Here is a 57,671-nt window from a genome sequence, read left to right on the forward strand (position 1 = left end):
GCAGATCAGTCCTTTTCACATCCCAAGCCCTACTCTATACCTTATACCCACATACATTCCCTGACTTCATCTATTACAGCCCTCAACCCTTCAATCATAACTCCCCAAAACTCACCAGTTTCTTAAAAAACCAATCCCAATCATCAACATAATCATATAAAAACCAAATTCAAACACCAAAGTTGCAAAAGGATACAACCCTAAAGTTTCAAATACATAGAAAGGTTTAAATAGTTCAAACTACAACTAACCACGAGCGGCAGCCCAGCCTTTTTTGCAGTTCTTTCCACACGATATAACATAGACAGCAAGGAGCGGAGTAAAGGGAATGGGGAAAAAGGGCGACTTTGGAGCGCAGGAATCTACAGCCCATGTTTCCTCACCGTAGATTCCCGCGCTCCACCGTAGACTGTTTTCCCATCCCTTTGCGCAGCGCTTGACTACCCTGCAAATCCCCTCTAAACAACCTCCACCCCCAAAAAAATATCATTACATTTACATAATACCTGTTTGACTTTATAAATAACGAGGTATAAAATAGTAAGTAGAACTAGTAAGTTCTCAAAGTACTCAAAGGTTCTGATGAGTTTTTTAAACGACTCAAACGAAAAAAAATAAACACATCGCATTGCATACAATCAGACAAGCAAACCCATACACCAATACACAGAAAAAGTGTTATCTAGCATGACCAAGCACCACTAAGCAAGATCGGATCAACCCGATACTTATACCCATACGTAGGAGATGCAGCAGCATGGCAGACGATCGTAAAAAGCTGGTTTTACAAGCAGGTGGACAATTATTCGCAGAGAAGGGCTATTTTGCTACCACCGTGCAGGATATTGCCGAGCAATGCAATATGTCCAAAGCGTCCATCTATAAAATGTTTAGTTCCAAGGAGGATATTCTGCTACAGATCGTTCGTACGTTGCATGAAGAGATTGTGGATTCGTCCAGCATGCTGCATTTTGAAGACGATGTGTCGCCGCATGAACAGCTGGTGCGCAAGGTGGAGGTACAGCTGCAATCCTTTATTACAAAGCATGACTTCTTTGTCAGTCTGAATCAAAATATGCCGATTGAACTCGGTTCGCAGATTCGTCAGGTCATGCTGGACTTTAAACGTATGATGCTGAATTGGCAAAAGGAAGCGCTGCTGGAGGCGTTTGGCAGCCGCATCGAACATATGGTTTGGGATATGGCTATATGTATGCAGGGCATGACAAGAGAGATGATTTTTCTGAACCGATTGGAGCGCAAGCACCGAGTCGAATCGCAAAACATCGCCAAAGTCGCCCGATTACTTGTTGATACAATGGAAGCGATGATTGAGAAACGACTGGAGCAGGAGCCAGTCATTGACGAACAGGTCGCCGAGCGGCTGAATCTGTATGTCCCTGACGGCAATGGTCGTTATTTTGGAGAGAGTGAATGGCGAAAATGTATGCGCGAACTGACACAGGCGATTCACCGGAATAGCCCGGAGCATGTGAAAGCTGATCTGATCGCGGCGGCCGAACGACTGGATGCCGAACGCAGAAAAAAAGTACCGCAGGCATTCATGATGGAAGCCTTAATCTCCTATCTGAAGCAACGGGAAGAACTGCAAACCGAAGTTGCTTACCTACAACATGTATATTCCGCAAACTGGGAGGACGAGAAACATGGATAATGCTGTAACTGAGCCGCGACCAAAGTTAAATATTGGATTGATCGTGGGCATCATGCTGGCAGGGGCGTTCGTAGCGATCTTGAATCAGACGCTGCTCGTCACCGCACTGCCGCATATTATGAGAGACTTGAATATTGATGCGACTGCTGCGCAGTGGCTAACTACGATTTTTATGCTGGTTAACGGGATTATGATCCCGATTACCGCTTATTTGATTGATAAATTTAATACAAGAGCGTTGTTTATTACATCGATTGGTCTGTTTGCCATCGGTACGCTGATTGCAGCGATTTCGCCAAGCTTTGGCTGGTTGCTGGTTGGTCGTGTCGTACAGGCGGCAGGTGCTGGTATCGTTATGCCGTTGATGCAAACTGTATTTTTGGTGATTTTCCCGAAAGAACGACGCGGTGCGGCGATGGGGATGATCGGTTTGGTCATTTCGTTTGCGCCAGCCATTGGACCGACACTGTCAGGTTGGGTTGTGGATACATTCTCATGGCGTGATCTGTTCTACATCATTCTGCCGATTGCTGTGCTTGACCTGATTATTGCATTCTTTGCTCTGAAAAATGTTGGTAAGCTGCGCGATCCGAAACTGGATATTCCGTCGGTCATTTTGTCGACAATTGGTTTTGGTGGACTGCTGTACGGCTTCAGTACCGCGTCCAAAGGCTGGAATGATCCAACCGTCATTATTACCATTGTCGTCGGTCTGGTCAGTCTGCTGCTGTTCGTTACCCGTCAATTCAAGCTGGAACAGCCGCTGTTAGAGTTCCGCGTGTTCAAAGATCGTTTATTTACCATTTCGATGATTATTACAGTGATCGTATTTACAGCGATGATCGGTGCTTCGACACTGTTGCCGCTGTATATCCAAAATGCACGCCATCTGTCGGCGGTGCAATCCGGTCTGATTGTATTACCGGGTGCGATTCTGATGGGGATCATGTCACCGATCACTGGACGGATCTTTGATAAAATCGGTGCGAAGAAGCTGGGCTTCACGGGTCTGTTACTGCTTACGGTCGGTACCATTCCATTCACCATGCTCGGTGACCAAACGCCAGTATGGATGATCGTCATCATGTTCGCGATGCGGATGCTTGGATTGTCCATGGTGATGATGCCGGTAACGACTGCCGGTCTGAATCAACTGCCGACCCATCTGTTATCTCACGCGACAGCGATGAATAATACATTGCGTCAGGTCGGAGGCTCGATTGGTACAGCGGTATTGATTACCGTGTTCACCAATGCTTCGACTTCGGCAGCCTCTGCTGGGCAAACTGCTGATCTTGCTATGATTCATGGTACGAATATGGCGTTCTTGGTTGCTTCCGTGCTGTCGGTGATCGCGCTGTTCATGATGTTCTTCTTAAAAGAACCACCGCGCGTAAAACCGCAATCTGGTGAATCGTCCACATCTTCGGACGACGCCAAACGTAACCCGTCCCAACGCCAACAAACAAAACCGGTATCTCAATCTTGATACCGGTTTTCCCTTGTATTGTGTACATGATAATGCGGACATATTTATTTCTTTTTATCAATACTTGTAGAAAATTAAATTGTTTACTATAATATATATTGTTACTTTAAATAACAATCTGTCTAGGCGATAGATTGTTCAACTATTCTAAATAGAGACAGGAGAGATCCCTTTGAATCCGAAATATAAAGCATTGTTTGAGCCATTTACACTGAACGACGGTATTGAATTGAAAAACCGCATCGTTCTGGCGCCAATGACACACTCTTCTTCCAACCCGGACGAAACGATCTCTGATGCGGAGCTGGAATACTATGCAAGTCGTACAACAGGTGTAGGTCTTGCTATTACTGCTGTTGGTCATGTGACCCCGGGGGGTAAAGGCTTTGCCAATCAATTCCGTGTTGTGGGTGATGAGTTCACACCAGGTCTGACCCGTCTGTCTGAAACGCTGAAAAAGAACGGCGCTAAATCCGTTCTGCAAATTTTCCATGCTGGTCGTCAATCACCACCTGAGCTGGTTGATGGCGATGTAACCGCACCAAGCGCGGTAGCAAGCGTACGTAACGATGGCAATGAAGGCGTAGTTCCACGCGAACTGACTGCACAAGAAATCGACGACATTATCAAAGATTTTGGTAAAGCGACTGCGAATGCTATCGCAGCTGGCTTTGATGGTGTAGAGATTCACGGTGCAAATGGTTATCTGATTCAACAGTTCTTCTCTCCACATTCCAACCGTCGTGAAGACAAATGGGGTGGCGACGTACACGGTCGTCTGGCATTCCCACTGGCAGTCGTGGACGAAGTACAACGTGTTGTCAAAGAACAAGCGAAAGGTCCATTTATCGTCGGATACCGCTTCTCTCCAGAAGAACCGGAAACACCGGGTATCACAATGGCAGATACGCTCGTACTGATCGATGCACTAGCTGAGAAAAACCTGAGCTATCTGCACGTATCTCTGATGGATTACAACTCTGCACCACGTCGTGGCGTAGACGATACTCGCTCCCGTCTGACCATCATTCAAGAGCGTGTAGGTAACAAAGTACCGGTCATCGGTGTTGGTTCGGTAAAAACACCGGATGATGCTGTAGCTGCACTGGAAACAGGCGCACCGTTGGTCGCTCTTGGTCGCCAACTGATCGTTGAACCGGCATGGGTAGAAAAAGTAGAATCCGGTCGTGAGAACGAAATCATGTATGCTATTAGCAAAAACGATCAACAAGCACTGACTCTGCCAGACCCACTGTGGAACATGGTCATCAACGTTCCAGGCTGGTTCCCTATTGTAGAAGCAGAAGAATCTGCGAAGTAAGAAATATCTTCTCATCGCATAGCGATGCGACTGCTCAAACTTACCAGCAAATTAGATGATATTTGAATATAAAAAGAGCGCATATCTTCTCAAAGATATGCGCTCTTTTCTTGTATGTGGTTTTCCTATCCATATATCGTATTCTCTCTGTATCTAGACATGATGAACTGTAATCAGCAAGACAATGATACATCGTCTTTCGATATATGCACTCCATGAATCCGTACGATTGATTAGTCCTGATGAGAATACGTTTTGCCATTGGCATCCACATAGACGGATTGGATCAATGTCCGTTTGTATGGGGCGCCTGTATTGGTTTTGCCTTCGATATCGGTGGTGATGACATAATTGGAAGGCTTACCGGAGGTTGGCGCGGGTACACTGTCCTGCACTGAATCCGAGGTGAGTGAACGTTGCTGCGCGGTCGGTGCTGCGATACGCTTGCCGCGTTCATCGTAATAATCAACCGTGTAAGAAATCTGGGTTTGCTCATGATCCAGCCCTTCCGTTTGCACATCCATATTGAGTGTATTGGCAGAGAGGGAGCTGTTCAGACTTGCCTGATTGGTACTACCTGCGAATACGGCGGTCATCAGATAGGCACCGGAGGTATTGCTATTGGCTTTGACCTGCCATTCTCCGGCAATCGGCTTGCTCAGCTTGGCAATCTGATGATAGGCGCCTTTGAAGATTTCATCATCCGGTTGGGCATTTACCTGTACCTGCTGGACAGCACCAGTTGGCGAGATCAGTTGCAGCGAATGAACCGGTTGGCTGCTGATCCAATCCAGTGTTACCGATTGCACGTTATCTTCCACTGTCAATGTCTCGGTTGCTGTACCATTATAATTGCCACCTCGCACATAATAGTGACCATCTGCTGGGGAACTAGACGTACTGCTGTTATCGGCGGAAATGGACGGCTGATACACATCATGGTATACGCTTGATGTAACCGCGAGTGCAGGAGAAGAAGCAACTGCCGCCCCGCTTACAGTACCGATATAGGGCTTGAACAGATTAAAGGTGTAGGAGCCGGTGCGAACAGTGGCATGATTCCAAGGTCCTTTTTGAATCAATTGACTGCCGGGCAATGCAGCACTGTCGGTTGTAACTACACCATCGTTGCTTCCGAAGACAGATAGATACGCACCGCCGAACGTATAAGAGGCTTTGGAGGAGCCGGACCATTTGTCACCACTCATCGTATAAAAAGGAATCTTATTCACATCAGGATCTTTTGCCATTTCGGAACGGAAGTATTCCATGTAAGAGGTCTGTAGCGAGCTAGTGCCGGGGCTTTGGGAACCAACCAGATCGGCGAGCCAGCCAGCCCAGCTGCTAAAGGCGAGATCGGCAAGCTGTGAACCGTGATGCGGAGTGCTGAGAGTAATCACACGGCTGACATATGGGTAGGCATTGTAGCGGACGAGGGCAGACTGAGTATCGACACCGCCCTTGCTATGGGCGATGATAACGAGCTTTTTGCCATACGTTTGGCTAATTTCCTTGATCTTCGCCGCCAGCAATTCACCATCTTTCCACATGTCCTCTGGAGTACCAGAGATGTCATACATGTTGATAAAGGCAGTCTGGTATCCGTTGTTGTACGCATATTGGTACATATCATTTTCGTTGTACCATACTTTAGCTTGGCTGGTCAGACCGTGGACGAACAGCAGCACCGGCTTGTTGGGATCAATCTTTGCTGGTGCTTGTCCGGCAGCCCATGCCCCCGGAACATCGGCTACTACTGGATTGGCAGGTGCCATTTGTGCTTGTGCTGGGAACAACGGCAGCACCATACTAGCTGCCAGTGCGGATACGAGCAGCTTTTGTTTCAACTTCATCATTCTTCCTCCTTTATTATGTAAGATATGGAAGGGATAGGCCCTTAACCAATGTATAGCAGATTTGTAAAGTTTGTTACCTAATTTCGTACTTCTTTTGTTTAACTGCACAAAAAAATACTAAAAATTTTAAACATTCCTGAATAAATGTGAGGACATTTCCCATTGATTGAGTATAATAGAATTCGTGACTACATAAACGCGGCGGTCGTACCGGGAAAATGCGAAGCGTTACCCGTTGTTCTACTAAAGTATGTAACAAAAAGTACAAGCCAGCCGGGAAGAAGGGGTTAACGTATGGAAAAAATGGAACTGCTGCGCAATCCAAAACAGCGTAAGCTGCTGTTCAGCGCAGGTTTCAGCTGGATGTTTGATGCGATGGAGGTAGGGATGATCTCCTTTATTGCAGCAGCACTAGCGAAAAGCTGGCAATTGAGCCCGCAACAAATTGGGTATCTGACCAGTATCAATTCGGTCGGTATGGCAGTTGGGGCTATCGCTGCTGGTTATCTGGCAGATCGATATGGACGCAAGTCGATTTTGCTTTGGACCTTGCTTATTTTCTCGATTGCTAGCGGTTTGTCCGCATTGGCGACCGGATTTGGCGTATTGCTGTTGCTGCGCTTTATCGCGGGCTTCGGATTAGGTGGAGAATTGCCGGTTGCTTCAACACTGGTATCGGAATCGGTAGCGGTCAAGGATCGCGGTCGGGCTGTAGTTCTGCTGGAAAGCTTCTGGGCATTTGGCTGGATCATCTCGGCTGTAGTTGCCTATTTTGTCATCGCCAAATATGGCTGGCAATGGGGCTTTATTATTGGAGCGATTCCGGCGCTGTATGCGCTCTATCTACGTCGCGCTATCGACGATTCACCGCGCTATGCAGCGGCTGGTGCAGGTACACGTGCTTCCTTTAGTGAAGGGCTGCGCAACATCTGGAATAGTGAGCATCGCCGTACTACATTGATGGCATGGATTCTGTGGTTTACCGTTGTGTTCTCATACTATGGTATGTTCCTGTGGCTGCCATCGGTAATGGGCTTAAAGGGCTTTACGTTGATTAAAAGCTTTGAATACGTGATGATTATGACGCTGGCGCAATTGCCGGGTTATTTTACAGCCGCGTATTTCATTGAGAAATTCGGTCGCAAATTCGTGCTGGTGCTGTATCTGGTGTTGACCGCTGTAAGTGCGATTTGGTTCGGATTTGCCAGCAGTGAGCTGTCACTGATCTTGGCGGGCATCTGTCTGTCGTTCTTTAATCTGGGCGCATGGGGCGGCTTATACGCGTATACGCCAGAGCTGTACCCAACTCGTGTACGCTCGACGGGTGTCGGCATGGCAGCAGGCTTTGGACGGATTGGGGGCGTGATTGCGCCATTCCTCGTCGGTATGCTTGTTGGTAAAGGGGTGGCAGTTAGCTCGATCTTTATCATTTTCTTCGTGGCGATTCTGATTGGTGCGGCTGCCGTACTGTTCTTGGGCAAAGAGACAAAAGGGCTAGAGTTGGACTAACATCAATCGTTCTCTGCTTGTAGGATGGCTTACTCTATCAGGTAAAGTTCCTTTTATGGATTGTCATATCTCATCATCGCAACATAATGTTATAATGAATCATAGAATGATAACTTCGTTGCGATGATGGAGGATATGAGATGAACAGTGACTTTCTGACAGGTACGGAGCTGCTGCTAGCGTATGAGGATATTCGGATGACCAAATCGCGGTATTGCCGATTCATTGATACCAAGGATTGGGAAGCACTCAAAAGCGTATTCGCTCCTGATGCAATTGCAGATTTCAGTACAGAAGGCAATCCGATTCCAGTGCTGGAAGGACGGGATACGATTGTGAAGGTATTTCAGGATCTGGTAGACCCGGCAGTTACAGTGCATCAGGTACATAGCGCGGATATTGAACTAGTATCGGCTAGAGAGGCGAAGGTGATGTCGCCGATGGAGGATTATGTCACGTTTCCTGAAGGCAATCCCAACAAGTCGTTTCATGGTTACGGGTATTATCACGAAACCTTTGTGAAGCTGGATGGACAATGGGTGATTCAGCATACCAGCCTGAAGCGTCTGCGTTTGGATATTCTGTAAGACGCGGAAGCCGATCATGGTCGATGATGTGATCAAGAGCTGGGAAGTGGCAGTATCGGATTCGGTTTCATCGTAACTGGATTGAAAAGCTAAAAGAAAAGGGCGCTGTCACGATAAAGTGGCAGCGTCCTTTTTGAATTGCCTTTAGTCTTTTCCAAATAGTTCATCTAATAAGGAATCGGGTTTTTCCAAAAAGCGACGGGTTAACTGGTAATGCTCTGTATCACGATAATCCATGCGCTCTAAGGACGAGCCATCAAACGAAATAATATCTGCACCAGGATAACCCATTAGAATCGGTGAATGACTGGCAATGATGAATTGCGAATGTGGCGTCAGGTCGTGCATGATACGCATAAAGGCAAGCTGACGAGCAGGTGATAATGCCGCTTCTGGCTCATCCAGTAGGTAGATGGCAGGCTGGCGCGAACGACCAAATCGATGCTGAAATAGAGCAAGAAAAGATTCACCGTGTGAACGATGATGCAGCGATTTGCCGCCATAGTGAATAAAGTCCGTGCGTGTACATGGATCTTGCTCACTTTCATCAATATGACTGGCAAACTGATAAAACGATTCTGCCCGCAAAAAGAACCCCTGTGTTACCTTAGGCAACCAAGATAACCGGATATAATCGCCAAGCGCGGATTCAGCGGCATCTACCTGATACGCGTTTTTACGCGAACCGCCTGCGGTATGAAAGCCGCACTGATAGGCGATTGCCTCCAGCAACGTCGATTTACCGGAACCATTTTCTCCGATAAAAAAAGTAACTGGCGCATGTAGTCGCAAAGAGTTTATTTTGGTAATTAGCGGCAGATTGAACGGATAAACAGAATGATCTTCGATGTTCTCATGCAATAGGGTGATTTGCTGTAATGACATAACAGACTCCTTTTCTCACAAGGATGAATCATGAAATCAACGTCTACCTGATCAAGGAAGCGAATTTGCGAAAATCGTATGTATCGAAATCTTGCCATGAACTGTGCTGGATGGCATTGCTCTTTTACTATATCGCAGATGCCTATTTCATCCAATCTTCATTCACTAAATGGACAAAATTATGAAATCGGTTCACTTTTTCGCCTAAAAGTGTTTTATAATGGGCACAAGCAGGTAAAAAAAGGTAATGTGGTTGCTTGCTGCTAGAGCGTACCACCTGTTTTCCTGTGTCAATGTGTATCAAGGTTTCAGCAAACTTATACTTTCTTGAAAGGCGGAACATGTTATGGCAGATGAGAACAATAAGAACCCGCAATCGAATGATCAAGAAGAAAATGTAACGCTGACGAACCGACAGGGCCATCCTGTCACCGACAACCAGAATGTACGTACTGTAGGCAACCGTGGTCCCGTTACACTGGAAAACTACAATTTCCTCGAAAAAATAACCCATTTTGACCGTGAGCGTGTGCCTGAGCGTGTCGTGCATGCCCGTGGAGCGGGAGCGCATGGCGTGTTTGAAGCATACGGTACAGTTGGCGATGAGCCGGTATCCAAATATACTCGTGCTAAGTTGTTCCAAGAAAAAGGCAAAGAAACACCGGTCTTTGTACGTTTTTCCACTGTGGTACATGGTGGGCATTCACCGGAAACATTGCGCGATCCGCGCGGCTTTGCAACCAAATTCTATACCGAAGATGGCAACTGGGATCTGGTTGGTAACAACCTGAAAATTTTCTTTATTCGTGATCCGTTGAAATTCCCGGATATGGTCCATGCGTTTAAGCCGGACCCTATTACAAACGTACAAGATATGGAGCGATTCTTTGATTTTATCGGGAATAGCCCAGAATCCACACATATGATTACCTTCCTGTTCTCCCCTTGGGGCATTCCGGCAAACTACCGTGAAATGCAAGGATCAGGTGTAAATACGTACAAGTGGGTGAATGAAGCTGGCGAAGCGGTATTGATCAAATACCACTGGGAACCGCTGCAAGGCATCCGCAATCTGTTGCAGGATGAAGCGAACCAGATTCAATCACTCGACTTTAACCATGCCACTATCGATCTGTACGATGCAATTGAAAATGGCGAGTACCCAGAATGGGAGCTGTGTGTTCAGATCATGGAGGACAACTATCATCCAGAGCTGGACTTCGATCCGCTTGATCCAACCAAGCTGTGGCCAGAGGATCAATTCCCATTCCTGAAGGTCGGTAAAATGACGCTGAACCGCAATCCGGTCGACTACTTCAATGAAGTGGAACAAGTCGCATTCGGTACAGGCGTACTGGTCGACGGACTGGACTTCTCGGATGATAAGCTGCTGCAAGGACGTACCTTCTCGTACTCCGATACACAGCGACATCGTGTTGGCTCCAACTATCAACAGCTACCGATCAATGCGCCGCAAAGTCATGTGGCAACCAATCATCAGGGTGGACAAATGCGTTATCATAGCGACCGTGCACCGGGTCAGAATCCGCATGTGAACTATGAGCCATCTTCGCTGGGCGGTTTGAAGGAAGCGCCGAAGCCGGGCAAAGATCATGAGCCGGAATATTATGATGCACGTCTGATGCGCGAGAAGATCGACCGCCCGAATGATTTTGCTCAAGCGGGCGAAACGTACCGCAATTTCGAAGATTGGGAACGCGATGAGCTGGTCAAAAACATCGGCGGCAATCTGGCGCAATGCAACGAAACGATCCGCAATCTGGTGTTGAACAACATCACGCAGGCGGATGAGGATTATGGCAAACGTGTACGTGAGGAGATCACCAAAGCCGAAGCAATGGGCAAACCGACTCACCGCGCTCATGCTGCTGCCAAAAAAGCCGAAGACAAAGGTCATGACGCTAAGCCGTATTGATCGTTGAAATGTTGCAAGCAAGTCAAAATTGTAATGTAGAACGATATGATAAAAGTGAATAGCAATCACAAAAAGGATCAGCACGGGTATATACCGGCTGATCTTTTTTGTGATGAGCTGAATGATATTTGCTGTGCAGAGGAAGTAGGAATATAAAGGCGTTTATTCAGCGATTAGACGCAACAACAGAAATTGCTTTATACTAGATGGAACGTTTTGCATAGGTGAAGGTTCAAGTATACTAAGTAGGAATCAAAGGAGTGGCTGCATGAAATACTGGACAAAAGAGATTTATGAGGAAATGCAGGCGTACAGTCTGCCGGGATTTTATGAAACGGAAGCAGAATTGGAAGAAGCTAGACAGTGGGCAATTGAGGATGGATATGACTTTGTGGAACAAGCGATAGAATCCAATACGTACCGTTTACCATTGTGGGAAAAGTATCTATCGCCCGAACTAGTTGCATATGCTCGGAATCACCAGATGCTGAGCTGTTACTTGCCTGAGGAGAACGTCGTGCGAGCGGTAGAGCAAGCAAGACGAGAATGGGAGCATACATGGCATACGCTTTGCCAACAGTATGTGCAGCATTATGAACATTTGCAGCATCAATTGCCAGCAGGCGTAATAGAACTACAAGAACAATGTCATATTCACGATGCAAAGATCATATCCGTTAAAGAATTACAGTTTGGTCAGGATATACATAATGCAGAACATGCCAAAACAATAGAGATTAGGATGGTTCATGGCAGTCAATATGGTTATCGTTTTACATTTACGGGTGTGACGCAATATACGTATGATGTAGATATTCATCATAACGTCTCTTTGTATAAAGAAGTGGATATAGAAGGGGAAGAACAGTTTGCATTTCGGATGCTACTCTGTAATGCAGTAGGAACAAAAGACAGTATGAATGAAATGGGTATTGTTTTTCACGATGTGACGGTGGAACAAGGAAGTCATCTCGGAGCTGCTGCTGATTTTGCTGAAAGCGAGCAATACGATTTCACTTTTGAAAACTAACTGGCTCGTTTAATTTCATGAGATTCATGGTAATGGATAACAGGAGGCGATCGTATGAAAATCATTATTACGCAGGAAGAAGCAGTGCAAAAGGGCATCTGGAACGATGTGATGCAAATGTTCGGTGTGGAAAATGAGGACGAAACGTATCCACAGGAGCAATTCATTTTGTCTGAGGAACAGGCACGTAAAGTGAAGCTGATCTAGCTGTCAGTATCCTATAAATATCAAAAAGAAAAGAGCATGTCGGAAACATACGTATCATCCGACATGCTCTTTTTATCATTTGTGATAGTGGTGTAGTACTATTTTGTTTTGTGACAGTCCCAATTGCCAAGAAGGGGACATATTCATAAGGACGTTCGTAAAGACGTACATAAAGACGATAACGACATTTTAAATGATAACGAATATCCATTTGTCATACACTGGACTGTTTACCAGCGTAGCGGTGCACGATCATTCCAGAGTATCCAGCGATGAGTTTCCAAAATAGGCGCATTGCCGATATTATACTCGTTCACACTGCCATGCTGAAGGTCGATCCAGTGTACCATGCCACTGTACGTACCAACGATCAGCCAGCGCTCATCCGGTGATACCGTCATCCCAGCAATCGTGCTGCCCAGATAATGCCGCCAAACTTCGACTCCATGCTTATCCAGCAGGCGCAAATATCCGTACGCATCACCTAGAATATTGCCTTGTTCCAGTGCAATCCCCGCATATACACGCATCTCTTCATCCACAATCGGCAATTCGTCATATGGACCAATCTCACCGCGCTGCACCGCTGCCAAATTCACTTCAGACGTTGCTCCATTATAAAAATGGCAGGCGTTGTACCAGACCGCCGTACTATCCAGATTGAAGAGACTGTAGTGAGGGTAACTAGACGACGGAGCAAAGTTATAGCGTTGCAGCGTCGGCATATACAATAGCCCATGCTCGCTGCCCTGATTGCCGTAAGCGATCCACTGTTCGTCAAAGGAAACCGCACCATGAACCATCGACGACAAGGTGCTTTCGTAATCTGGACCATAGTCCTCCAATTCCTCGGGCGATGGGGAGAGGATGGTAACCTGTTCATTGGATAGTAAGTATACGCCGTATTCACTAATTAACAGCAGCGATTGACCTTGATCAAACGGAACAAGCTGTACCAGACTATGGACCGCAGACTCAGCCGTTGCTAGAGATTGTATATTCGGTAAAAAGCCCGCTATCGTGGACTGAATAGGTTGCCATTCGTAATAGGCGACTTCTATACCATTCAATTCGTAGTCAGGGTGCATTACGATGGAAATGCCCTTTTCATCGGCAAGCGCTACGCAGGCACCGTCAGGTGAGAAGCCAGCACGGCGTACATCCTTCACCCAAATCATTTCATCCTCAGAAGCCAGACAGATACGGCTGGTCGAAGCATCTATACCGGTTTGTAGCAGTACTCGTGTACCCACAAAGCCAAGCGGAATGATAGGCTGCAAAATAGATGCGGCTTTCTCCTCGCTGAAGCCAGCAAGCAGAGGAGCGGAGGCAGGTGGCAGCAGCTCATGCAGTTGTTCGATTTCGTTGGCAGCATTGGCTGCTTCAATCATATACATCACTTCATGTGCGAGCGTATATCGTTCGTCTTGAGGTTCTTCCTGCTGGGCAGACCAGCCGGTTTCAACGCCAATACGTACAAATTCGTTAATGTCTTGGGCATACTGTTTGCTTTGCTTTCGCCACTGTGCGGCAGCGACTTCATGTAACCACTCCATCTATGTACCTCCTATATGTCGATATAGCTTATTGTAACAGAAGGGAAAACATCATCTCAAAATTAGCAGCTACACCGATTATGGTAGCGCAAGTGGATGGATAGTCTCCCGATCATACAATCCAATTATTCCAAGCTTATACCATAAAAAGGCAGTACGGATCATAATGATCCATACTGCCTGCTATACGCATTATTCTAGATTCTTTAGGCAATCCTAGTGTATCGGATTACTTATCGGAGTCTTTTTTGTCTTTGCTGTCGTCACCCGAGGCAACGGGAGACGGTTTGGATACCCATTCGTCAGCTTGCGTTTCAGGATTTGCACCCTGTTCCTTTTTACGTTTCTCCATTAGTGTGTCTTCCGAATTCGGATTTTCCATTTTGTTGTCTTGTGCCATGATGCTCTCCTCCTCGTGAATGATTCACTTTATTTTGTTCAGTATGCTCTGTTCTTCATTACCCGATTGCAGAAAAGGGAAACATAGAAATGTCGAAAATGTCATACCAGATGACGAAAAAGCGCTAAACAAACCATTTCATAATCTATAAAAAACAAAGGGTTGACATCTTCGGTGTATGAAGCTATTATTATCTCATGATCAATAATCTTTAAATTAAGATTTATTATTTAAAGGTAAAAAAGGGGCGGATAATGATGATGAAATCCACAGCAGGTATTCACCATATTACAGCGATTGTAGGGCATCCTCAGGAAAATGTAGATTTCTATGCAGGCGTGCTTGGCTTGCGGATGGTAAAACAAACCGTGAACTTTGATGATCCGGGTACGTATCATTTTTACTTTGGCGATGAAGCTGGTCATCCGGGTACGATTATTACCTTTTTCCCTTGGGCAGGTGCAAGACAGGGTGTGATCGGTGACGGTCAGGTTGGTGTAACGACCTATGTCGTTCCAGAACAGGCATTGCCATTCTGGGCAGCACGCTTGCAGCAGTTTGATATTGCATTTGAAGAGGTGGAGCGTTTCGGCGAGCGTTATCTAGCATTTGACGATCCGCACGGCTTGCATTTGGAAATTGTGGCGCGCAGTGCTGGGAAACAGAGCGAATGGAGCTTTGGTGGTGTGACGACGGATGTAGCGATCAAGGGATTCGGCGGAGCAACATTATTCTCTTCCCGTCCGGCGCAGACCGCTCATCTGCTCGAACAGGTGATGGGTTTGGAGCAGGTTGGGCAAGAAGGCGATTATGTGCGCTATCGCTCGACAGCCGATATTGGCAATATGATCGATCTGAAGCTGACCACTGGTGTTCGCGGCGAAATGGGTGTCGGAACCGTGCATCATATCGCATGGCGCGCGGTGGATGATGCCGATCAGCTGCAATGGCAAAATGAAGTTCATGATCAAGGATATGGCGTGACTGCCGTACGTGATCGCAACTATTTTAATGCGATTTACTTCCGCGAGCATGGTGAGATTCTGTTCGAGATTGCTACTGATCCGCCGGGCTTTGCTCATGATGAATCGCTTGAAACCCTTGGTACCGAATTGAAGCTGCCAGAGCAATATGAGCAGCATCGTGCGCAGCTGAAACAGGTACTGCTGCCTTTTGAAGTACGCGAGTTGGATCAGCCGCAATAATCAATGGCATGCTGAGAGGTATGTCGGAATGTACTAATTACTGAATGGAAATGTAATACCAATTTCAAAAAATACAGAGGAGATGTTTACAATGGAAGATATTGGACTGTTTATTATTCGCTTGATGCTGGGAATCGTGTTTTTATTTTATGGATCACAAAAACTGTTTGGTTGGTTTGGCGGTTATGGAATCAAAGGTACTGGCGGCTGGTTTGAATCGATTGGTATCAAACCGGGCAATGCAGCGGCAGCACTTAGCGGGATTGCCGAGCTGTTAAGCGGTATCTTGTTCATTCTTGGTCTGTTCCTGCCGCTAGGCGCAGTGCTGGTAACAGTCATGATGATCGGTGCAATTGCTAAGGTACACGGTGCCAAAGGCTTTGCCAACGGCGGTGGCGGATTTGAGTATAATCTGTTTCTGATCGTTGTTGCTATTGGGCTGGCGCTGATCGGTCCAGGATCGATAGCTTTACACTTTTAAGAATAGAAATGGTAATCGAAACACAATCATTGCATCTTTTGAATGATTGTGTTTCTTTTTGTGATTATACGAATATTAAGGTACATATCTATTTATTTACGTCTGATTAAGCGTTACCAATTTTAAATATATTTTTGTTTATTTCCGATTTTTATATTTTCAAATAAAAACAGAAGTGATATACTGCAAACAAAGGAACCGACTTGGGGCATCATATTCCCAACAAGCGGTGCATCGTAGGCAGTACCATTCAACTGATCTGTAATGCAATCAACTGCGTATCGATGGGCAGTCATTCACAGCTACATACCTACTCATATTGCCACAACGACGCAGATCAACGGAGGATGAAGCATGATACCGAATCAATGGAATGCACAGCAAGCAGATAACATTCAAGAAGGTGTGGACAAGCTCGTATACCGCTCCAATCTGATCGGCTCAGACCGTCGGGTATGTAACTGGGGTGGCGGCAATACGTCTAGTAAAGGAACAGTGCAGGATTTCCGAGGTCGCGATGTAGAAGTAATGTATGTAAAAGGTAGCGGCTCCGATCTAGCATCTATGAAAGCACAGCATTTTACCGGATTACGCATGGACGATATTCGCCCGTTATTTGAACGCGAAGAGATGCCAGATGAAGAGATGGTAGCGTATCTAGGCAATTGCATGATAGATGCGAAGGCACCGCGCCCATCCATTGAGACGTTGCTGCACGCTTTTCTGCCATTTCCGCATGTAGATCATACGCATCCTGATGCGATTATCAGTCTCTGCTGCGCAGATAACGGTAAAGAGCTGGCACATGAGATTTTTGGTGATACCTTTGTCTGGGTGCCGTATATTCGTCCGGGCTTTACATTATCGAAAATGATCGCTCAAGGTGTACTAGATCATCCTCACCCAGAATTGGTGCTGATGGAAAAGCATGGACTGGTAACATGGGGCGAAACGCAGGAAGAATGTTACAATAAAACCATCGAGATCATTAATCGTGCTGCCCAATATATCGAAGACAAGGCAAAGCAAAAGCCGTTGTTTGGCGGCGAGAAATTGCAAGCGTTCTCATCGGAACAGCGCAAGCAGCTCGTATCCAGCCTCATGCCTGCGGTACGCGGTGCAGTTAGCGATAGCAAGAAGATGATTTTGACATTTGATGATGGCGACGATGTACTGGCATTTGTAAATGGCACTCATTCTGCTGTGTTATCACAGGTCGGCGCGGCTTGTCCCGATCATTTGGTACATACCAAGATGAAGCCGCTCTTTATCGACATTATTCCCAATATGGACGATGTAGACGGGCTGAAGCAAGCAGTAATTCAGGGCATTCATCAATATAAGGAAGAATACAAAGCATACTTTGAGCGGAATCATCACGAGGGCGATGTAATGTTCGAGCCAGCACCGCGCGTGATCCTTATTCCCGGTATTGGCATGATCAATACGGGGAAAAGTCATGCGATGTCGCTCGTGAGTGGTGCCTTATATCATCGTGCGATTGCTGTGATGGGTGGTGCGACTGCACTGGGCGAATTTGTCTCACTGAGCGAGTCAGAATCGTACAACGTCGAATACTGGCCGCTGGAATTGTATAAATTATCGCTCGCTCCGGCAGAAGCGGAATTTTCCCGACAGATCGCGCTTATTACTGGTGGTGCAGGCGGTATTGGTAGTGCAACTGCACGTCGTCTGGTAAGTGAGGGCGCACATGTCGTACTGGCGGATCTGAATCTGGAAGGTGCGCAAAAGGTAGCTGACGAGCTGAATGAAGCCTTCGGTCCGAACCGTGCATTGGCGGTCAAGATGGATGTGACGAATGAACAACTGGTGTCACAAGCCTTTGCCGATACGGCGTTAGCATATGGCGGTGTAGATGTACTCGTGAACAACGCTGGTTTAGCAACATCCAGTCCATTTGATGAGACATCACTGAAGGAATGGGAACTCAATATGAATGTATTGGGAACTGGCTATTTCCTTGTAGCGCGCGAAGCATTCAAACTCATGAAGCAGCAGGAATTGGGCGGCAGCATGGTATTCATCGGCTCCAAAAACTCCGTATATGCGGGCAAAAATGTAACGGCGTACAGCTCGGCAAAAGCACTGGAAGCACATCTGGCACGCTGCATCGCTGCCGAGGGCGGTGAGTTGGGTATTCGCGTGAATACGATTTTGCCGGATGCAATTTTACAAGGTTCAGCGATTTGGAATTCCAATTGGCGCAATGAGCGCGCCGCTGCTTATGGGATTGAGCCGGATCAGTTAGAAGAGCATTATCGTAAGCGCACAACGCTGCTGGTGAACATTTACCCAGATGATATTGCCGAGGGTGTCGCTTACTTCGCTTCCTCCAAAGCAGCCAAAACGACGGGCTGTATGCTAACCATCGACGGCGGTGTACCAGCAGCATTTACAAGATAAGCGTATAGATGGTCATGTTTCCTCAGCTTATCTATGTTCAATAAAAAGTTATCAATCTATTACATTTTCATGAGTGAAGTGATTCGGTATTTGGCGCGGCAATGGCTGGATACCGAGCGCTTCTCATCATGTTCCCCTAATCCGATCAAGGAGGCATTATTATGTCCGACAAAGCGTATGCCTTATTCGAAGAACAACAGCAAGCACGCGGCATTGATCTGAATATTGTAAAATCCCGCTTGAAAGCATTGCAGATCGAGACTCCATCGTGGGGCTATGGCGATTCTGGTACCCGTTTCAAAGTATTCCAAAAAGAAGGCGTGCCACGTGATCCATTTGAAAAGCTGGAGGATGCGGCGCAGGTGCACAAAGTAACCGGGCTTTGTTCCTCAGTAGCGATTCATATTCCGTGGGATAAAGTGGATAATTACGGTAAGCTGCGCAGTCATGCTGAAAGTCTGAATTTAAAAATCGGTGCGATCAATCCGAATCTATTTCAGGATGAAGAGTATATGCTAGGCAGTGTGACCAATGCAGATCCAGCGATTCGCCGCAAAGCTACCAATCATCTACTGGAATGCGTCGATATTGCTCGTGAAACCGGATCGCGTGATATTAGTCTCTGGTTTGCGGATGGTACAAACTATCCGGGGCAAGGCAGTATTCGTCAGCGCAAGCATTGGATGCTGGAATCACTGGCGGAAATGTACAAATCGCTGTCACCGGGGATGCGTATGCTGATTGAGTACAAGGCGTTCGAGCCTGCCTTTTACCATACAGATATTGCTGACTGGGGTATGGCATATAATTATGCGCTCAAGCTGGGTGAGCAGGCACATGTACTGGTCGATACTGGACATCATCTGCCGGGTGCGAATGTAGAGCATATCGTCTCGTATTTGATTGATGAAGGACGATTGGGTGGATTCCATTTTAATAGTTATAAATATGCGGATGATGATCTTATCGTTGGTGCAATCAATCCGTATGAGCTGTTCCTGATCTTTTATCAGATTTTGGATGCAGCGGACAGCGGGGAGCAGCGTCTAGTCGAGGCGGTAAACAATATTGCGTATATGATTGACCAATCGCACAATATTGAGCAGAAGATTCCAGCGATGATTCGCTCCGTGCTCAACGTGCAAACGCAATATGCCAAAGCGCTGCTAGTCGATCATCGCGAAGTAGCGGAAGCACAGGCGCGTGGTGATGTGCTCGGTGCGGAAGATGCGGTTCGTCGCGCATTTGAATTTGATGTCACGCCGCTACTGCATGCGGTGCGTGAGGAGCAGGGATTGCCTGCCGAACCGATGCGCGCGTATCTAAATGATCAATACGGTAGCAGTATTCTGGCGCGCGGCAAAGGCGGTGCAAGCTGGTGACGATTCTTGCTTATGATCTGGGGGCAGGCAGCGGCAGAGCGATCGTCGGCAGACTGAACGATAACCGGATCGTGACGCAGGAGATTCATCGGTTCAGCAATGATCCGGTTAAGGTTGGTGACCATCTGTACTGGGATATTTTACGGTTATATCACGAGATCCAGCAGGGGCTGATCATTGCCAAGCAGGAGCAGATGTTGCCAGACAGTATCGGCATTGATTCGTGGGCGGTGGATTTTGGACTGATTGGTAGACAGGGGGAATTGCTTGCCAATCCGTATCATTACCGCGATTGGCATACGCATGGCTCGATGGAGCGGCTACAGGAGGAATTGACAGCTGCACGGATTTTTGAGGCGACGGGCATTCAGTTTCTAAGCTTCAATACCATTTATCAGCTGGAAGCCATGGGGCGTGCGGAATCGCCGCTGCTTAAGGAAGCGCAGCGTTTTCTCATGATTCCCGATCTGTTGCGCTATTTTATGACTGGCGAGATGATCAATGAATTTACCAATGCGACGACGACGCAGCTATACAATGCACGTCAGCAGGAGTGGGATCGCAAGCTATTATCGCATATCGGGCTATCGCCATCTCTGTTCGGCAAGCCGGTGCAGCCCGGAACAGCAGCAGGACATTTGCGCTCATCGCTGCGTGTCGATTTAGGCTTGCCAGACATTCCAGTGACCGCGGTTGCTGAACATGATACGGCATCTGCTGTGGTGGCGGTACCAGCGCTATCGGATTCTTTTGCCTATTTAAGCTGTGGTACATGGTCGCTGATGGGTACGGAAGTGAAGGATCCAGTGATCAACGAGCAAGCGCTAGAACTGAATTTTACCAATGAAGGCGGAGCGTATGGTACATTCCGTTTATTGAAAAATATTATGGGATTGTGGATCTTTGAAGAGTTCAAGCGCGAAAGTGAGCGCGGCGGACACCATGTATCGTATGCCGATTGGATGAAAGACACGGAAGCAGCGCCAGCCTTTGCTTCTTTTATCGATCCAGATGATCAGCTGTTCCTCCATGCTGGGGATATGCGTTCTCGTGTACGGCAATATTGTCGTCAGACCGGGCAACAGTTGCCAGACGGATATGGTGAGGTGGCGCGCTGCATTTTTGAAAGTCTAGTCTTAAAATATCGTTATGTATTGGAGCTGACGGAACAATTGTCAGGCAAACACTTTGACGGGCTGCATATGGTTGGCGGCGGTATTCAAAATCGCTTGCTCTGCCAATGGACAGCGAATGCGATACGCCGTCCAGTCTGGGCAGGTCCAGCAGAAGGAAGCGCGATTGGCAATTTGGCGGTACAATGGATAGCACAGGGGACATTCCGCGATATCCGCGAAGCGAGAGCCGTCATCCGCGATTCCTTTCCAGTGGAGATCTATGAGCCGCAGGAAAAGGAAGCGTGGGAGGATGCTTATGGACGCTTCCGCCGATTGACCGCAGTGCCCGTACAATAACGATGCGGAGTTGAGGACTTGATGTTAGTAGCGGAACGATATGACATGATTATAAAACTGGTCAATGAAAAAGGCAGCATGCGCGTCACGGAGCTGAGTGAGCGTTGTCAGGTGACCGAGGAGACCATCCGGCGCGATCTGGATCGACTAGAGCGTCAGGGTATGCTTAAACGGTCGCATGGTGGCGCGGTTAGCGTAAAGGATGAACAGCCGGAGACCCCCTTTTCTGAACGGGAGATTATACATGCCGAAGAGAAGCGGCGAATTGCTGAGGAAGCGGTCAAGCGGATTCAGCCGAATGATCGGATTCTTCTGGATGCGAGCACAACGGCATGGTATATGGCGGCAAGTCTACCGGATATTCCGCTGACCGTACTGACCAATTCGATCCGCGTAGCGACGCAGCTGAGTAACCGCGAGAAGATTCAAGTCATCTCTACAGGTGGACAGTTGGTACAGCGCTCGTTATCCTTTGTCGGTCCGCTAGCGGAGCGTTCCTTGGATACGTATTATGTGAATACATTATTCCTGTCGTGTCAGGGCGTACATCTGGAGCGTGGAGTCAGCGAATCGAATGAATTGCAGGGACGGGTCAAGCAGAAAATGGTCGGTATGGCAGATCGGGTGATTTTGCTGGCAGATGCAAGTAAGTTCGGCGTGCAGGCATTTGCCCATGTGATGAATCTGGATGAAGTGGATGAACTGATTACCGATCAGCGATTGCCGAGTGAAACGGTGCGACTGCTAGAGGAGCATGATATTCGGGTGACGACCGTCTGAGGATGAACGGTTGAAGTAGAGCCGCCGAAGAAGTTGGGACAAAGGTCAGATACAGGCGATACGGTAAAAGTAAGCTACAAAGCGTCGTACAAAAGCAAAGTGCGAAGGTACGTTGTCGCAGTAGGTGAAAAGCTTGGCTGTGTATCACTTGTGTTCCCTATTGATAAGGCGGCTTGTAATGTACATGTTGATATTGATAGATTTTTGGCAGCCCGGCGTATGAACCGGGCTTTTCTATTCTATTTTCTATTCTAATAAGTGGATAGAGTGGCGATAAGAAGCTCTACGTCTCTCAAAGAAATTTTTAATTGTAAGCGATTGCTTATATCTAACAACGACGTATTTCATACGTTGTGACATTCATTTAGCGAACATTTGGCGAAGGAATGGAACTATGAAATTACCAAATTACCAATCGACTAGTTGCCAAATGATCAGTCACAAAAGAACTCTGCAAACATCCCGCAGAAAGAAGGTGCAGCATGAAAGTTTCCCTGTTTATTACCTGTTTGAGCGATGCGATCTATCCGCAGGTTGGTGAAGCGATGGTCCGCTTGCTGGCTGCCCACGGGGTCAAACTGGATTTTCCGCCGATTCAGACGTGCTGTGGTCAGCCGTCCTATAACAGCGGTTATTGGGAGGAGACACGCACAACGGCAAAGACGATTTTGAAAGCGTTTGAGGATAGCGATTTTGTCGTTTCGCCATCTGGCTCGTGTACGTATATGATCCATCATTATCCCGAACTGTTCAAGGATGATCCGCACTGGCTGGAACTAGCGCACGAATTGGAAAAGAAAACGTATGAATTTACTCAGTTTCTCGTTCAGGTATTGGGAATCACCGACGTTGGCGCACATTTCCCTTACAAAGTGACCTATCATCCGTCGTGTCACGGCAGTCGTTTATTAGGAGTCAAGGAAGAGCCAATGGAGCTACTGCATCATGTCAAAGGCTTGGAGCTGGTTCCGCTACCGTTTGCTGAGGATTGCTGTGGATTTGGTGGTACCTTTGCAGTGAAGATGTCGGATATTTCCGGTGCGATGGTGACGGAGAAGGTGGATCATATCAAGGAAACCGAAGCACAGGTGTTGGTGGGGCTGGATATGGCGTGTCTAATGAATATCGCCGGTAATTTGCGTCATCGCGGGGAGCAAGTGCGCGTTATGCATCTTGCCGAGCTGCTGTATGAAGGGGTGATGGTCACATGAATACGGCACATTCTACACAGGGGACGGTTAAGGAACGGGCAGATATGGCGCTGAATAATGATTTTCTACGTAAAGCCGTACGATTCACAACCGAGCGTTTGCGCAGTGGCAAGCAGGCAGCTGCGATGGAGCATGGGAACTGGGAAGAATGGCGAGAGCGCGGTCGGCAAATTCGGCTGCACACGATCGCGCATCTGGACTATTACCTGAATCTATTTGTCGATAATGCACGCAAAAATGGGGTTCATGTCCATTTTGCACCGGATACCGCAGCAGCAACGGATATCGTCATGACGATTGCCCGCCATAAGCAAGCACAATCTGTCGTAAAGTCAAAGTCGATGGTGTCCGAAGAACTTCATATTAACCGCGCACTCGAACTGGCAGGGATTGAGACGGTAGAAAGTGATCTAGGCGAATATATTATCCAGCTTGCTGGCGAAGGACCGTCGCATATCGTCATCCCCGCCATTCACAAAAATCGCTATCAGATCGCTGAGCTGTTATCCGAGGATGCAGGCGAGACGCTACCGCCGGATACAACGGTACTGGCAGGCTATGTCCGCCGCAAGCTGCGTGAGAAGTTTCTCGGTGCGGACATCGGCATGACTGGCTGTAACTTTGCCATTGCTGAGACGGGTTCGATGGTGTTATTTGAAAATGAGGGCAATGCGCGGATGGTGACAACCGTACCGAAAACGCAAATTACGCTCATGGGCATGGAGCGCATCATTCCGTCATGGGAAGACCTTGAAGTGATGGCGACTTTACTGCCACGCTCGGCAACCGGTCAGCGACTCACGATGTACATGTCTGGCATCACTGGACCAAAACGCACAGCCGATGCTGATGGTCCAGAGGAGATGCACATTGTGATCGTTGATAACGGTCGTTCGCAGCAGCTGGGTGATCCCGAATTTCAGGAGTTGCTCAATTGCATTCGCTGTGGCGCGTGTCTCAACGTCTGTCCGGTCTATCGTCAGATCGGTGGTCATTCCTACGGTGGAACGTATAGCGGTCCAATCGGCGCTGTATTGACACCAGCGCTCAATCGCAATGTCGCAGAATGGGATGATATTGCTAACGCATCCAGTCTATGCGGTGCATGTTACGAAGCATGCCCAGTTAAAATTCCACTACATGATATGCTCGTATATTTGCGTCGTCGCAAGGTAGAACGCGGTCATGGGAATCGCTGGGAATCAATTGGCATGAAGGGATTTGCGACTGTCATGGGCAATTCCAAACGACTCCATCTGGCGCTCAAGATGGGTCAGTTATTCCAGAAGCCAGTCGTAAAGGATAATAGCATCACACTCAAAATTGGTCCGCTCAAAGGCTGGAACACATATCGCGTCATGCCGAAGATGGCGGATCATTCCTTCCGTGACGGCTGGTCAGAGCTGGAAAAGGAAACACAGCAGCAATCCCAGCCGATGGATGACAGCATCAAGGCACGAATGGAACGGATCGTACATGAACGAAGCCAGCGCAAGATGGGAGGAGATACCCATGACGTCTGATTCCAAGCGTTCCACACGTCCACAGGACAACATAGCTTCTGACACCAAGCAGCCTTCTAGTCCTGCGACAAATACAGATCATGAGCAATCCAAAGCATCCTCTGCATCGCCTAACCAGCGCACTGGTCAATGGTCTGGAGATCGTTCGCAATCGACAATGGAGTCCGCAACCGCTCATCATCCGGTTGCCCAATTGCCTGCGGATGATGCTCCGGCGGAGGAGAGATTGTTGAACAATGATCGCGAAGCCAATATTCCTCTTCATGCAGATACATCGCCGACAGATGATAACATTCAGCACAGAGCGGAACAGAACCATACTGCCCATGTAACGTCCCATAATGCTCACCCAGTACCCGATGTCCAGCAACAACCGGATTGGTTAAACGAATTGGAAGCACGTTCTCGTGTAGCGCAAAAGGATTTTATCGATAATATTTCGACCCGACTCAAGCGTCCGCGAATGACACAGCCGCCACAGCATCCGTTTCGCGGTGCGCCGTCATTTTGGGGAGAGTTCGCTTGGAGCGAGGAGGAGCGGATTCAGCGCTTTACCCAGCATTTCCAAGAAGTGGGCGGGCATGTAACGACGGTAGCAAATTTGCAGGAGGCAGGGCAATGGATCGCCGAGCACGCCCGTCATTTAGGCGCGCAATATATTGTTCGTCAGCAATTGCCGGAGCTGGAGCAGCTGCAACTGGAAACCCAGCTACCAGAAACACATATCTCCGTTTGGAACAGTGACCCAGCAGAGCCGTGGAAAGCACGCGCCGCTGAAGCGGATATTGGCGTGGTGCTGGCAGACGGCGCTGCTGCATATACAGGAACCGTTATGGTCACTTCCGCTGCTCAGCAAGGGCGTTCGGTTAGTCTGCTGCCAACCGTCTGTATTGTGCTGCTGCCCAAGGAACGACTGCATACTCGACTGGGTGAGCTGTTGATTCCATTGGATATGCGCGGTCGGGAGCATTTGCCTGCCGGTGTTCATTTTATCTCGGGTCCCAGTCGCTCATCGGATATTGAAAATGATCTGACCATTGGGGTGCATGGACCGGGTATTATTTATACGCTGCTGATTGGGTAAAGCGGTGTTCAGCAGGTAGGAACACTGCCCAATATGGAACCAAGTAAGGTTTGTCTGTAAAAGAGCCGGGTAATGACACCTACAATGCGTCTATCATCATTCTCGCATTCCTATCATCTAGATCAGATCCAACAGGGAGGAATCATCATGAACGTATCCGGCAATACGATATTGATTACAGGCGGCGCAAGCGGAATCGGATTTGCTTTTGCAGAGCGTTTGCTCAAAGAAGACAATACTATCATCGTCTGCGGACGACGCGAGGAACGACTGCGCGAAGTGCAAAAGCAATACCCTGACATTCATACGAAAGTGGTAGATATTGCTGACGAGCAGGATCGTATCCGACTCGTCGATGAAGTGAAAAAAGAATTTCCACAGCTCAATGTATTGTTTAACAATGCAGGTATTCAGCGTAATTATCGAATCAAAGATGGTGTAGAAAGCTGGGCAGATCAGCGTGGCGAGCTGGCGACCAATCTGGATGCGCCGATTCATTTGACTACATTGCTGTTGCCGCATTTGCAGCAGCAGGAGAATGCTGCCATCATCAATGTGACATCAGGGCTGGCATTCTCGCCAAAAGCCTCTGCGCCTGTCTATTGTGCAACCAAAGCGGCGCTGCATTCCTTTACCCTATCCTTGCGTCATCAGCTGAAAAACAGCAAGATCGAGGTGGTCGAGATCGTTCCGCCGGGTGTGAACACCGATCTGGGCGGTGCTGGACTGCATACTTGGGGCGTACCGGTGGATGAATTTGCCGATGGTATTCTGGAGCGCTTGAAGAAAGGTGAGCAGGAGATCGGATACGGCAGCTCCGAACGCAATCGTACGGCTTCGCGTGAAGAATTGGATTCGGTGTTTGAGCAGATGAATAATCGCGGGTTGTAATTCCTATCTAACAAAATTCAACGCCTAGCCCAGCCCAATATAGAGTTGGGGAATAATCATGGTATGGTGAAGATGGATGGTAAATTGTGAAATAAATGATCCGAGAATATACAGTTGTATACACATAGAGCGTCCATTACGGTGTCGTAAGGGACGCTCTGTTTTTGTGAGCATTTTGTATATCATTGAATAGAGCAGCAAAAATAGGATGTGAGACTATTCGACCTCATTCATTTAACAAACCCGATTCACCACACTAGAAACCACTACTTTTGTGAATAATCCACTGCTATCTCGTTATATACGAGTTACACTGCCATAGCCTAGGTGTTCTTTACCATGATTGATGCCATACGTTTTTCTTTGATACGGATCAATCCGGTAATGCCAATGAGCGCCAGCAACAAACCCGCAAGGACAAACGCTGGCGTCACACCTGCGGAGGTCACAAGTAGTCCGCCTAACAATGGACCGATAGCCGAGCTAGCAGAGGTCAGACTGCTCACTGTACCAAATACACGACCTGTCATATGCACGGGGGTATGCTGTTGTAGTAAGACCTGAAACGGAATAAAAGCAAATCCTGCGCCGATACCAACCAGCCAGAACGACAGTAGTAACAATCCCGTCGTCATAGGTCCGGCAGTAACCATCGTCGCAATCGGTCCAACTACGACGAAGATCAAGCCCATCAGTGCAGCCCCAGCACTCATTTTGGACAAATGAGAGAATGTTAGTTTTGAAGACAGCCATGCTGCGGTCAGTGTACCTACTCCACTCGCAGTCATACACCAGCCGAGTAGTGACTGCTGGATACCTGGAATTTGGCGGAAGAGGACAATCGTTTGCGAATCGGCAAGCTGTAATACGAGCAGTACTAGACAGAGCAGCAACGTGCCATAGCCAATGATACGCATATGCAGCATATAACGAACACCTGTCACCAGATCACTCCAAAATGAACGCTGACGGTCTGTTTCTGCTGATTCGGTATGACGGCTTGCTGCATCCATTGCTTGTTGCTGATCCTTGCGTCCTGGCAAAGCTAGCAAAATCAAGCCTGACAGCAGAAATGTCGCTGCATCCACAACAAAGCTCCATTGAATCCCGGCAACTGCAAGCAGCAGTCCACCTAACGCAGGTCCGACAATTTTACAGCCCTGTTCGATAGAGGAACTGATCGTTACGGCTCTAGGCAATTGCGTCGCTGGAACGATCTCACGCAACTTTGCATTTTTGGCAGGGGAGAATAGAACGTCAAATAGACTTTTACCGATTAGAATGAGATAGACTTGCCAAAGCTGAGAAGCCCATAACAAACTGAATACAAGCAGTACACGAATCCAATCAGCGGATATCATTAGCCATTTTCGATTTAGCCGATCAGCAAGCACCCCAGCCAGTGGTCCGCCGATTAGCATCGGCAATACGATACATAAGGCGATCCATGTCATCTGCATCGGAGTCGCCTGCCAGACCATACCCGTGAGTGTCAACAGCGCCAGTAGATGCAACCAGTCTCCTAGATTGGAGATGAGCTGTGCCGACATCAGCACCATGAAATGTCGATTCTGATGTATCGGTGTGAATTGTGGATGATCTGGATTCTCATTGCTATGTAGGGATGGTGTACTCATACGTCATTCTCCTTTACGCGTAAGTTTGGATATGTATACTAGCTATTGCTTTTATTTTAAAAATAATACAAAGTGCTGTCCTCAGCCTACAGCAGGAGAAGAAGCGGACAAAAGCCGTAGATGGTCAAAAGTGGAATACGCCCAATCATAGAGCGTTTGATGATATGCAGCATCCATCTTTCAATCCCATCACCTACATTATCTACAAAAGAATGAATATATGCAGAAGGGGTTGCCAATCCACTAAGATTACTCTATACTCTATTAATAGTAATTATTACGATTAAAAAACCAAGGAGTGTTACAATATGGCTAAAAAGTCGAAAGTGGTCCGTCAGCGTCAGCGTGAAGCGTTGGTGGCTAAATATGCGGAGAAACGCCGCCAATTGAAGGAAGCAGGAGATTATGAAGCGCTGAGTAAGCTGCCGCGCGATTCGTCTGCAACGCGTCTCCATAATCGTTGCCAAGTAAGCGGTCGTCCGCATGGTTATTTGAGCAAATTCAAAGTATCACGGATCGTGTTCCGCGAGCTTGCCTATCAGGGGCAAATTCCCGGTGTGAAAAAGGCGAGCTGGTAATCAGCCCATAACGTTGTTCTTTTATAGGTATCTTGCAGAGAAACTGCTGCAAGGATGAGGGAACGATAACATATGATCTCCTGTCTGCTGCATATAAGCTGCCGGGCAGGAGATGTTTGGTTGTTTGCTTAGATCATCATGCAGCAGTATATCGTCAATCTATCATTGCAAATCTAGATTGATTACTCTACGACATACCGTGATTCCATTCTATACGGAATTCAGCTAATACCCATTTATTGGTCCTTGAAAGCGCTACGAATTATGATATACTTATCTGCACATGAAGGATTGTTACCGGATTGTCCGGGCGAAACCTGATTTGGCTGCTTTACTGTCGTAATAGACAGGAAGCGGGCAAGTCGGGTTTTTTGCTTTTTTAAGGCATTTCCCCACAAATATGCAATCGCTTACATATATATCATCAGGCGTATTGCAGATGGGGAAGATACGGTACGTTCTTCAATCATTTTTCACAACAGAAAGGCAGGGGTATAATGAATACAGGAAACCGAAACAGAGGATATTTATTCGCAATGATGGCACTGTTGTTATGGTTTGGTACGGTTAACATAGGGAGTACCGCCGGAGCAGCAGCTGTCACGACAGGAAGTGAAAAGAGCATGTACACGTATCAGGGAGACATTCAGCAGCCGACGTCACAGGCTGTATTGAACGGTGCGAAATCGACTACTGCCAATACGCTGATGTGGCTGGGTGTTCCGTATGCCCAAGCACCAGTCGGCGAATTGCGTTGGCGCGCACCACAAGCCTTAGAACCAACACCAAAGCAGACGGTGGAAGCAACCAAGCTGCCACAGGTATGTACTCAGCTTGCTAATGGCAAGGTGACAGGGAGCGAGGATTGTCTGTATTTGAATATTTACCGTCCAGCGACCAATGATACCCAGCTGCCAGTACTGGTCTTTTTACATGGCGGTGGCAATGTGACGGGCAGTGGGGGTTCGTTTGACGGACAGGCATTAGCGGAGAAAACGAATGCTGTGATCGTGACGGTCAATTATCGTCTCGGTCTGCTCGGCTGGATTAGTAATCCAGCGCTGCGTACAGGCGATGCTGCCGAAGACTCTGGTAACTTTGCCTTACTGGATCAGATCCAAGCTTTGAAATGGGTGCAGCAGCATATCGAGAGCTTTGGCGGTAATATTCACAATGTCACATTGGGCGGTCAATCGGCTGGTGCGCGTGATGTACTGGCATTGACGATCTCTCCGCTTGCCAAAGGGCTATTTGCCAAAGTAATGCCGCTAAGTGGCGGGATGACGACAACAACTCCAGCTTTAGGCGAAGCCTATGACAATGACAAGCTGGCAGATGTACTGGTCAAAGCAGGTCAATCGGCGACCAAAGCAGACGCACTGAACTATTTGAAACAAACCGATGCGACCGAGCTGCAACAAACGCTGCGTGGACTGGATAGCGGTCTGCTAGTGCAGGCAGTCGGCTCGGTTATGATCCGCATGTCCGAATTCCCACATCTGTTTACCGATGGTACTGTACTGCCTAAGCAGGGATTTGACGTGGTGGATAGCGGCGATTATAATCGCGTACCGATGCTGATTGGCAGTATGCAAAATGAATTTAATGCCTTTGCCGCATTCGATCCAACCTTCATGTCAAGCTTTAGCAAGCATACATGGGAGCCGACAACGGAAAAGCAATTTTGGCAGGCAACTGCTTATGGAAGTCAGCTCTATTCTTCATTTAACGCCGATCAGGTAGCAACCAAGTACAGCAAGGATACCCAAGCGAAAAACATCTATGCCTACCGCTTCGCATGGGGAGCACAGGATGCAGGCTTACAAGCACCTGCCAAATACGTTGCCGCCACGCATGGTGTCGATCTTGATTTCTTAACAGGTGCTTTTGATAAGAGCGCCTTTGCTGCTCTGTTCCCCGGCACGCTATACACCGATGCCAATCAAAAGGGACGTCTGGCGCTGACCGCACAATATCGTGAATATGTAGCCAACTTCCTGCATGGCAATAACATTAGCGCCGGTGGCTTGACTCCGTGGAGCACATGGCAGCAATCGCAAAAGCTGCTGAAGCTGGACGCCACCAAAACAACCGCGCGCACGAGTATGATCAAGGGCAATGCAGATGTTGCCGCGATGAAAAACAAGATTCAGGCATCGCTGAACCCATCGTCAACTTCGGTGGTATGGGATCAAGTGCTGAATGGTCGCTTCTTCTTCCAGCCGCAGTATCAATAATATAGCAGTTCAACAGCATAGACATGCTATAAGCAAATAGCCGCCGCAATAGATATTGCGGCGGCTATTTACATCCATCCTAGTTGGAAGGAGCTATATAGGGCTTTCACAAACCATACGAATGGACAGATTACATTACGAATGAATAGGCTACAGCGAACGAAATCCCAACGATGAACTTGGGTGCGATACATATCCCATGCTGATATCTGTGTCAGGATTCTCGTATTTGTATCAAGCCGAAGGGCTGGATACGCTGGACGATTCGGACGATTCCAAAACGTCGCTTGCATCCGAGTAATCGGTACGCAGCACTGCTTTGTAATACTTGTTTTTGTGACTGACAATAATACATTCCTTGGTACTGCGATTACGGAATTTGTAGATCGGTGAGTCGACATTCAATACATTGCTATCGCCATTCTTGTACGTAGTATCGATCATGGAATTATTCTCGTCGACGGCTTCAAAGCTGCTAATGTTGCGCTCTACTTTGCCGAGACGTGGTCCAACCTTGACGGTACTCAGCGCAGGCTCCATCATGATGCGATATGTATTGTTGCGAAAATGCACAATAGGATACTCCCATGAAGATGTAGATACAATCTGGTCGGCAGGACCGGCAGTGGCAGGCAATGTTGCCGATGCCGCCTGTTCGGCATGTATAGTTGCAGGCGCAAAAATAAGCGACGCGATAACAGGTAAGAACAAATACGCTCTCATGGCTGCTTTTTCAAGCTCCTTTCGTGATGACACATCCTGTCGTTCCAATGGAACAAAATGGACCTTACGCTCTATCATAATACAAATGGACCAAACTTTTCAAAGTTTGTAGCTTACATTATGATATTGCCTAAGCTAATTATATAGTATAAAGGAAGGGAGCAGTTGAATAAAATAAGCAAAAATAGCGATTATGGTGAAAATTTTGGCTTGATGAACGATTTGGAACAGCTTGAGCAATGATTACGTCAATTAGCTGACGCCTGTAGCGATTCTCTGGACAATTTGAAGAATTAGCTACGAATGCAGCGTCAATTAGAGAATCAACGGGACGAAGCATAAACTAGTCACAAAATCGACTTTTACCGTGATATGAACGATACGACCAGGATTGGAACTGTTCAAGCAGGGAGCAGGATCGAATTTTAAGGCAAGTATTGAGGACGTAGATTGCGAAGCAGGGGTAGAATTTGCTTTTGTGCCAGCGGCGCTGAGACATGCAGCGAAAACGCTTATGAGGATGATTCAACAGCTAAATAAGGCTTGAGGGGTTACATCTATTCATTTGTAAAAAGAGCATATATTCGTCTATAATAAGAACGCGAGTTCCTATTGAAAGGACGTTATGATTACATATAAAAAAGAAATTAGTTAACTGACAATACCAAAGTCGTTGTCAATACAGTGAATACAGTGAATACAGTGGAAATCATGGGAATGGAACCGCTTTGCTCTGTATGTACTATTCGGATACAGTCAGAAGCTTTTAATGACGATTTCTCTTGAAGACTTTAGCAATCAAGTAGCGAAGGACTACAATCATCAATATAAGCATGATGGACAACAAGATCATGCCCGGAATGCCAATGCCAGAACCGCTCATCGGTATCCTCCTTCCAAATGGGTATGTCTCTAGATTATCGAATCTATCCATCCGAAGCAAATCTTGCCAAATCCGCAAAACAAAATAGCACTGTCTGTGGATTCAGCAAAAATGTCCTTTTACAAAATAAAACATGATACGATGTGGCTTCAGCAACCTCAACAGCATTGCCTATAGATCAAAATCAGGAGGAATAGTCATGTGGGTCCGAAGTCAAGATGGGAAAACAATCATAAATACCACTGTACTTAGATTAGAAATGGAAACATTGGACCATGAATATGTTATCTCGGCGTATGCAGGAGATGGATCGGTAGAATCAGCCTTTACGATGGGAACGTTTCAAAAAGAGAAAACGGCACAGGATGTGATGCAGCGCTTTTGTCGTCATATTGAATCGTGTGATCATACTGTTTTTCAAATTTAGCCTCAAGCTTAATATTCATTAGAACCACGTCATATTGTAAAATGAGGATACATCCATCAATGAATCGTTATTGCAACTAGTAGAGGAGAAGATTATTGTATGAGTACATATATCGTTATCCAATCCCATCATAGCAATTATCCTCACCCGATTACCTTTCAAAAGGGCGAAGGGCTGCTTGTAGGTGAGCGTTACGATGGACCGGAGGATTGGTCGGATTGGTATTTTTGCACGAACCAAAGTGGAGTTAGAGGTTGGGTGCCGGCACAGGTATTTGTGCGGAATGAATGGCAGCCTGAACAAGGAATTGCGATTGAAGATTATACGGCGTATGAGCTGAATGCGATGACTGGTGAGATTGTGACTGCATTGCGACAACGTAACGGGTGGATATGGTGTGTGCAACAAACCGATCAAGCAGAAGGTTGGCTACCGCTGGATCATCTACAGTTGGTAGAGAATAGCGAATCATAGAGTATTCAGCATTATACGTTTTGCCTATATACAGAAGTGTCTATATCCTGTATTTTCCATAACATTACAGAACAACAGAACAGATTAATAGACAAAATGAGATTGCCAGATCGCAGCGATAGACGTCGTATAGATGTTTAGTATGGTGCAAGGTATAGAATGAGCGGGTAACAGGAACTATAGATCCCATCAGCATACACACAGGAGTGATTAACCGTGACCTCATTAACGAATCACCAGCGTAAAGACAAATCGGCACAATGGCATGACGTATTGAGCGAATTGTATAATAAATTCCAGCAGCATGGACAGCAAGCGGTGGATGATTTTGACGAGGAAGACGTGCATCAGGCACGGGTCAATTGCCGTAAGCTGATGACCTTGCTGCGCATTCTCGATCCGAATGATCAGACCGAGCTGCTGCCATTATTCAAAAAGGCACAAAAGCGACTTGGCAAAGTGCGAGATGAAGATGTGCTAATCGACGCCTTCAAAGATCGCCGCAAGCAGGCAAAGCAGCAGGGACAGGAGCATCTTGTCAAGCTGCTCAAAGCTGTGATCAAGGAGCAAAAAGAACACCGCCGCTTCTACCGTAAAAAACTCGTCAGTAAGCTGCCCTCATTGCAAGGCAAAAAGCTGCGCAAAAAGTGGGAGCCTTTTTTGGAGGAGCAACTGCCCAAGCTGGTTGCCAATTCTGATGTAAACCGACTGATGCGAGAATTGGAAATCTCCTATGAGCAAAAGAAGAAAACATATCGCCAGACAGCGAAGGAGCAAGGATTGGAAGCTGACGATACATTGACGGCTCTGCACAAAGTCCGTATCGCTGCAAAAGAAATTCGTTATACCGCCGAAGCGGCTAGCTTTGCCTTAAATGCCAAATTCCGCGAGCATGAAGACGTTTACAAAAAAATCCAAAAAGAGCTTGGTCATATTAACGACCGCCATGTATGGATCGAAGCGCTGCAAGAGCTGCAACCGAAGCGTGTCACATTCGATACGCAGGTGCGAGATGAGCTGATCGGCGAATTGCGTGATGAGATGAATGCAGCGATTCGTGAAAACGAACGAGTGATGTAACAGACACAGCCTGTGAGCAACGGTGCTAGGTTTATCAAAAATGCGGGTAATATGTAGATACTGACACTTCAGTCCTATCATTCATCATTCCACTTAAAGGAGCGATTTTCATGTCCAAATCACATGACAACTGGGTTCTCGCATCCGGCGATTCCATTTCGTTGAAAGATATTGATCCTCAAGATACCGGTAAATACAAAAGCCGCGAAGATACACAGGCAGAGCGAGAGCAATTGTCCGCCATTTTCGAAGACCTTCAGCCAAAGTTGTTTGCAGGCAAGGAAAAATCGGTGCTATTCGTGTTCCAAGGGATGGATTGCAGCGGCAAGGATGGCGTGATTAATAAGGTGTTCTCGATTTGTAATCCAGCGGGCATTGATGTATACAGCTTCAAAGCGCCTACACCGGAGGAATTGAATCATGATTATCTGTGGCGTGCGCATCAGCATGTGCCGGGCTATGGATATTTGGCTGCGTTTAACCGCTCTTATTATGAGGACGTGCTGATCACTCGTGTACATGGGCAAGTGAGTGACAAAAAGGCAAAGCAGCGCTTTAAGCAGATCAATCATTTTGAGAAAATGCTGGAGCAAAACAATGTGCGTGTAGTGAAGATTTTCCTGCATATCTCTAAGCAATTCCAACTGGAAAAGCTGATTGATCGCATTGAGAAGCCGCATAAGAACTGGAAGTTTGACGAGAGTGATCTGCATGAACGCCAATATTGGGACAAGTATCAGGAGTGTTATGAGGACCTGTTCAAGCATTGCGCCACTGAGAAAAATCCATGGCATATCGTTCCAGCTGATCATCGCTGGTATCGCGATCTGGCTGTGCTGCAAATTGTAGTGAATACATTGGAGGAACTGAATTTGTCCAATCCTTCACCAATTCCAGCACTCAAAGAACATTTGCCAGATATGTATGCGGAGCTGGAAAAGATTAAAAAGAAATAAGGCAAGATATTCGCTATTCAGCATGTGGATACATGTCACCAAATCAATGGTAGGAAAATATAAGCAAACGGTCGCATCAGTTTTTGATATGCGACCGTTTGTTATTATAGCCACGTTCATATGCCGCGAAGCAGTTTCAGCTTGCACAGTATTTTGGTACATCATGTCATACTGTTCATCACAGTATCATTCTGTGACAATAATCAACAGGTAGAGAGATACATACAGCGAATCGATCATTCGTCAACGAGACGATCATTCAATAACGATCATGGATCGACACATTGGATGATGAGGTCACCAATTCAGGTACAGTCAATCCAGCACGTGTATACGCATCCTCCAAAATCGTCAGTGCCGAACGGACACCAATGCCGAAGCGGTCACAACCTGCTGCCCGCATATCCAGCAGCGTATCAAGATCACGAATACCACCTGCGGCTTTGATCTGCGCGGCGTTGCCAATCGTAGAGCGAATCAGCCGGATTGTATCTACCGTGGTCGGTTTTGGTCCCCAACCTGTCCCTGTTTTAACAAAAGCAGCTCCAGCTGCCACGACCAGTTCACTGCCCTTACGAATCTCATCGTCGGTCAAATAGGCAATTTCCAAAATCGCTTTGACCGGAACACCGTTAGCGGCATCGACGACAGCTTGTACATCCTGCTGTACTCGCTGAGTATCGCCTGATTTGAGCGCGCCGACGTTGATGACCATATCAAGTTCTCGGCAGCCCAGTTGCAGCATTTCGCGGGCGGTGTGGACTTTCATGGATACCGTATCGGCGCCAGAAGGAAAGCCAACCACGCCAGTTACCACCGTATCTGGCGTATTCGCCAACTGCTGGATTACATATTCGGTCATGTACGGCATCGGGCTAGCACAGATACAATGATAGGTCTTCACAATCGCAAGCAGCAGCTCCACCTCAGCATGGGTAACATCAGTCCGCACGGCACTCACGTCTACCCAGCGTCCGATCTCCGTTCCAATCGTACTACGATCTAAGTCGGTATGTTCCATTTTGTATCTCCTTTTTATAAAGATAATTATCTTTGTTGTGATCAATATATCGAATTATCTAAAGAAAGACAAGTGAAAGTAAAAGATGAATGAAAGCGCTTGACAAAAGATAGTTATCTTTACTATATTCAAAGCAAAGAATAGCGCTTATTGAAAGCAAGTTTGAAAACAAAATTGAGAACAAGATTGAAAACAAAATCCACAGAAAGCTACATCTGAACATTTCCGATAGCGTTTACAATCGTTGTCATGCCACATCCAGAAAGAAGGGAAGATCATGTCATATCTCATTGCGTACGATCTGGGTACGGGCGGGGTCAAGGCTTCGCTGTATGATCGTCAGCTACAGACGGTTGCGCGTTCTTTTACCGAATACGCTACCTATTATCCGCAGCCTAATTATCATGAACAGCGTCCAACGGACTGGTGGCAGGGTGTTGCACAATCCACCATGCAACTGCTGTCGTCCGCAGGAGTAGAAGCTTCGCAGATCGATGGTATTAGTCTGTCTGGGCATAGTCTGGTTAGTGTACCTATTAGTCGCATGGAAGGGGTGCTCTTGGAGCAGGTACCGATTTGGTCGGATACGAGAGCGGATCAGGAAGCGGAAGCATTTTTCCAACAGATTGACGAGCAGAAGTGGTATTTGCGCACAGGCAATGGATTTCCTGCGGCTTGTTATCCATTGTTCAAGCTGATGTGGATGCAGAAGCATCAGCCAGAATTGTTGGCTCGCACCGATGTGATGCTCGGCTCCAAGGACTATATCAACTATATGCTGACTGGCGCGACGTATACCGATCCGTCGTATGCGTCTGGATTGGGTGCTTACGATCTGAAGCAAGGTGTATTGGTGGATGAATGGCTAGTGACAGCGGGCATTCCGGTACATCTATTTCCAGCAATTGTACCCTCGCATGAGATCATCGGACAGGTAACGGCAGAAGCAGCAGCTTATACCGGATTGGCAGCGGGAACACCTGTGGCATGTGGGGGAGTGGATAATGCCTGCATGGCGCTCGGCGCAGTGGGAAGTGAGGAAGGGCGCAGTTATGTATCGCTTGGTTCCTCTAGCTGGATACCGGTCAATTCGGCAGAGCCGGTGCTGGATGTAGAGACTCGCCCGTATGTATTTGCCCATATTGCAGAAGGGATGTATACAAGCGCGTATTCGATTTTCGCTGGGGGAAGCTCTTTGCGTTGGGTGCGGGATCAGCTATGCCCGGAGCTGGCAGGACGAGAAGATGCGTACGACCGCATCAATGACATGGCAGCTTGTGCACCAGCAGGCTCTCATGGCGTTGTATTCGATCCTAGTCTGGCAGGCGGAACGTCGCAGGATCAGAGCATTCATATTCGTGGTAGCTATATCGGTCTGCATCTGGCAACGACGCGCAATGATCTGATTCGTGCGGCGATGGAAGGAATTGCGCTCAATTTGCGATTGTCGTTGGATTTGCTGCGCAAACATACGGCGGTGAGTGGGCAATTGCTATTTTGTGGCGGTGGCAGTCGTAGTGCATTATGGCGACAGATATTTGCGGATGTATTTGATATGGATATTGTCAAAACCAATATTGATCAGGATGCGGCTTCTCTTGGCGCGGCGGCGATTGCAGCGCGAGCCGCAGGCTGGTGGCAGGATTACAGTGGGATTGGCGATGTGCATGTGATAGAGCATATTAGTACACCAGAGCTTTCTAGTCGCGATCTATATCAACGGCTGTTGCCGGTATTTCAGCATATTCATGAACAGGCGGCAGCGCTGGGCGAATATATGTATCGTCATGCACAGGAGTCTGCACCACCCATTTATAGTAGAGCGGAGGAATCGATATGACACGCGATTTGTTTAATACCAGCTTCCGATTGGATGGCAAAACAGCGATTATTACTGGCGCGGCATCAGGGATCGGACTTGCGGTTGCGCAGCTATTTGTAGAAAAAGGGGCATCTGTGGCACTGCTCGATCTCAATTTGGAGCAGGCAGAGCAGGCGGCGAGTGGATTGGAGCGCGCAGCAGCATTTGCCGTCGATGTAGGCGATCTTGCTTCGGTGGCACAAGCAGTCTCCGCAGCTAAGCAGCATTTTGGCGGCGTGGATATTCTGGTCAATAGTGCTGGAATCGGACCCGTCGAATGGGCGGAGAAGTATCCTGAGGAGGATTGGCATCGGACGATGCGGGTCAATCTGAATGGTACCTTTTTTATGGCACAGCAGGTTGGTCGGGAACTGATCGCTGCTAATAAAGGTGGCAAAATTATTAGCCTTGCTTCGCAGGCAGGCATTGTGGCGATTGACCGTCATGTCGCCTATAGCGCTAGCAAAGCGGCAGTCATTTCCATCACCAAATCGCTTGCGTATGAATGGGGGAAATACGGCATTCAGGTCAATGCGATCTCACCAACTGCCACCTATACGCCGTTGATTGCCGGATACTGGGAAGGCGACATCAAGGATGAGGCGATTGCCAACACGCCAGCTGGACGCTTTGCCGAGCCGGGTGAGATTGCGGCAGCCGCGTTATTCCTTGCCAGTGAAGCGTCCAATATGGTGACAGGTGCTAATCTAGTAGTAGATGGCGGATATACGATTCATTGATTTCAACATATAGCATGACAAAATCAGCGTCTGCCTTCTAGGTAGACGCTGTATTCGTATTTGTCAGCCACAAGTCTGGTTATGCTGTATTCAAATGGTCCTTGTTCCGTCGAGGTCAACCGTTTACTGCATAACAGGGGAGCACCTAGCGGCACCTGTAATATTTGGGATTCGGTAAAATTGGCAGCAACCGCTGATAACCGTTCCCACGCGTGTAATAGAATCAAATGATAATGCTGCTCCAAAAAAGTATACAAGCTATGAAAAGTATTGCTATATTGCTCCAGACCCGGTACTTTACTAGCGCGCAAATAATTATTCATGAGCGCGATAGGTGCATTGTCAGCATATTGTACACGCTGAACCCAGTACACCTGCTGTCCGGCAGGCAATTGCAATTCGTGGGCGATATGCTCTGGCGGTGTAATCAATTCAATCGACATGCCGCGTGTTTGCACATCGTATCCTTTGGAGATGAGTGTTTCAGTAATAGAGGTCAGGTGATTGAGTCGTTGAGTCGTGGAGGTATCCAGTACTTCGGTGCCTTTGCCTTGCGTTTTGCGAACAAAACCTTCGCTGTGCAATTGTTCAATCGCTTTGCGAATCGTTGTACGACTGACAGCAAAGCGCTCTTCCAGTTCGGATTCGGTCGGCAGTAGATGACCGGATGGATATACGCCTTCTTTGATGTCCTGTTTGATCAGGCTATATACTTTGCGGTAAGCAGGGATATTGTTCATACATGCTACTCCTTTGGCGATCAGTCAGCAGATAGGGACATACAGGCTTTGTATCAGCAGGGGAAATAGCAGCAGGATGCTCATTTTCATTTGCGCTACCCATGTTCTATTTCAGCCTTTATAAAGATATACTGCCGATAGGATACCCGTCCCATCCATCTGTATCTGTATAAGCTGATCTTGCCATAAAAAGCAGGATTGTTCAAGCAAAGGTCATGATCTTTCCGCTTTCAATCCATTATACGTTCTCAAATCAATCATACATGTCCCAAAAGCGATGCAGCTTACTTCGTTCTTCATTCCATCGTTAAAGCAAGCTCTTAATGAAACTATGAAAGTTAAAGCGCTTTAACTTTTAGAGCAAGTGAAGCTACAATGTATGCAGATACATAGGATCTATGCAAATTCATGGCAGGATATTCATTGCTGGTCTGTTCGGTGCAACGCTCCGGCTACCATGATTTATACAAGGCTCCTAAACAGAAGGCTGGCGCTGCATCGCAATGGGGAGATGTGTAAGATGATTATTTCTAGCTATGACCTATAACCTATACTTGTGTATATTACCATTTCAAAGTAACAACCGATTTGGCGGGAACAGAGTAATTCACAGACTGATTGTTCCAGTTCACTTTCACTGTACGTGCATTATTTTGTGAATTGTACAGTACGATAACTTTAGAGCCGTCACTGTTTTTAAACGCTACGCTTTGCATATCGCCAAATGTATTGGAATCGATCCGATACGCACCGGGACTAACAAATTTGCTGAAATGACCAAGCAGATAGTATTGCTTCGTATAGGTCACTTTGTCCTCTGCATTGCCGGAGTTGTTGTCTGAGTTCTGGATCGTTACCATACCTTTGTTGGTATTATTGTCGCCGATGACGCTTGGACCATCCTTCTGATCCAGTGCAGCATTCCACAATACAATCGATTTTGACCAATTGCGGGTCATGCCGATAAATTCATTGATCATATTGTCAAAGCCCTGCGTCGTACCATTCACTGGATCGTTCCAGTCGCCAAAGCCACCTTCAGTAAACCAAATATCCTTGTCTGGATGGGCATTGTGCATGCTGGTCATCGCTGTAAAGTCACCGCCGTAATGGTGGAAGGCACTACCAGCGATATACTGAGACTTGCCATTATCCTTCAAGCCCTGCACAACGGTACGCGGGAATGTCCAGTTATCATAGTTATGATCATACGCGATAATCTTCGTATTCAATCCGGCAGCACGTAGCGCTGGACCTAGATAATCGCCAATCATACCGATTTGATCCTGTTCATTCATCAGCATGCCCGGATAACGTCCCGGCTCAAACAGGGGTTCATTTTGCGGCGTGACCGCATAGATCGGAATACCCTGCGCCTGATACGCTTGCACAAATTTTACGAAATAATTGGCGTACGTTGCATAGTTCTCCGCTTTTAATTTGCCAGTGCCGTTTTTGTCATTCGTTGTGTACTTCATCCACGCTGGTGCGCTCCACGGGGAAGCAATGACCTTAATCGCGGAATTTTTCGCCAGTGCGGCTTTGACCATAGGGACGATGTAGGATTGGTCACGGGAAATACTGAACTGGTTGAGTGCGGTATCGCCGCTCACATCGTCGTAAGTATACGTACTCCAAGCAAAGTCGCTCGCACCCATCGGCTGACGCAGCATACTCATTGAGATCCCGGAGCTGCCAAACAGATTGCTCATCACTTCATTACGCTTTGTACTGCTGAGTTTGTAATTGAGCAGCCAAGCGGACGCATCGGTCAAGGATACCCCGAATCCATCTATCTGCTGGTATGTCGTGCCTTCATTCACGTTTACTGTGTAGTCTGCATTGCCCGTTGTACTGTTAAATGTCAGATCGCTCTGCCGGGTCAAACGACGATCAGTACGTAGACCGACTTTAGGCTCGGTATTCGGATCGGCGGTCGTTAACCATACCTGCGCTTTTTCATTGGCAGCATGGGCAGAGGAGGGAGCGATAGATACAAGTGGTGTAATAACAAGACTGCTTAACAATACAGCATGAAGGCTTTTTTTGAATATCGACATCATATACACCTCGGTTTGCAGTTGTAAGCGTTTCACCGAACACCGACCATGTTATCAGGAACGAATAGGATTTACAAACTAATTTTTACATAATTGTATGGGGGAAAACACTTTATTTTGATATGCAGCCGCAACGTAAAAAAGCCTCCGGTTAAGGAACCGAAGGCAGGAAAACAGATTTAAATTTAAGTTTTGACTCATATTCTACTCATCTAACTGCGTTATTCTTATACTTTCACTGCTGAATCTTGTGAAAGGATAACATCGGATACCGTTACACAAGCACGTTCAAGCAGGGCGCAATGTATGGGAAAAACTGTTGCTCGTATTAGCCGACAGACAATGTATACGTAGCACGCTCTGTATTCAAACGCACGCGTTGATCGGTTGCTTCGTCAATGCGCAGATCATGGGTGATGATCTCATACGTATCACTAGGCACCGGCACACTTTCGCCGTCTGCATTCTGGGTACGACCTTCGCCACGCAGCAGTAGGGCGCTTTCCAAATAATCATCCACCTCATTATCCTGATCGCGCTGATCTACAGCAGACAATGTAAAGTGAACCACGTCTGTATCGTCCAGCTCTTGTTTCTCAATGATTAGAATATTGCCGATTTGCTGATTCAGCCAATCCTGTACTTGTTGGATATCGTTTTGTTCGCTCATGATCATCCGTCCTTTGTCTGTTTTATAAATATTAGTGTGTACATGGAAGCTCTTGCTGTCATGATGCACTGGCAAACGCCTTCTACCCACCTATTTACCCGATGAAGTCATTTCATAATCGTCAAAGGATAGGTATCTTGCTGGACAAGCTACTCAAGTTGCGATTAGTAGCTGCAATCGGTAATACGGAAAGCGATAGAAATCGGTACGTATATGCGAGCAAATGTGGGTCTTTTACCGCATTTACAGATTCCGCTTGCTCAGGCATACTTTGAATGCAAGTAAAATTACCAAAAGTATAGGAATCATCCTGAAAATGGACGTTTCTAGGATTTTAAGTCAAATGTTATGGAGTTCCGCGTACATACATCGGGATGGACATACAGTTAAAATGCGGAATATGCTTCCAAAACAGGTTACTATGCAGTAGTAAATATAATGCTTTTAGCATATTGTTATTTTGTCATTCTGTGTCTTGAATCGCATTTTTTGCGAACATTGATTCAATAATGGCTTTAGGCGTTATATCCAAATGACTTCATGTTTAAGCCATCGAAGCCCACAATCATTGCTCTCATACACATAGATAAGAGCATCTCCGGAACAACCGGAGGATAGGAGGAGTATAGATGAATAAGAAAAACGGCGGTAACGTGAATCAACGTCAGTACGATATTATTGCTCTTCATATGATGGAATGGAATCCAATGAAACTGCGTGAATGGTGTTTACCAGATGAATATAATATCGAAATTGAACATATAGTAAATATATTGCCACATGTCCATTCCGCACAGGAGCTAGGACAGCAGTTGTTCTGGATGATGCAAAAGTATTTTGGTCCTTATGCCAAATGCAGTACAGCCGAATGCGAGCAGATTGCCGATGAGATGTACACCGATTTGCAAGCAGTACCAGAAACCGCAACGCCAGTCGCTTCGTTTCACTTTTACGAGGATCGTCTAGTACTTGGAACGTACAGAGGTGGACTGTATCGCCGCTCGCGCTCATCCGATTGATCAAGGTTGGATGAGGCATAGTGCCTGTCTAACTTCAATCATTCATAACCTGTAGCCCTCGATCTTGTTTCGCGGACACAGGTTATTTGGCGTTGAGCCATGTCACTTGCTCGCGCTTCATAAGCGGGCTTGGGGTTCATATGTCAATTTGGACAAATATCCAATTCTATCCAAAGGCATTATACTAAGCGGAGGGCTGAGTACCATTTCATCACAATAGGCAGACATTACATACTACATAAGCTTATACTCCATACTCTCACACAGTCTCTATAGATCTGCCGATCCCAAAGGAGGAATCATGATGCAACCTGTAAAAGAAACGGTTGAACCCATGGAGCACTATATTACTTCGCTAGAGGAATTAAGGCAGTACACTGGCGAGCCGCAAGAGCATATTATGAAAAAGTCGATCTCGATTGTGGATCATCATGTAGCATATTATATATCACTGTCGTCCTTGTTTTTCCTAGCAACATCGGACGAAGATGGGCGCTGTGATGTATCCCCGCGCGGCGATGGACCCGGCTTCGTTAAGGTGCTGGATGAAAAGCGTCTTATATTTCCAGAGCGTCCTGGTAATCGCCGTGCAGATTCGCTGTGCAATATATTGCAAAGTCCGCAAGTCGGTATGATTTTCCTTATTCCGGGTATGGATGAAGTGCTGCGCGTGAATGGACGTGCGCGGATTACGAAGGATGCAGCTTTGCTAGAAAAGATGGAGTGGAGCGGCAAAACTATAGGGCTTGGTGTCGTAGTGGAAGTGGAGGAATGCTTTGTTCATTGTCCACGCGCGCTGAAGCAGGCTGGAGCTTGGAAACAAGACCAATGGATGGATCGAGAACAATTGCCGTCTACAAAAGAGATGTTTTTAGCTCACTTACGGTTAAATGGAATTGAGCTGTAATGGTAATATATTCATGTGTAGCAAATGATTGATGGATATTCCCCACCCATGTATACTATAAGCTCTTCAGATGAGACACGGCGATGACATCGATACAGGATGGGATCGCCGTTTTGATTTTCGTGATTAGACATCATAACCGGAATTCGGACAATATTCTTCTGTAATGAAAGTAAAGTTCGTGAAAATGAAATGTAAAGCCACTGTAATACTCTTAACATTCATATATTCCGATAAAAAACGAACATTAATAAAAATACGGGGTTGACCATTCGGATATTTTTCGTTAATATACCACTGTAGCCTGTTTTGAAGAGATATGGCTATGTGCATTTTCGAGTGAAAAGCGTACATTAAATACAATACTATGATGAATATTCGTATATCCTCGAAAATAAGGTTCGGGGGTCTCTACTAAGGAACCGCAAATTCCTGGCTACGGATAGGATGCTTTGGCATACCTGTTCGCAAGCCGGGAATTTTTTGTCGTGATGGATACGGTAGCCTTGTTTTGTCATGCCCAAAATGGCCGTTTGGGATGACAAGTAGGCTTTCGGCTTGTGTGACCGGAGCAGGTACATGATGGATGCGAGCAGCATCCTGACACAACCAAAATGATAATGATAGATGGGGGACTTATGATGAACACATACGATTGCATCGTTGTAGGAGCAGGACCAGCAGGGATTTTTGCTTGTTATGAATTGACACGGATTGCACCGGATTGGAAAGTACTGCTGATTGATAAAGGGCATAACATTTACAGCCGCAATTGTCCGATTATGCAGGAGAAAATCCAATTCTGTCCGCCACCAGCAGGCAAAAAGGATTATGCAGGCTGTCTGCCCGCTTGCTCCGTTACCGCAGGCTTTGGTGGAGCGGGTGCGTACAGCGATGGCAAATTCAATATTACGACTGAATTTGGCGGCTGGTTAACCGATTATCTGCCCGGCTCGCGTGTCGAGGAATTGATTCGGTATGTAGATAGCATCAATCTGGAGCACGGTGCAACCGAGAATATTACCGATCCTACAACTGATGTAATTCGTGACATTGAGCAACGTGGCTATGCGTCCGGGCTGAAGCTGCTGCGCGCTCAGGTTCGTCACTTGGGTACTGAGCAAAATCTAGAAATCCTCAAATCCATTTATGAGTATCTGAATACACGTATTGATATGGTATACAAAGCCGAAGTTGAAGATATTATTACTGTAAAAGAAGACGGTAAGCATCGCATTACGGGCATCGTGACCAAAAAAGGCGAAACGTACGAATCTGCCAATGTGATGATCGCTCCCGGACGCGACGGCTCCGCATGGCTGACCGAGATTTTGAAAAAGCGTCGTCTGAAAATGTACAACAATCAGGTCGATGTAGGCGTGCGTGTAGAAACATCGGATGTGGTGATGCAGGAGATCAACAAGCATCTATATGAAGGCAAATTCATTTTTAATACATCCGTCGGTACTCGTGTGCGTACCTTCTGTAGCAATCCATCGGGGCATGTTGTTGTTGAGAATCATAGCGGCGTAATGGCAGCGAACGGACACTCGTTCAAAGACCCAGCATTGGGTTCACGCAATACGAACTTCGCTTTGCTCGTCTCGCATAAATTTACAGAGCCATTCGACAAACCAAATGAGTATGCGCGTGAGATTTGCCGTCGGGCGAACGATCTGTCCAGCGGCGGCGTTATTGTACAGAAATTTGGTGATATTTTGCGCGGACGTCGTTCGACGGCTGACCGGATCAAGGAGGGCTTTTTGGAGCCGACATTGAAAGAAGCCGTTCCGGGTGATCTCGGTCTGGTGTTGCCATACAATACGATGAAAAGTCTAGTTGAAATGGTACACGCGCTGGAGGGTGTAACGCCGGGTATCGCGTCCGAGCACACTTTATTTTATGGAGTGGAAGCCAAATTCTACTCTGCGCGTCCGAAGCTGAACGACAATTTAGAAACAGAGATCGACGGTTTGTACTGTGGTGGCGATGGAGCGGGTGTCACGCGTGGTCTGGCACAGGCAGGAGCAGCTGGCGTCTGGATCGCTCGCAGCATGTTTACCAAAACAGGTAGCAGCACTCGTATTCCGGCAACGGTCGTTTGATCGTAGTATTGGCTATTCAAATGCAATCACATCATATGGTATAGTAAATCAAAAAGCGGATTCTTTATGAAGAATCCGCTTTTTTGTTGTATTCATTTGACAAGCGGATAGCGAGTATTTTATAGTAATTATATTAAACTTACTAAAAGTAACTTATTTTAAAAATGTAACTTTTGTTTGCATGTGGTAAGCGTCTGTATCGTCAATGTATTTTATAACAGAGCGGAGTGAAGCAACGATGAACATTCTTATTTTTGGAGCAACGGGGCGTACGGGAATGGAGCTACTGAAACAGGGATTGGAGCGTGGGCATGAGGTGACTGCCTTTGTACGAAGTCCGCAAAAGATACACATGCAGCATCCCCATCTACATATCGTGCAGGGTGAGGCAACGAGCGCGGATCAGGTGAACAAGGTAGTGCAGGAGGGATCGTATGATGCAATCTTTTCCGCGCTGGGAGCCAAAAGCCCATTTCAACGCGATTTGAAGCTAGTGGAAGCGGTTCGTTTCATCACCGATGCAGCATCCCGTTACTCTTCCGCTCAACTGCTGCATGTGTCGTTTGTCGGTGGACGTGAGGATGCAAGCAAGCTGGGTTTCTTGTACAAATATATTACGCCAGTCGTTATGAAACAGTTGCTAGCAGATCATCGTGCCAAGGATGAGATTGTTAGCAGCAGTGGCGCGAATTGGACACTCGTACAGCCGCCCGTTCTAACCAGTGGCGAAAGAACGGGACAATATATCGCCGAGACGCAGATCAGCCGCCTGCCATCCAGCAAAATGAAGATGTCACGCGCTAATCTGGCACAGTTTATGCTGGAACAGGCGGAGAAGCAGGCGTACAGTCGTCAGACGGTAATGGTCAGCGAATGATTGGTACTATGGATGTTCAAACGATGTACTGCGCGATTGTCATGTGAATTCAGAAGCAGTCTATTTGCTGAAAAGCAGCTTACTTCACCTGCTCAATCCATGCAAACATCCGTGCAATTGCCTGCTTATGCACATCCTCGGGCATATGATGTCCGTAGTCTTCATACCATTGCACATCGTACGGCTGCCCAAGCTCCTGCAATCGTCGGATCATCAATTGTCCATGAGAAGGGTCTACCTGCTCGTCTTGCTGTCCATGAATAATCAGTACTGGGCATGGTATATCCTTTGCTAGCGCTGAGGGAGAGCGTGCTTCGTATCGTTCTGGGTATTTCCCAGTGGAGCCGCCTATGACGCGCTTGAGCATTCGTCTGAGATCGATTCGTTCTTCATACGTTTGTGCGAGATTGGCAACGCCGCCCCAGACAATGAGCGCCCGCATATGGCGCTCTTTTTGTTGCCAGCGAACGGCTGCTTGTGCAGCATCCACCGAGCCGCGCGAGAAGCCCATAATCGCTACCCGTTGCTCATCCACAAATGGCAAGGAGGTTAGCCAGTCCAGACCGGACAGCACATCCTGCACATCGTCGCCGCCAAATTGGTCGCGTCCTTCGCCGCCCTCTGCACCTCGATAGCATGGAGCAAATACGACCTGACCATGCTGGGCAAATCGCTCTAGCCATGTCATTCGTACACTGCCAACTCTGCCGATACCGCCACGGCAATATACAAATGCTGGATAGACGTTCTCTTGTATCGCTTGCGTCGGTTGATGTAGCGGACAGGCAATCTCCTCTACGTACAAATCGTTTCGTTTAAAATATTGCTGTATATACTTTTCTAAGGCATCCGTTTCCATATATGTACCATACGGCAAGGTCAGATAGCCTTTGACTTTGTATTCGTCGGATAAATAGGTCAGTCGGTAGATCATGATCGTCATCTCCTTTGGCGGCTCTCGTTGTCATTCTGCATCCTCTCCATTATCGCATATTCCGACAGACGTTGCCTCGACAGCATTTCCTGCAATCGGTACAATGGATGGAAAGAATGTGCAATGTAACGTCCAAAAGGTAACGGATAACGGTATAGCTGTCTGACGTAGGAATTGATCCGCAGGAGGGGAAGAGGATGAAGCAAGCATGGACATTGCATCCGCTTGGTGATGCAGCGATTGTGATTGAATTTGGTAATGTGATTAGCGAAGACATGTTAACGAAGGTACAGCAGGCAATGATCATGCTGGAGCAGTCTTCTTTTCCGGGGCTAGTGGAGTGTGTACCTTCCTATACAACATTAGCGGTGTATTATGATCCTGCTATTGTAGCGGGTTGGGGAAAGACTCGTTCTCTGAATGATATTGCGCTGGATTACATAGAAGGAAGAAATGACCCGCGTCCTGAACATTCCTCTGGTTCTATGGCACATCCCCATCCTATTCCTCATGAATTTTCAACGATGATGGATGACAGTCTCCAGCATATGAATAGATTGCCCAATACGCCGTATGATCGGGTATGTGCATTATTGGATACGCTGCTGAGTCGTGTCGTCACGGCATCGAATATGATCAAAACCGAGCCGACGGTAGTAGAGATTCCGGTATGCTATGGTGGCGAATATGGACCGGATTTGGCACATGTGGCTGCTCATAACGGATTGACAGAGCAGGAAGTGATTGCTTTACATAGCGGGGGTGATTATTTGGTGTATACGCTTGGATTTGCGCCGGGCTTCCCGTATTTGGGCGGATTGTCGGATCAGCTGACAACACCACGACGCGATACGCCTCGTATACGTATTCCTGCTGGTTCAGTGGGGATTGCTGGCATACAAACAGGCATCTATCCGCTGGAAACGCCGGGAGGATGGCAGTTGATCGGGCGCACGCCTATATCATTATTTCGTCCGCATCGACAACCGCCGACGTTGTTGAGTAGTGGCAACCGTCTTGTGTTTCGTCCCATTTCGGAGCAGGAGTATATGCAATTACAGGAGCAGGATAAGCAGATGAATGTGTCAGAGGGTGCAGAGAATGCAACGAGCGACATCTCTACAACGACAACATCTGCTAAGCTGTCTGCCCATGTAGATCATGTTACCAAACCGGGGAGGATGAGCGATGAGTCTAGTAATTGAGAAGCCGGGTTTGCTAACTACGGTGCAGGATATAGGTCGTATTGGTTATGGGCAATATGGTATTAGCCGCTCCGGTGCTATGGATGGGCTGGCGCATCGTCTAGCCAATTGGTTGGTTGGCAATCCGGCTGATACCGCGACATTGGAAATGACATGGTCCGGTATAACCGCTATTGTCGAGCAGGGCTGCTGGATAGCGATTACAGGCGGTGATATGCAGCCTTCGGTGAATGGGAAGCCGCTACCGATGTGGCGTCCTGTATTCGTTTCCGCAGGCAGTCGGTTGGTATTCAAGCAGGCGATTCGTGGATGTCGTGCCTATATGAGTATTGCAGGCGGGTGGCAGGGAGATCAGGTGATGAACAGCGTCAGTACCTATTTACGCGCAGGGCTGGGCGGCTTGGATGGCAGACCTTTGCAGTCAGGCGATACCGTGGTCGCAGCTTCCATAGTGGACAATGATGATACAGATTCTTTAGTTGCGCAGCAGTCTGCTTGTGCAGCGGTGAATTGGCGAGTAAGCACCAATCTGATTCCACAGTATGGCAAGCAGGCAGTGATTCGGGTGTTGCCGGGCAGACAGTGGGAGGATTTTGACGGAGCGGTACAGCAATTGCTATTTGAGCAGGAATATCGCATTACACCACAATCCGATCGAATGGGATATCGGTTGTCCGGCTCGCAGCTACAAACGATAGTGCCGCAGCAGTATATTTCCGAAGCGGTTAGCCATGGGACGGTGCAGGTGCCGCCGGATGGACAGCCTATTATTCTGATGGCAGATCGACAGACACTGGGCGGATATGCCAAGATCGCGCAAGTCATTAGTCTAGATATACCTCGACTAGCGCAGATGGCGCCGGGTGATCAGATTCATTTTCAGCGTATTGATATGCAGGAAGCACAGCGGCTGTATGTCGAATGGGTACGCGAATTGGCGGTACTGCGTCATTCCATTGCGCTGAGATTACATGAGCTTGGTTTGGCGATCCGATACTGATCATTTGATAAGGAGAATCGTTCCATCATTGGAGTGCCTAGCATCTATGAAAAGTCTAAAGTGGGGGTCTGAGGTATACATTTCCAACGATGAGGAGGACGCGCGATGAATAGCAACGCAAAAGGTAGTAATCTAGAGAGCAGCAATCTAGATCATAATCATGCAGCGAGCGGTAATGCAAAGAATAGTAATGCGGAGAATCGTAATGAAAAGCAAACGCAGCCTATTATACTGGATATAAATTGCGATATGGGTGAGAGCTTTGGCGCTTATGTCATCGGAAATGATGAGCAGCTGTACGCGGAGATTACCTCTGCTAATATCGCTTGTGGATTTCATGCTGGCGATCCGGGAGTTATGCGGCGAGCGGTGCAAGGCGCACTGCAACACGGTGTAGCTATCGGTGCACATCCGGGTTTGCCGGATCTAGTCGGATTTGGACGGCGACACATGAATATTTCGCCACAGGAAGCATACGATTTGGTTACGTATCAGCTCGGCGCGCTGGATGCGTTTGTTCGTCAGGAAGGTGGACGACTGCATCATGTGAAGCCGCATGGAGCATTGTATAATATGGCAGCAGTATCGCAGTCGCTTGCCGATCAGATCGCGCGGGCCATTGCCGCATATGATAGCGATTTGATCCTGTATGGATTGTCCGGCAGTCTGTTGATACAGGCGGGACACGAAGCAGGACTACAGGTAGCAAGTGAAGTATTCGCTGATCGCACCTATCAGGCAGACGGTACGTTAACGCCGCGTCAGCATCCAGATGCGCTTATCGACGATACTAACGTCGCTGTGGATCAGATCATTCATATGTTGACCACGGGTACAGTTCGTGCTGTAGATGGTAGCTACGTTCCCATTCAGGCAGATACCGTCTGTATTCATGGTGACGGTGCGCATGCGGTGTCTTTTGCACGTGCCTTGAACAAGCGCTTGCTGGATGCGGGTGTACAGCGAAGCGCCCCAGTCGTATCAATAGGAAAAGAGGAACAGGATTGATAAAGCATCACGATTTGCATGATCAGAATAATCGCGTATCTAGTTATCTATATACCTACGCCTGCCATGAGGATGAGCGTGAATTATGTGCGTTAGAGTTGAAGCGATTGCTGGATACGGAACCACAAGCTGGATATGTGGAAACAACGATTGCTGTCCCACCGGAACGCAGTCCGTTTGTACATTATCGGCTGGATATACAGCTGGAAGCAGACTCATTGGAACAATTGGAACAGCTTGCGAAACAGATTCATGTGCTGGACGAAGAGGGGGAGCAGCTCACCTTCAAGCTACTTTGTTTGGATGCGCAGCAGACGTTTTCCTATGATGAGAAGCGTCAGCTGGAACGCCGAATCGGTATGTGTATACACGGCAAGGCGCAGATGAAGCAGCCGCAAGTGTTATTCGGCATCGCATATAGTGGCGGACGCTGGGTGATGGGCAGATGCGCGCTCGCACCATCGGTCTGGTTGCAGCATAATGACAAGCCACGCCATTATTCCACAGCGCTCAGTACACGCGTGGCAAGAGCAGCGGTCAATATTGCATTGCCACATCCAACTGGACGTACATTGATTGATCCGTGCTGTGGAATTGGAACAGTTCTAGTAGAGGCATTGTCGATGAATATAAATACGGTTGGGTACGATCTCAATCCGCTAGCTGTACAGGGCGCACGCGAAAATTTACTGCATTATCATATGCCTAACATTGTCAGTATTGGCGATTTACGTGAGCTGAAGGGCAGCTATGATGCGCTTATTCTCGATTTGCCTTACAATTTATGTTCGGTTTTGGAAGATAATGAGCGTCTACAGATGCTTCAAGCAGCAGGTCGGCTAGCGCCTACCCAGCTAGTTATTTCTACAGAACATATCGCACATTCGCTAACCGAAGCGGGGCTAGCTATTCAACAGCTTTGTCATTTGCATAAAGGCAGCTTCACACGCTATCTATGGTTATGCAGTCATGAGTAATGGGACGAAATTTCTAAATATACCCATCTACTGTGTAGTAAATGGGTAGGATTATAAACGAAAAAGGATGTTTGATAGGTGGAAATACAGCGTAGTTTGGCTAAATTACATTATTTTTTACATTTTTATTCGACCAGCGGATAAAAAATCTGTTCATGTATTGTGAAATTTAGTAACATGTAAATAGCCGGTAGATTCCGAGTTTATGACAGTGAGGTGCAAGTGTATGAAGTTTAGCGAATTTACGTACAAACGTCCAGATATGGACCAGTTGAAAGCGGAATTTGACCAGCTGCTGAACCGTTTTACAACAGCATCCAGCTTTGACGAGCAGGATGAGGCGATGGCGGACATCAACAAACTAAGCAACGCGTTTTCGACGCAGGTGCAGCTTGTATCGGTACGTCATTCGATCAATACCGAAGACGAGTTTTACAAAGCCGAGCAGGAATTTATGGATGAGATTGGCCCTGTTTTTCAAGAATACATAGACAGCTACTACAAAGCGCTGGTACATTCCGCCTTCCGTAGTGAGCTGGAGCAGAAATGGGGACATCAGCTGTTCGCTTCGGCAGAGCTGACGTTGAAAACATTCCATCCTGACATCATCGGCGATCTTCAGCAGGAGAACAAGCTGGCAACCGCTTACGCACAACTGATTGCCTCGGCAAAAATCCCGTTTGAAGGCGAAGAACGCACGCTCAGTCAATTGGCACCATTCGCGCAGTCCAAAGACCGCGATATGCGTCAACGTGCGGGAGAAGCATCCTATGGTTTCTTAGCGGAAAATAGTGGTGAGCTGGATCGCATTTACGATGAATTGGTCAAAGTGCGTACAGGCATTGCCCGCAAATTAGGCTACAATAACTTCACTGAGCTGGCGTATGCACGCATGGGTCGTACCGATTACGGGCCAGAGCAAGTAGCTGCATTCCGCAAGCAGGTGGAAGAATATATCGTACCTGCGGCATCCCGTCTGAAAGAGCGTCAACGCAATCGTCTGGGTGTAGAGCGTCTGGCTTATTTTGACCAGAACTTCAGCTTCTCGACAGGCAACCCAACTCCAAAGGGTGACGCTGACTTCATTATTAACAACGGTGCGAAAATGTACTCCGAGCTGTCGCCAGAGATTGATCAATTCTATACCTTTATGCAAGACAATGAATTGATGGATCTGCTCAGCAAAAAAGGCAAAATGGGTGGAGGTTATTGTACCTTCCTGAACGATTACCAAAGCCCATTCATCTTTGCCAACTTCAATGGTACATCCGGCGATATTGACGTGTTGACTCACGAAATGGGACATGCGTTCCAAGTATATCAAAGCCGTAACTTCAAAGTGCCGGAATATATCTGGCCGACCTATGAAGCGGCAGAGATTCATTCGATGAGCATGGAATTTTTCACATGGCCTTGGATGGAGCTGTTCTTCAAAGAAGACACGGATAAATACAAATTCGATCATCTATCAAGCGCACTGATCTTTATCCCTTATGGTACAGCTGTGGACGAATTCCAGCATATCGTGTATGACAATCCAGACTTCTCACCAGCAGAGCGCAAAGCAGCTTGGAAATCGCTGGAAGAGAAATACCTGCCATATTGGGATCAAAGCGATAATCCTTATTTGGAAGGTGGCGGCTACTGGCAGAAGCAGGGTCATATCTATGAAGCGCCATTCTACTATATCGACTACACGCTGGCACAAATCTGTGCATTCCAGTTCTGGAAAAGAATGCACGAAGATCAACCGGCAGCATGGGCGGATTATGTGAACCTATGCCAACAGGGTGGTAGCAAATCGTTTACCGAGCTGGTGGATGTGGCAGGTCTGATCTCGCCGTTCCAAGAAGGCTGCGTATCGTCTGTCATCGGCGATATTGAAGGCTGGCTGAACCAGATCGACGATAGCAAGCTGTAAATCATTAGGCTGCAAACCTTCCTAATTGAAGGAATGCCCATCCTAAGTTGCAAATGAAAAAGATGTCGCACTGCTACATGTAGTTTGTCATTTTCACCATAAGCAGATGGATGGCATGCCAAAATCGAATAAAGTATCAAAAATCCCGTTATATGCAGTGGAAGTGAAGATTTCCATGCGCAAACATAACGGGATTTTTGATACGTTCAGTTTGATTTTTTGCGGATACGGAATATTGCGGATATACTCATTATGATGCCCTCTCTATCATTGATCTTGTATCACATAGATTATCACTATGAATTCAGGTTTGTTATTTGATTCAATATTCTACAGGTGTGGAGGGAAACAGAATGGTTGATCAACGATTACATCTTTCATTGGACAAGCCATATATTCCACAGGAGCTAATCACTTATTTTCCTTCAGTGGATGAGTTGCACAGCGAAGATATGCTGTTGCATGACTATATAGGTATATTTTTTAAACAGAATCATGCGGATGATACGTGGACTCATTGTCAGGAGGTTGCGAATCAGGCGAATCAGCTAGCACAGCGATATGGTCAGGATGTGCATACTGGCGTATTGGGTGGTTGGCTGCATGATATATCTACCGTGATTCCCGATCACCAAAAGCTGGAGTTAGCGCTACAATTGGGATTGGATGTGGTGGATGCGGAGCGACAGGTTCCCTTTTTACTGCATCAAACATTGTCTGCGTGGATAGCAGAGCATATATTTGGGCTAAATGATGCAGCGTTGCTAAGTGCGATTGGCTGTCATACTACGCTAAAAGGAAACATGCAGCCGATGGACAAGCTACTCTTTATCGCGGACAAGCTGTCATGGGCACCGTCGGATTCGGCGCCGTATATTGCCTTAATGCGGCAGGCAGTGGAGCATTCGCTGGATGATGCGATTGATGTGTATGTGGATTATATTTTCGGTGAACCGGGTAGGTTAGCGGTTGTACATCCATGGATGCAGGCTGCACGGCATACGCTGGATATGGAGCGATATTATCATTCGCTGCCTACGCTATCTGCGCCTATCGTCTGGGGACCAGTGACAGCTTCTTTTCGACCAGCTCCTGCATTGTCATCCGAACAGCAAGCATTGATCAGCAATGTATCGATTGTGCCGATGGTGGGCGATCAGGTGGTCATGATTCGACTAACGGATGGGCGCTGGGAATTGCCGGGCGGTACACTGGAACCGGGAGAAGCTCCACTGGAAGGATTACGACGCGAAGTGTTGGAAGAAACAGGTGGTACGCTAGTTGATTATACGGTATTTGGTTATTTTGACTGCCAATCCTGTGCGGATACGCCATATCGTCCACATATTCCGCATCCACGATTTATCCGTTTAGCGGGATATGGACAGGTGCAGTTGGACGGTCAACCGCTCAATCCATTGGATGGTGAGCAGGTGGAGATTGTGGATGTAGTGAGTATGGACGAGGCAGAGCTTCGCTTCCGCAGTACGGGGCGCCATGATCTGGCAGACTTTTATCAAATGGGATATCAAGCATGGCAGCTGTCACAAGCGGAACAGGATGTGCAGCATGATCATTCGTGAAGCAAGGATCGGCGATGATCTCGGCATCGCTACCGTTCATGTGCACAGCTGGCAGACGACGTATGCTGGTCTGCTCGATCGTACGTATTTGCAGCAATTATCCATTAAACAGAGACAGCAGGCATGGAAGCAGCAATTAAGCCGGATGAATGACAGCTATCATTTGCTAGTGTTGGAGGATGATGCAGGAGTGATTACCGGCTTTATCAGTGGCGGAAGCAGTCGAGAGCAATCGGTACACAACCATGCACAGCGCGAGGGAGAAATCTACGCGCTGTATTTGCTATCGTCCGTGCAGGGACAAGGCTGGGGTGGTCAATTACTGTCCCGTATGCTGGAATGGCTCAAGCAGCAGCATTATGATCAGGCAATCGTCTGGGCGCTGCGCGACAATCCGACCATTGCCTTCTACCAGCATTACGGGGCTGTGCCTGATAAGGAGCAAACGATTAAAATCGGCGGCAAACTGTATCGTGAAACCGCCTTGCGATGGAGCGATTTACAGCAGCGCTCTTAATAATACATAGGGGAGGAACATGAGGATGAATATACGCACTTCTTGTTTATGTCTATTTGAACGGCAAGGACGGTATCTGTTTCAAGAAATGGTATACGCCAGTAGTGGACGCATCATGTATCGTCCGATCGGTGGAACGATGGAATATGGGGAGCAAAGTATCGATACCGTCGTCCGCGAAGTGCAGGAGGAGATTGGCGCTGTGATTGAGCAGCCCATCCTGCGTTATGTGATCGAAAATCACTACACTACTCATATAGAGGAAATCGCTGAAAGCTGTGGTGTGGCAGTGGAGGAATTGCCTGCACAGCCGAAGCATGGGCATGATCTGGCTTTTATATATGAAGGGCAATTGCCGGATGCTCAGTGGTATGAGCGAGATGTCATTGAGGGGCTGGAAGGAGAGGTTACCTATCGAGCCGTATGGAAAACGTTGCAGGAAATTCAACAGCAGCAGCATGCCGTATTAGTACCGAATGGATTGCTGGAATTGCTGCTTGCGGATACAACGGAGGGACAGTATTCGTCGCTTGCCCATCATCGAGTACAATCGTTACCTTTGACTAAGCGGGTATGATGAGTAAAACAATCGCTACCTTTTTGTTGATAGCGTATACGCTATTGTTA

49 protein-coding genes and 1 riboswitch (1 of these 50 cut by a window edge) are annotated in these 57,671 nt (G+C 47.2%); of the genes, 38 read left to right on the forward strand and 11 right to left on the reverse strand.

The window, feature by feature from the left end; genetic code table 11:
- The first annotated feature begins 757 nt into the window (after positions 1–757).
- From ABXR35_RS06375 to ABXR35_RS06385, 3 genes are all read left to right on the forward strand, one after another.
- Entirely contained in the window at positions 758–1,675 is a 918-nt protein-coding gene (locus ABXR35_RS06375) for a TetR/AcrR family transcriptional regulator (RefSeq protein WP_367057030.1), read from the forward strand.
- The gene (locus ABXR35_RS06380) at positions 1,668–3,164 is read left to right on the forward strand and encodes an MDR family MFS transporter (RefSeq protein ID WP_367057033.1); all 1,497 of its coding nucleotides are present in this window, start codon (positions 1,668–1,670) and stop codon (positions 3,162–3,164) included. The genes ABXR35_RS06375 and ABXR35_RS06380 overlap by 8 nt, the downstream gene beginning before the upstream one ends.
- Positions 3,165–3,336: 172 nt before the next feature.
- A complete protein-coding gene (locus tag ABXR35_RS06385) occupies positions 3,337–4,485 on the forward strand; it encodes an NADH-dependent flavin oxidoreductase (protein WP_367057036.1) in 1,149 nt (382 codons plus the stop codon).
- A gap of 233 nt (positions 4,486–4,718) precedes the next feature.
- On the opposite strand, the gene ABXR35_RS06390 is transcribed toward ABXR35_RS06385, so the two are convergent.
- The gene (locus ABXR35_RS06390) at positions 4,719–6,341 is read right to left on the reverse strand and encodes an esterase/lipase family protein (RefSeq protein ID WP_367057039.1); all 1,623 of its coding nucleotides are present in this window, start codon (positions 6,339–6,341) and stop codon (positions 4,719–4,721) included.
- Between the two features lie 294 nt (positions 6,342–6,635).
- Here ABXR35_RS06390 and ABXR35_RS06395 point away from each other — a divergent pair, with 294 nt between their 5' ends.
- Positions 6,636–7,850 (forward strand): MFS transporter, encoded by a 1,215-nt coding sequence (locus tag ABXR35_RS06395; protein WP_367057042.1) that lies wholly within the window; start codon positions 6,636–6,638, stop codon positions 7,848–7,850.
- 140 nt (positions 7,851–7,990) lie between these two features.
- Positions 7,991–8,437 carry a nuclear transport factor 2 family protein gene (locus ABXR35_RS06400; protein WP_367057045.1) on the forward strand — a complete coding sequence of 149 codons (447 nt, stop codon included), beginning with the start codon at positions 7,991–7,993 and terminating at the stop codon, positions 8,435–8,437.
- Between the two features lie 144 nt (positions 8,438–8,581).
- Here ABXR35_RS06400 and ABXR35_RS06405 read toward each other — a convergent pair whose 3' ends face one another.
- Entirely contained in the window at positions 8,582–9,322 is a 741-nt protein-coding gene (locus ABXR35_RS06405; protein WP_367057048.1) for an AAA family ATPase, read from the reverse strand.
- Between the two features lie 346 nt (positions 9,323–9,668).
- On the opposite strand from ABXR35_RS06405, the gene ABXR35_RS06410 reads away from it, so the two are divergent.
- From ABXR35_RS06410 to ABXR35_RS06420, 3 genes are all read left to right on the forward strand, one after another.
- Positions 9,669–11,258 carry a catalase gene (locus ABXR35_RS06410; protein WP_367057051.1) on the forward strand — a complete coding sequence of 530 codons (1,590 nt, stop codon included), beginning with the start codon at positions 9,669–9,671 and terminating at the stop codon, positions 11,256–11,258.
- A 268-nt stretch (positions 11,259–11,526) separates the two neighbouring features.
- On the forward strand, positions 11,527–12,288 hold the full coding sequence (locus ABXR35_RS06415) for a DUF4085 family protein (RefSeq protein ID WP_367057054.1): 762 nt from the start codon (positions 11,527–11,529) through the stop codon (positions 12,286–12,288).
- A 54-nt stretch (positions 12,289–12,342) separates the two neighbouring features.
- The gene (locus tag ABXR35_RS06420; protein ID WP_367057057.1) at positions 12,343–12,495 is read left to right on the forward strand and encodes a hypothetical protein; all 153 of its coding nucleotides are present in this window, start codon (positions 12,343–12,345) and stop codon (positions 12,493–12,495) included.
- A 230-nt stretch (positions 12,496–12,725) separates the two neighbouring features.
- On the opposite strand, the gene ABXR35_RS06425 is transcribed toward ABXR35_RS06420, so the two are convergent.
- Together ABXR35_RS06425 and ABXR35_RS06430 are read right to left on the reverse strand one after the other, a co-directional pair.
- The gene (locus ABXR35_RS06425) at positions 12,726–14,051 is read right to left on the reverse strand and encodes a PQQ-binding-like beta-propeller repeat protein (RefSeq protein WP_367057060.1); all 1,326 of its coding nucleotides are present in this window, start codon (positions 14,049–14,051) and stop codon (positions 12,726–12,728) included.
- Positions 14,052–14,280: 229 nt separating this feature from the next.
- On the reverse strand, positions 14,281–14,451 hold the full coding sequence (locus ABXR35_RS06430; protein WP_367057063.1) for a hypothetical protein: 171 nt from the start codon (positions 14,449–14,451) through the stop codon (positions 14,281–14,283).
- A 257-nt stretch (positions 14,452–14,708) separates the two neighbouring features.
- Here ABXR35_RS06430 and ABXR35_RS06435 point away from each other — a divergent pair, with 257 nt between their 5' ends.
- The 10 genes from ABXR35_RS06435 (at position 14,709) to ABXR35_RS06480 (ending at position 26,904) form a co-directional block, all read left to right on the forward strand.
- A complete protein-coding gene (locus tag ABXR35_RS06435; RefSeq protein WP_367061226.1) occupies positions 14,709–15,656 on the forward strand; it encodes a ring-cleaving dioxygenase in 948 nt (315 codons plus the stop codon).
- A 91-nt stretch (positions 15,657–15,747) separates the two neighbouring features.
- Positions 15,748–16,137: a DoxX family protein gene (locus tag ABXR35_RS06440; protein ID WP_367057066.1), complete on the forward strand. Its 390-nt coding sequence runs from the start codon at positions 15,748–15,750 to the stop codon at positions 16,135–16,137.
- Between the two features lie 354 nt (positions 16,138–16,491).
- On the forward strand, positions 16,492–18,561 hold the full coding sequence (locus ABXR35_RS06445) for a bifunctional aldolase/short-chain dehydrogenase (RefSeq protein WP_367057069.1): 2,070 nt from the start codon (positions 16,492–16,494) through the stop codon (positions 18,559–18,561).
- 161 nt (positions 18,562–18,722) lie between these two features.
- Positions 18,723–19,943 carry an L-rhamnose isomerase gene (rhaI, locus tag ABXR35_RS06450; RefSeq protein ID WP_367057072.1) on the forward strand — a complete coding sequence of 407 codons (1,221 nt, stop codon included), beginning with the start codon at positions 18,723–18,725 and terminating at the stop codon, positions 19,941–19,943.
- Complete coding sequence (locus tag ABXR35_RS06455) at positions 19,940–21,415, forward strand: rhamnulokinase (protein ID WP_367057075.1); 1,476 nt, start codon at positions 19,940–19,942, stop codon at positions 21,413–21,415. The genes rhaI and ABXR35_RS06455 overlap by 4 nt, the downstream gene beginning before the upstream one ends.
- A 21-nt stretch (positions 21,416–21,436) precedes the next feature.
- Positions 21,437–22,195, forward strand: a complete 759-nt coding sequence (locus ABXR35_RS06460; RefSeq protein WP_367061229.1) for a DeoR/GlpR family DNA-binding transcription regulator — start codon at positions 21,437–21,439, stop codon at positions 22,193–22,195.
- Positions 22,196–22,677: 482 nt separating this feature from the next.
- Complete coding sequence (locus ABXR35_RS06465; RefSeq protein ID WP_367057078.1) at positions 22,678–23,406, forward strand: (Fe-S)-binding protein; 729 nt, start codon at positions 22,678–22,680, stop codon at positions 23,404–23,406.
- Positions 23,403–24,929, forward strand: a complete 1,527-nt coding sequence (locus tag ABXR35_RS06470; protein WP_367057081.1) for a LutB/LldF family L-lactate oxidation iron-sulfur protein — start codon at positions 23,403–23,405, stop codon at positions 24,927–24,929. Before ABXR35_RS06465 ends, ABXR35_RS06470 begins: the two co-directional genes overlap by 4 nt.
- Positions 24,930–25,320: 391 nt before the next feature.
- Positions 25,321–26,013 (forward strand): LutC/YkgG family protein, encoded by a 693-nt coding sequence (locus ABXR35_RS06475; protein WP_367061232.1) that lies wholly within the window; start codon positions 25,321–25,323, stop codon positions 26,011–26,013.
- 147 nt (positions 26,014–26,160) lie between these two features.
- Entirely contained in the window at positions 26,161–26,904 is a 744-nt protein-coding gene (locus ABXR35_RS06480) for an SDR family oxidoreductase (RefSeq protein ID WP_367057084.1), read from the forward strand.
- Positions 26,905–27,227: 323 nt separating this feature from the next.
- On the opposite strand, the gene ABXR35_RS06485 is transcribed toward ABXR35_RS06480, so the two are convergent.
- Positions 27,228–28,541, reverse strand: a complete 1,314-nt coding sequence (locus tag ABXR35_RS06485; RefSeq protein ID WP_367057087.1) for an MFS transporter — start codon at positions 28,539–28,541, stop codon at positions 27,228–27,230.
- A 308-nt stretch (positions 28,542–28,849) separates the two neighbouring features.
- Between ABXR35_RS06485 and rpsN the strand changes: the two genes are divergently transcribed.
- Both rpsN and ABXR35_RS06495 read left to right on the forward strand, forming a co-directional pair.
- Positions 28,850–29,119: a 30S ribosomal protein S14 gene (gene rpsN, locus ABXR35_RS06490; protein ID WP_367057090.1), complete on the forward strand. Its 270-nt coding sequence runs from the start codon at positions 28,850–28,852 to the stop codon at positions 29,117–29,119.
- A gap of 536 nt (positions 29,120–29,655) precedes the next feature.
- Complete coding sequence (locus ABXR35_RS06495; protein ID WP_367057093.1) at positions 29,656–31,356, forward strand: carboxylesterase family protein; 1,701 nt, start codon at positions 29,656–29,658, stop codon at positions 31,354–31,356.
- Between the two features lie 234 nt (positions 31,357–31,590).
- Here the strand turns inward: ABXR35_RS06495 and ABXR35_RS06500 are convergent, their stop codons facing one another.
- Positions 31,591–32,079, reverse strand: coding sequence for a hypothetical protein (locus ABXR35_RS06500; RefSeq protein WP_367057096.1), 489 nt, complete (start codon positions 32,077–32,079; stop codon positions 31,591–31,593).
- A gap of 1,409 nt (positions 32,080–33,488) precedes the next feature.
- On the opposite strand from ABXR35_RS06500, the gene ABXR35_RS06505 reads away from it, so the two are divergent.
- The 3 genes from ABXR35_RS06505 (at position 33,489) to ABXR35_RS06515 (ending at position 35,899) form a co-directional block, all read left to right on the forward strand.
- Entirely contained in the window at positions 33,489–33,863 is a 375-nt protein-coding gene (locus tag ABXR35_RS06505) for an SH3 domain-containing protein (protein ID WP_367057099.1), read from the forward strand.
- Between the two features lie 216 nt (positions 33,864–34,079).
- On the forward strand, positions 34,080–34,943 hold the full coding sequence (locus ABXR35_RS06510) for a CHAD domain-containing protein (RefSeq protein ID WP_367057102.1): 864 nt from the start codon (positions 34,080–34,082) through the stop codon (positions 34,941–34,943).
- Between the two features lie 110 nt (positions 34,944–35,053).
- Positions 35,054–35,899: a PPK2 family polyphosphate kinase gene (locus tag ABXR35_RS06515; RefSeq protein WP_367057105.1), complete on the forward strand. Its 846-nt coding sequence runs from the start codon at positions 35,054–35,056 to the stop codon at positions 35,897–35,899.
- A 259-nt stretch (positions 35,900–36,158) separates the two neighbouring features.
- On the opposite strand, the gene deoC is transcribed toward ABXR35_RS06515, so the two are convergent.
- Positions 36,159–36,920 carry a deoxyribose-phosphate aldolase gene (gene deoC / locus ABXR35_RS06520; RefSeq protein ID WP_367057108.1) on the reverse strand — a complete coding sequence of 254 codons (762 nt, stop codon included), beginning with the start codon at positions 36,918–36,920 and terminating at the stop codon, positions 36,159–36,161.
- 277 nt (positions 36,921–37,197) lie between these two features.
- On the opposite strand from deoC, the gene ABXR35_RS06525 reads away from it, so the two are divergent.
- Entirely contained in the window at positions 37,198–38,760 is a 1,563-nt protein-coding gene (locus ABXR35_RS06525) for a xylulokinase (RefSeq protein ID WP_367057111.1), read from the forward strand.
- Positions 38,757–39,521, forward strand: coding sequence for a GolD/DthD family dehydrogenase (locus ABXR35_RS06530; RefSeq protein WP_367057114.1), 765 nt, complete (start codon positions 38,757–38,759; stop codon positions 39,519–39,521). The genes ABXR35_RS06525 and ABXR35_RS06530 overlap by 4 nt, the downstream gene beginning before the upstream one ends.
- Positions 39,522–39,544: 23 nt before the next feature.
- On the opposite strand, the gene ABXR35_RS06535 is transcribed toward ABXR35_RS06530, so the two are convergent.
- From ABXR35_RS06535 to ymzB, 3 genes are all read right to left on the reverse strand, one after another.
- Positions 39,545–40,261, reverse strand: coding sequence for a GntR family transcriptional regulator (locus tag ABXR35_RS06535; protein ID WP_367057117.1), 717 nt, complete (start codon positions 40,259–40,261; stop codon positions 39,545–39,547).
- Positions 40,262–40,824: 563 nt separating this feature from the next.
- The gene (locus ABXR35_RS06540; protein WP_367057120.1) at positions 40,825–42,357 is read right to left on the reverse strand and encodes a glycoside hydrolase family 30 protein; all 1,533 of its coding nucleotides are present in this window, start codon (positions 42,355–42,357) and stop codon (positions 40,825–40,827) included.
- Between the two features lie 292 nt (positions 42,358–42,649).
- On the reverse strand, positions 42,650–42,991 hold the full coding sequence (gene ymzB / locus ABXR35_RS06545) for a protein YmzB (protein WP_367057122.1): 342 nt from the start codon (positions 42,989–42,991) through the stop codon (positions 42,650–42,652).
- Positions 42,992–43,620: 629 nt separating this feature from the next.
- Here ymzB and ABXR35_RS06550 point away from each other — a divergent pair.
- The 4 genes from ABXR35_RS06550 to ABXR35_RS06565 all read left to right on the forward strand — a co-directional run bounded on the left by ABXR35_RS06550 (position 43,621) and on the right by ABXR35_RS06565 (position 47,899).
- Positions 43,621–44,010: a hypothetical protein gene (locus tag ABXR35_RS06550; RefSeq protein WP_367057125.1), complete on the forward strand. Its 390-nt coding sequence runs from the start codon at positions 43,621–43,623 to the stop codon at positions 44,008–44,010.
- Positions 44,011–44,311: 301 nt separating this feature from the next.
- Positions 44,312–44,917, forward strand: coding sequence for an MSMEG_1061 family FMN-dependent PPOX-type flavoprotein (locus ABXR35_RS06555; protein ID WP_367057128.1), 606 nt, complete (start codon positions 44,312–44,314; stop codon positions 44,915–44,917).
- 358 nt (positions 44,918–45,275) lie between these two features.
- A riboswitch (purine riboswitch) is annotated at positions 45,276–45,376 on the forward strand.
- Positions 45,377–45,558: 182 nt separating this feature from the next.
- A complete protein-coding gene (locus ABXR35_RS06560; protein WP_367061235.1) occupies positions 45,559–47,022 on the forward strand; it encodes an NAD(P)/FAD-dependent oxidoreductase in 1,464 nt (487 codons plus the stop codon).
- A gap of 238 nt (positions 47,023–47,260) precedes the next feature.
- Complete coding sequence (locus ABXR35_RS06565) at positions 47,261–47,899, forward strand: NAD(P)-dependent oxidoreductase (protein WP_367057131.1); 639 nt, start codon at positions 47,261–47,263, stop codon at positions 47,897–47,899.
- A 79-nt stretch (positions 47,900–47,978) separates the two neighbouring features.
- Here the strand turns inward: ABXR35_RS06565 and ABXR35_RS06570 are convergent, their stop codons facing one another.
- The gene (locus ABXR35_RS06570) at positions 47,979–48,833 is read right to left on the reverse strand and encodes an alpha/beta hydrolase family protein (protein WP_367057134.1); all 855 of its coding nucleotides are present in this window, start codon (positions 48,831–48,833) and stop codon (positions 47,979–47,981) included.
- Between the two features lie 197 nt (positions 48,834–49,030).
- On the opposite strand from ABXR35_RS06570, the gene pxpB reads away from it, so the two are divergent.
- The 9 genes from pxpB to ABXR35_RS06615 all read left to right on the forward strand — a co-directional run.
- The gene (gene pxpB / locus ABXR35_RS06575) at positions 49,031–50,038 is read left to right on the forward strand and encodes a 5-oxoprolinase subunit PxpB (protein ID WP_367057137.1); all 1,008 of its coding nucleotides are present in this window, start codon (positions 49,031–49,033) and stop codon (positions 50,036–50,038) included.
- Entirely contained in the window at positions 50,022–51,038 is a 1,017-nt protein-coding gene (locus ABXR35_RS06580; RefSeq protein ID WP_367057140.1) for a 5-oxoprolinase subunit C family protein, read from the forward strand. Before pxpB ends, ABXR35_RS06580 begins: the two co-directional genes overlap by 17 nt.
- Before the next feature lie 249 nt (positions 51,039–51,287).
- Positions 51,288–52,046, forward strand: a complete 759-nt coding sequence (locus tag ABXR35_RS06585) for a LamB/YcsF family protein (protein WP_436669348.1) — start codon at positions 51,288–51,290, stop codon at positions 52,044–52,046.
- Complete coding sequence (locus ABXR35_RS06590) at positions 52,043–53,023, forward strand: TRM11 family SAM-dependent methyltransferase (protein ID WP_367057146.1); 981 nt, start codon at positions 52,043–52,045, stop codon at positions 53,021–53,023. Before ABXR35_RS06585 ends, ABXR35_RS06590 begins: the two co-directional genes overlap by 4 nt.
- A gap of 226 nt (positions 53,024–53,249) precedes the next feature.
- A complete protein-coding gene (locus ABXR35_RS06595) occupies positions 53,250–54,944 on the forward strand; it encodes a M3 family oligoendopeptidase (protein WP_367057149.1) in 1,695 nt (564 codons plus the stop codon).
- A 353-nt stretch (positions 54,945–55,297) separates the two neighbouring features.
- Positions 55,298–56,527: a bis(5'-nucleosyl)-tetraphosphatase (symmetrical) YqeK gene (gene yqeK, locus ABXR35_RS06600; RefSeq protein WP_367057152.1), complete on the forward strand. Its 1,230-nt coding sequence runs from the start codon at positions 55,298–55,300 to the stop codon at positions 56,525–56,527.
- Entirely contained in the window at positions 56,514–57,044 is a 531-nt protein-coding gene (locus ABXR35_RS06605) for a GNAT family N-acetyltransferase (protein WP_367057155.1), read from the forward strand. Before yqeK ends, ABXR35_RS06605 begins: the two co-directional genes overlap by 14 nt.
- Positions 57,045–57,069: 25 nt before the next feature.
- Positions 57,070–57,621: an NUDIX domain-containing protein gene (locus ABXR35_RS06610; protein ID WP_367057158.1), complete on the forward strand. Its 552-nt coding sequence runs from the start codon at positions 57,070–57,072 to the stop codon at positions 57,619–57,621.
- A protein-coding gene (locus ABXR35_RS06615) for a VanZ family protein (protein ID WP_367057161.1) crosses the window boundary here: on the forward strand, positions 57,618–57,671 show its 5' end (the start). Its footprint extends 381 nt past the window's final position; only the first 54 of its 435 coding nucleotides appear in the window; the start codon lies at positions 57,618–57,620; its stop codon lies off the right edge, out of view. The genes ABXR35_RS06610 and ABXR35_RS06615 overlap by 4 nt, the downstream gene beginning before the upstream one ends.

This window comes from Paenibacillus sp. JQZ6Y-1 (genome assembly GCF_040719145.1).
In the GTDB taxonomy this organism is placed as follows: domain Bacteria; phylum Bacillota; class Bacilli; order Paenibacillales; family Paenibacillaceae; genus Saccharibacillus; species Saccharibacillus kandeliae.

What these genes read in the sequence shown, in the direction of transcription:
- ABXR35_RS06375 (WP_367057030.1), top strand. Translation starts at nt 758, where the DNA reads ATGGCAGACGATCGTAAAAAGCTGGTTTTACAAGCAGGTGGACAATTA.
- ABXR35_RS06380 (WP_367057033.1), top strand. Translation starts at nt 1,668, where the DNA reads ATGGATAATGCTGTAACTGAGCCGCGACCAAAGTTAAATATTGGATTG.
- ABXR35_RS06390 (WP_367057039.1), bottom strand. Translation starts at nt 6,341, where the DNA reads ATGATGAAGTTGAAACAAAAGCTGCTCGTATCCGCACTGGCAGCTAGT.
- ABXR35_RS06395 (WP_367057042.1), top strand. Translation starts at nt 6,636, where the DNA reads ATGGAAAAAATGGAACTGCTGCGCAATCCAAAACAGCGTAAGCTGCTG.
- ABXR35_RS06400 (WP_367057045.1), top strand. Translation starts at nt 7,991, where the DNA reads ATGAACAGTGACTTTCTGACAGGTACGGAGCTGCTGCTAGCGTATGAG.
- ABXR35_RS06405 (WP_367057048.1), bottom strand. Translation starts at nt 9,322, where the DNA reads ATGTCATTACAGCAAATCACCCTATTGCATGAGAACATCGAAGATCAT.
- ABXR35_RS06410 (WP_367057051.1), top strand. Translation starts at nt 9,669, where the DNA reads ATGGCAGATGAGAACAATAAGAACCCGCAATCGAATGATCAAGAAGAA.
- ABXR35_RS06415 (WP_367057054.1), top strand. Translation starts at nt 11,527, where the DNA reads ATGAAATACTGGACAAAAGAGATTTATGAGGAAATGCAGGCGTACAGT.
- ABXR35_RS06420 (WP_367057057.1), top strand. Translation starts at nt 12,343, where the DNA reads ATGAAAATCATTATTACGCAGGAAGAAGCAGTGCAAAAGGGCATCTGG.
- ABXR35_RS06425 (WP_367057060.1), bottom strand. Translation starts at nt 14,051, where the DNA reads ATGGAGTGGTTACATGAAGTCGCTGCCGCACAGTGGCGAAAGCAAAGC.
- ABXR35_RS06430 (WP_367057063.1), bottom strand. Translation starts at nt 14,451, where the DNA reads ATGGCACAAGACAACAAAATGGAAAATCCGAATTCGGAAGACACACTA.
- ABXR35_RS06435 (WP_367061226.1), top strand. Translation starts at nt 14,709, where the DNA reads ATGATGAAATCCACAGCAGGTATTCACCATATTACAGCGATTGTAGGG.
- ABXR35_RS06440 (WP_367057066.1), top strand. Translation starts at nt 15,748, where the DNA reads ATGGAAGATATTGGACTGTTTATTATTCGCTTGATGCTGGGAATCGTG.
- ABXR35_RS06445 (WP_367057069.1), top strand. Translation starts at nt 16,492, where the DNA reads ATGATACCGAATCAATGGAATGCACAGCAAGCAGATAACATTCAAGAA.
- rhaI (WP_367057072.1), top strand. Translation starts at nt 18,723, where the DNA reads ATGTCCGACAAAGCGTATGCCTTATTCGAAGAACAACAGCAAGCACGC.
- ABXR35_RS06460 (WP_367061229.1), top strand. Translation starts at nt 21,437, where the DNA reads ATGTTAGTAGCGGAACGATATGACATGATTATAAAACTGGTCAATGAA.
- ABXR35_RS06465 (WP_367057078.1), top strand. Translation starts at nt 22,678, where the DNA reads ATGAAAGTTTCCCTGTTTATTACCTGTTTGAGCGATGCGATCTATCCG.
- ABXR35_RS06470 (WP_367057081.1), top strand. Translation starts at nt 23,403, where the DNA reads ATGAATACGGCACATTCTACACAGGGGACGGTTAAGGAACGGGCAGAT.
- ABXR35_RS06480 (WP_367057084.1), top strand. Translation starts at nt 26,161, where the DNA reads ATGAACGTATCCGGCAATACGATATTGATTACAGGCGGCGCAAGCGGA.
- ABXR35_RS06485 (WP_367057087.1), bottom strand. Translation starts at nt 28,541, where the DNA reads ATGAGTACACCATCCCTACATAGCAATGAGAATCCAGATCATCCACAA.
- rpsN (WP_367057090.1), top strand. Translation starts at nt 28,850, where the DNA reads ATGGCTAAAAAGTCGAAAGTGGTCCGTCAGCGTCAGCGTGAAGCGTTG.
- ABXR35_RS06495 (WP_367057093.1), top strand. Translation starts at nt 29,656, where the DNA reads ATGATGGCACTGTTGTTATGGTTTGGTACGGTTAACATAGGGAGTACC.
- ABXR35_RS06500 (WP_367057096.1), bottom strand. Translation starts at nt 32,079, where the DNA reads ATGAGAGCGTATTTGTTCTTACCTGTTATCGCGTCGCTTATTTTTGCG.
- ABXR35_RS06505 (WP_367057099.1), top strand. Translation starts at nt 33,489, where the DNA reads ATGAGTACATATATCGTTATCCAATCCCATCATAGCAATTATCCTCAC.
- ABXR35_RS06515 (WP_367057105.1), top strand. Translation starts at nt 35,054, where the DNA reads ATGTCCAAATCACATGACAACTGGGTTCTCGCATCCGGCGATTCCATT.
- deoC (WP_367057108.1), bottom strand. Translation starts at nt 36,920, where the DNA reads ATGGAACATACCGACTTAGATCGTAGTACGATTGGAACGGAGATCGGA.
- ABXR35_RS06525 (WP_367057111.1), top strand. Translation starts at nt 37,198, where the DNA reads ATGTCATATCTCATTGCGTACGATCTGGGTACGGGCGGGGTCAAGGCT.
- ABXR35_RS06530 (WP_367057114.1), top strand. Translation starts at nt 38,757, where the DNA reads ATGACACGCGATTTGTTTAATACCAGCTTCCGATTGGATGGCAAAACA.
- ABXR35_RS06535 (WP_367057117.1), bottom strand. Translation starts at nt 40,261, where the DNA reads ATGAACAATATCCCTGCTTACCGCAAAGTATATAGCCTGATCAAACAG.
- ymzB (WP_367057122.1), bottom strand. Translation starts at nt 42,991, where the DNA reads ATGAGCGAACAAAACGATATCCAACAAGTACAGGATTGGCTGAATCAG.
- ABXR35_RS06550 (WP_367057125.1), top strand. Translation starts at nt 43,621, where the DNA reads ATGAATAAGAAAAACGGCGGTAACGTGAATCAACGTCAGTACGATATT.
- ABXR35_RS06555 (WP_367057128.1), top strand. Translation starts at nt 44,312, where the DNA reads ATGATGCAACCTGTAAAAGAAACGGTTGAACCCATGGAGCACTATATT.
- ABXR35_RS06560 (WP_367061235.1), top strand. Translation starts at nt 45,559, where the DNA reads ATGAACACATACGATTGCATCGTTGTAGGAGCAGGACCAGCAGGGATT.
- ABXR35_RS06565 (WP_367057131.1), top strand. Translation starts at nt 47,261, where the DNA reads ATGAACATTCTTATTTTTGGAGCAACGGGGCGTACGGGAATGGAGCTA.
- ABXR35_RS06570 (WP_367057134.1), bottom strand. Translation starts at nt 48,833, where the DNA reads ATGATCTACCGACTGACCTATTTATCCGACGAATACAAAGTCAAAGGC.
- pxpB (WP_367057137.1), top strand. Translation starts at nt 49,031, where the DNA reads ATGAAGCAAGCATGGACATTGCATCCGCTTGGTGATGCAGCGATTGTG.
- ABXR35_RS06580 (WP_367057140.1), top strand. Translation starts at nt 50,022, where the DNA reads ATGAGTCTAGTAATTGAGAAGCCGGGTTTGCTAACTACGGTGCAGGAT.
- ABXR35_RS06585 (WP_436669348.1), top strand. Translation starts at nt 51,288, where the DNA reads ATGGGTGAGAGCTTTGGCGCTTATGTCATCGGAAATGATGAGCAGCTG.
- ABXR35_RS06595 (WP_367057149.1), top strand. Translation starts at nt 53,250, where the DNA reads ATGAAGTTTAGCGAATTTACGTACAAACGTCCAGATATGGACCAGTTG.
- yqeK (WP_367057152.1), top strand. Translation starts at nt 55,298, where the DNA reads ATGGTTGATCAACGATTACATCTTTCATTGGACAAGCCATATATTCCA.
- ABXR35_RS06605 (WP_367057155.1), top strand. Translation starts at nt 56,514, where the DNA reads ATGATCATTCGTGAAGCAAGGATCGGCGATGATCTCGGCATCGCTACC.
- ABXR35_RS06610 (WP_367057158.1), top strand. Translation starts at nt 57,070, where the DNA reads ATGAATATACGCACTTCTTGTTTATGTCTATTTGAACGGCAAGGACGG.